This window comes from Arsenicicoccus sp. oral taxon 190 (assembly GCF_001189535.1).
In the GTDB taxonomy this organism is placed as follows: Bacteria; Actinomycetota; Actinomycetes; order Actinomycetales; family Dermatophilaceae; genus Arsenicicoccus.
In genome coordinates this window covers 786,352-840,465 of record NZ_CP012070.1, presented here as the reverse complement: position 1 = coordinate 840,465, position 54,114 = coordinate 786,352, and the positions used below count along the sequence as shown (strand labels likewise).

61 protein-coding genes and 1 pseudogene (2 of these 62 cut by a window edge) are annotated in these 54,114 nt (G+C 73.0%); 31 read left to right on the top strand and 31 right to left on the bottom strand.

The genetic code is table 11. From position 1 onward, the window contains the following. Positions 1 to 1,160 carry the 5' portion of an ATP-binding protein gene (locus ADJ73_RS04000; RefSeq protein WP_050347200.1) on the bottom strand. The gene continues 88 nt to the left of window position 1, outside the view, so 1,160 of the gene's 1,248 nt are visible here — the first part of the coding sequence; the start codon lies at positions 1,158 to 1,160; its stop codon lies beyond the left edge, outside the window. A 163-nt stretch (positions 1,161 to 1,323) separates the two neighbouring features. Between ADJ73_RS04000 and ADJ73_RS03995 the strand changes: the two genes are divergently transcribed. The 5 genes from ADJ73_RS03995 (at position 1,324) to ADJ73_RS03975 (ending at position 6,804) form a co-directional block, all read left to right on the top strand. Further along, a complete protein-coding gene (locus ADJ73_RS03995; protein ID WP_050347199.1) occupies positions 1,324 to 2,802 on the top strand; it encodes a cryptochrome/photolyase family protein in 1,479 nt (492 codons plus the stop codon). Between the two features lie 85 nt (positions 2,803 to 2,887). After that, positions 2,888 to 4,066, top strand: a complete 1,179-nt coding sequence (locus tag ADJ73_RS03990; protein WP_050347198.1) for an FAD-dependent oxidoreductase — start codon at positions 2,888 to 2,890, stop codon at positions 4,064 to 4,066. Between the two features lie 237 nt (positions 4,067 to 4,303). Next, complete coding sequence (locus tag ADJ73_RS03985) at positions 4,304 to 4,750, top strand: CoxG family protein (protein ID WP_050347197.1); 447 nt, start codon at positions 4,304 to 4,306, stop codon at positions 4,748 to 4,750. Between the two features lie 79 nt (positions 4,751 to 4,829). Further along, positions 4,830 to 6,098: a glycosyltransferase gene (locus ADJ73_RS03980; RefSeq protein ID WP_172669696.1), complete on the top strand. Its 1,269-nt coding sequence runs from the start codon at positions 4,830 to 4,832 to the stop codon at positions 6,096 to 6,098. Next, a complete protein-coding gene (locus ADJ73_RS03975; protein WP_050347195.1) occupies positions 6,091 to 6,804 on the top strand; it encodes a hypothetical protein in 714 nt (237 codons plus the stop codon). The genes ADJ73_RS03980 and ADJ73_RS03975 overlap by 8 nt, the downstream gene beginning before the upstream one ends. Positions 6,805 to 6,846: 42 nt before the next feature. On the opposite strand, the gene ADJ73_RS03970 is transcribed toward ADJ73_RS03975, so the two are convergent. Genes ADJ73_RS03970 through ADJ73_RS03945 form a run of 6 tightly spaced genes read right to left on the bottom strand, consistent with a single transcriptional unit; the run spans position 6,847 to position 12,688 of the window. Beyond that, positions 6,847 to 8,310, bottom strand: coding sequence for an ArnT family glycosyltransferase (locus ADJ73_RS03970; protein WP_050347194.1), 1,464 nt, complete (start codon positions 8,308 to 8,310; stop codon positions 6,847 to 6,849). Beyond that, positions 8,311 to 9,567 (bottom strand): NAD(P)/FAD-dependent oxidoreductase, encoded by a 1,257-nt coding sequence (locus ADJ73_RS03965; RefSeq protein ID WP_082176721.1) that lies wholly within the window; start codon positions 9,565 to 9,567, stop codon positions 8,311 to 8,313. Continuing rightward, positions 9,554 to 11,188 (bottom strand): NAD(P)/FAD-dependent oxidoreductase, encoded by a 1,635-nt coding sequence (locus ADJ73_RS03960; RefSeq protein WP_082177112.1) that lies wholly within the window; start codon positions 11,186 to 11,188, stop codon positions 9,554 to 9,556. The genes ADJ73_RS03965 and ADJ73_RS03960 overlap by 14 nt, the downstream gene beginning before the upstream one ends. Continuing rightward, positions 11,185 to 11,487, bottom strand: a complete 303-nt coding sequence (locus ADJ73_RS03955) for a lycopene cyclase domain-containing protein (protein ID WP_050347193.1) — start codon at positions 11,485 to 11,487, stop codon at positions 11,185 to 11,187. Before ADJ73_RS03955 ends, ADJ73_RS03960 begins: the two co-directional genes overlap by 4 nt. After that, entirely contained in the window at positions 11,480 to 11,848 is a 369-nt protein-coding gene (locus ADJ73_RS03950) for a lycopene cyclase domain-containing protein (protein ID WP_050347192.1), read from the bottom strand. Before ADJ73_RS03950 ends, ADJ73_RS03955 begins: the two co-directional genes overlap by 8 nt. 48 nt (positions 11,849 to 11,896) lie before the next feature. Next, complete coding sequence (locus ADJ73_RS03945; RefSeq protein ID WP_253272660.1) at positions 11,897 to 12,688, bottom strand: DUF5914 domain-containing protein; 792 nt, start codon at positions 12,686 to 12,688, stop codon at positions 11,897 to 11,899. Positions 12,689 to 13,035: 347 nt separating this feature from the next. Between ADJ73_RS03945 and ADJ73_RS03940 the strand changes: the two genes are divergently transcribed. Next, positions 13,036 to 14,097, top strand: a complete 1,062-nt coding sequence (locus ADJ73_RS03940; RefSeq protein WP_050347190.1) for an NAD(P)H-binding protein — start codon at positions 13,036 to 13,038, stop codon at positions 14,095 to 14,097. 58 nt (positions 14,098 to 14,155) lie between these two features. On the opposite strand, the gene ADJ73_RS03935 is transcribed toward ADJ73_RS03940, so the two are convergent. From ADJ73_RS03935 to ADJ73_RS03920, 5 genes are all read right to left on the bottom strand, one after another. Beyond that, a complete protein-coding gene (locus ADJ73_RS03935) occupies positions 14,156 to 14,560 on the bottom strand; it encodes an SRPBCC family protein (RefSeq protein ID WP_050347189.1) in 405 nt (134 codons plus the stop codon). Positions 14,561 to 14,747: 187 nt separating this feature from the next. Beyond that, the gene (locus ADJ73_RS03930; RefSeq protein WP_172669695.1) at positions 14,748 to 15,035 is read right to left on the bottom strand and encodes a hypothetical protein; all 288 of its coding nucleotides are present in this window, start codon (positions 15,033 to 15,035) and stop codon (positions 14,748 to 14,750) included. Between the two features lie 42 nt (positions 15,036 to 15,077). Then, positions 15,078 to 15,455, bottom strand: a complete 378-nt coding sequence (locus ADJ73_RS03925) for a hypothetical protein (protein WP_050347187.1) — start codon at positions 15,453 to 15,455, stop codon at positions 15,078 to 15,080. Positions 15,456 to 15,588: 133 nt separating this feature from the next. Beyond that, the gene (locus tag ADJ73_RS16830) at positions 15,589 to 15,762 is read right to left on the bottom strand and encodes a hypothetical protein (RefSeq protein WP_154592515.1); all 174 of its coding nucleotides are present in this window, start codon (positions 15,760 to 15,762) and stop codon (positions 15,589 to 15,591) included. 142 nt (positions 15,763 to 15,904) lie between these two features. Then, on the bottom strand, positions 15,905 to 16,312 hold the full coding sequence (locus ADJ73_RS03920) for an SRPBCC family protein (RefSeq protein WP_050347186.1): 408 nt from the start codon (positions 16,310 to 16,312) through the stop codon (positions 15,905 to 15,907). A 54-nt stretch (positions 16,313 to 16,366) separates the two neighbouring features. On the opposite strand from ADJ73_RS03920, the gene ADJ73_RS03915 reads away from it, so the two are divergent. The 7 genes and pseudogenes from ADJ73_RS03915 (at position 16,367) to ADJ73_RS17440 (ending at position 20,690) form a co-directional block, all read left to right on the top strand. Beyond that, on the top strand, positions 16,367 to 16,771 hold the full coding sequence (locus ADJ73_RS03915; RefSeq protein ID WP_050347185.1) for an SRPBCC family protein: 405 nt from the start codon (positions 16,367 to 16,369) through the stop codon (positions 16,769 to 16,771). 39 nt (positions 16,772 to 16,810) lie between these two features. Then, entirely contained in the window at positions 16,811 to 17,404 is a 594-nt protein-coding gene (locus tag ADJ73_RS03910; RefSeq protein ID WP_050349245.1) for a GNAT family N-acetyltransferase, read from the top strand. Between the two features lie 106 nt (positions 17,405 to 17,510). After that, a complete protein-coding gene (locus tag ADJ73_RS03905; protein WP_050347184.1) occupies positions 17,511 to 17,903 on the top strand; it encodes a YciI family protein in 393 nt (130 codons plus the stop codon). A 1-nt stretch (position 17,904) separates the two neighbouring features. After that, positions 17,905 to 18,291, top strand: coding sequence for a YciI family protein (locus ADJ73_RS03900; RefSeq protein WP_050347183.1), 387 nt, complete (start codon positions 17,905 to 17,907; stop codon positions 18,289 to 18,291). Continuing rightward, entirely contained in the window at positions 18,288 to 19,532 is a 1,245-nt protein-coding gene (locus ADJ73_RS03895; RefSeq protein WP_050347182.1) for an RNA polymerase sigma factor, read from the top strand. Before ADJ73_RS03900 ends, ADJ73_RS03895 begins: the two co-directional genes overlap by 4 nt. 232 nt (positions 19,533 to 19,764) lie before the next feature. Continuing rightward, positions 19,765 to 20,034, top strand: a pseudogene (locus tag ADJ73_RS17445) (alcohol dehydrogenase catalytic domain-containing protein); the annotation flags it as partial. A gap of 356 nt (positions 20,035 to 20,390) precedes the next feature. Further along, positions 20,391 to 20,690 carry a zinc-binding dehydrogenase gene (locus tag ADJ73_RS17440; RefSeq protein WP_253272659.1) on the top strand — a complete coding sequence of 100 codons (300 nt, stop codon included), beginning with the start codon at positions 20,391 to 20,393 and terminating at the stop codon, positions 20,688 to 20,690. A 63-nt stretch (positions 20,691 to 20,753) separates the two neighbouring features. Here ADJ73_RS17440 and ADJ73_RS03885 read toward each other — a convergent pair whose 3' ends face one another. The 3 genes from ADJ73_RS03885 to ADJ73_RS03875 are packed head-to-tail and all read right to left on the bottom strand — an operon-like array spanning position 20,754 to position 22,226. Next, positions 20,754 to 21,263, bottom strand: a complete 510-nt coding sequence (locus tag ADJ73_RS03885) for a putative immunity protein (RefSeq protein ID WP_050347181.1) — start codon at positions 21,261 to 21,263, stop codon at positions 20,754 to 20,756. Between the two features lie 28 nt (positions 21,264 to 21,291). Further along, positions 21,292 to 21,633 (bottom strand): DUF2200 domain-containing protein, encoded by a 342-nt coding sequence (locus ADJ73_RS03880; RefSeq protein WP_050347180.1) that lies wholly within the window; start codon positions 21,631 to 21,633, stop codon positions 21,292 to 21,294. Next, entirely contained in the window at positions 21,630 to 22,226 is a 597-nt protein-coding gene (locus ADJ73_RS03875) for a maleylpyruvate isomerase family mycothiol-dependent enzyme (RefSeq protein ID WP_050347179.1), read from the bottom strand. The genes ADJ73_RS03880 and ADJ73_RS03875 overlap by 4 nt, the downstream gene beginning before the upstream one ends. A 102-nt stretch (positions 22,227 to 22,328) precedes the next feature. On the opposite strand from ADJ73_RS03875, the gene ADJ73_RS03870 reads away from it, so the two are divergent. Together ADJ73_RS03870 and ADJ73_RS16450 are read left to right on the top strand one after the other, a co-directional pair. Continuing rightward, positions 22,329 to 23,786 (top strand): MFS transporter, encoded by a 1,458-nt coding sequence (locus tag ADJ73_RS03870; RefSeq protein ID WP_367379591.1) that lies wholly within the window; start codon positions 22,329 to 22,331, stop codon positions 23,784 to 23,786. A 40-nt stretch (positions 23,787 to 23,826) separates the two neighbouring features. Then, entirely contained in the window at positions 23,827 to 23,922 is a 96-nt protein-coding gene (locus ADJ73_RS16450; protein ID WP_253272658.1) for a GlsB/YeaQ/YmgE family stress response membrane protein, read from the top strand. Positions 23,923 to 23,942: 20 nt separating this feature from the next. Here the strand turns inward: ADJ73_RS16450 and ADJ73_RS03865 are convergent, their stop codons facing one another. Together ADJ73_RS03865 and ADJ73_RS03860 are read right to left on the bottom strand one after the other, a co-directional pair. Then, positions 23,943 to 24,353 carry a pyridoxamine 5'-phosphate oxidase family protein gene (locus tag ADJ73_RS03865; RefSeq protein WP_050347178.1) on the bottom strand — a complete coding sequence of 137 codons (411 nt, stop codon included), beginning with the start codon at positions 24,351 to 24,353 and terminating at the stop codon, positions 23,943 to 23,945. A 344-nt stretch (positions 24,354 to 24,697) separates the two neighbouring features. Beyond that, on the bottom strand, positions 24,698 to 25,111 hold the full coding sequence (locus tag ADJ73_RS03860) for a MarR family winged helix-turn-helix transcriptional regulator (RefSeq protein ID WP_216593668.1): 414 nt from the start codon (positions 25,109 to 25,111) through the stop codon (positions 24,698 to 24,700). Between the two features lie 49 nt (positions 25,112 to 25,160). Between ADJ73_RS03860 and ADJ73_RS03855 the strand changes: the two genes are divergently transcribed. From ADJ73_RS03855 to ADJ73_RS03840, 4 genes are all read left to right on the top strand, one after another. Next, a complete protein-coding gene (locus ADJ73_RS03855; protein ID WP_050349243.1) occupies positions 25,161 to 26,201 on the top strand; it encodes an ABC transporter substrate-binding protein in 1,041 nt (346 codons plus the stop codon). An 88-nt stretch (positions 26,202 to 26,289) separates the two neighbouring features. After that, complete coding sequence (locus ADJ73_RS03850) at positions 26,290 to 27,699, top strand: APC family permease (RefSeq protein ID WP_216593667.1); 1,410 nt, start codon at positions 26,290 to 26,292, stop codon at positions 27,697 to 27,699. Next, the gene (locus ADJ73_RS03845; RefSeq protein WP_050347176.1) at positions 27,699 to 28,715 is read left to right on the top strand and encodes an acetamidase/formamidase family protein; all 1,017 of its coding nucleotides are present in this window, start codon (positions 27,699 to 27,701) and stop codon (positions 28,713 to 28,715) included. The genes ADJ73_RS03850 and ADJ73_RS03845 overlap by 1 nt, the downstream gene beginning before the upstream one ends. A 65-nt stretch (positions 28,716 to 28,780) precedes the next feature. Then, positions 28,781 to 29,086 (top strand): helix-turn-helix domain-containing protein, encoded by a 306-nt coding sequence (locus ADJ73_RS03840; protein WP_050347175.1) that lies wholly within the window; start codon positions 28,781 to 28,783, stop codon positions 29,084 to 29,086. A gap of 5 nt (positions 29,087 to 29,091) precedes the next feature. Here ADJ73_RS03840 and ADJ73_RS03835 read toward each other — a convergent pair whose 3' ends face one another. The 5 genes from ADJ73_RS03835 to ADJ73_RS03815 all read right to left on the bottom strand — a co-directional run bounded on the left by ADJ73_RS03835 (position 29,092) and on the right by ADJ73_RS03815 (position 33,350). Beyond that, entirely contained in the window at positions 29,092 to 29,694 is a 603-nt protein-coding gene (locus ADJ73_RS03835) for a ClpP family protease (RefSeq protein WP_050347174.1), read from the bottom strand. After that, the gene (locus ADJ73_RS03830; protein ID WP_050347173.1) at positions 29,691 to 30,335 is read right to left on the bottom strand and encodes a ClpP family protease; all 645 of its coding nucleotides are present in this window, start codon (positions 30,333 to 30,335) and stop codon (positions 29,691 to 29,693) included. Before ADJ73_RS03830 ends, ADJ73_RS03835 begins: the two co-directional genes overlap by 4 nt. Positions 30,336 to 30,434: 99 nt before the next feature. After that, a complete protein-coding gene (locus ADJ73_RS03825) occupies positions 30,435 to 31,346 on the bottom strand; it encodes an alpha/beta hydrolase fold domain-containing protein (protein ID WP_050347172.1) in 912 nt (303 codons plus the stop codon). A gap of 130 nt (positions 31,347 to 31,476) precedes the next feature. Next, positions 31,477 to 32,136, bottom strand: coding sequence for a response regulator (locus ADJ73_RS03820; protein ID WP_050347171.1), 660 nt, complete (start codon positions 32,134 to 32,136; stop codon positions 31,477 to 31,479). Beyond that, on the bottom strand, positions 32,133 to 33,350 hold the full coding sequence (locus tag ADJ73_RS03815) for a sensor histidine kinase (protein WP_172669694.1): 1,218 nt from the start codon (positions 33,348 to 33,350) through the stop codon (positions 32,133 to 32,135). Before ADJ73_RS03815 ends, ADJ73_RS03820 begins: the two co-directional genes overlap by 4 nt. A 118-nt stretch (positions 33,351 to 33,468) precedes the next feature. Here ADJ73_RS03815 and ADJ73_RS03810 point away from each other — a divergent pair, with 118 nt between their 5' ends. Continuing rightward, positions 33,469 to 34,200 (top strand): GAP family protein, encoded by a 732-nt coding sequence (locus tag ADJ73_RS03810; protein WP_050347169.1) that lies wholly within the window; start codon positions 33,469 to 33,471, stop codon positions 34,198 to 34,200. A gap of 39 nt (positions 34,201 to 34,239) precedes the next feature. Here the strand turns inward: ADJ73_RS03810 and ADJ73_RS03805 are convergent, their stop codons facing one another. Then, the gene (locus ADJ73_RS03805; protein ID WP_050347168.1) at positions 34,240 to 35,133 is read right to left on the bottom strand and encodes a LysR family transcriptional regulator; all 894 of its coding nucleotides are present in this window, start codon (positions 35,131 to 35,133) and stop codon (positions 34,240 to 34,242) included. A gap of 82 nt (positions 35,134 to 35,215) precedes the next feature. Here ADJ73_RS03805 and ADJ73_RS03800 point away from each other — a divergent pair, with 82 nt between their 5' ends. Further along, complete coding sequence (locus tag ADJ73_RS03800) at positions 35,216 to 35,407, top strand: hypothetical protein (protein WP_156188098.1); 192 nt, start codon at positions 35,216 to 35,218, stop codon at positions 35,405 to 35,407. 25 nt (positions 35,408 to 35,432) lie between these two features. Then, positions 35,433 to 36,329: a DMT family transporter gene (locus ADJ73_RS03795; protein WP_050347166.1), complete on the top strand. Its 897-nt coding sequence runs from the start codon at positions 35,433 to 35,435 to the stop codon at positions 36,327 to 36,329. On the opposite strand, the gene ADJ73_RS03790 is transcribed toward ADJ73_RS03795, so the two are convergent. Beyond that, positions 36,307 to 36,933: an NUDIX hydrolase gene (locus ADJ73_RS03790; protein ID WP_050347165.1), complete on the bottom strand. Its 627-nt coding sequence runs from the start codon at positions 36,931 to 36,933 to the stop codon at positions 36,307 to 36,309. The genes ADJ73_RS03795 and ADJ73_RS03790 overlap by 23 nt on opposite strands. 148 nt (positions 36,934 to 37,081) lie before the next feature. Continuing rightward, positions 37,082 to 37,525, bottom strand: coding sequence for a nuclear transport factor 2 family protein (locus ADJ73_RS03785; RefSeq protein ID WP_050347164.1), 444 nt, complete (start codon positions 37,523 to 37,525; stop codon positions 37,082 to 37,084). A gap of 117 nt (positions 37,526 to 37,642) precedes the next feature. On the opposite strand from ADJ73_RS03785, the gene ADJ73_RS03780 reads away from it, so the two are divergent. Continuing rightward, a complete protein-coding gene (locus ADJ73_RS03780; RefSeq protein ID WP_050347163.1) occupies positions 37,643 to 39,127 on the top strand; it encodes a GGDEF domain-containing protein in 1,485 nt (494 codons plus the stop codon). A 73-nt stretch (positions 39,128 to 39,200) separates the two neighbouring features. Here ADJ73_RS03780 and ADJ73_RS03775 read toward each other — a convergent pair whose 3' ends face one another. Then, a complete protein-coding gene (locus ADJ73_RS03775) occupies positions 39,201 to 40,340 on the bottom strand; it encodes an ROK family transcriptional regulator (RefSeq protein WP_050347162.1) in 1,140 nt (379 codons plus the stop codon). 110 nt (positions 40,341 to 40,450) lie between these two features. On the opposite strand from ADJ73_RS03775, the gene ADJ73_RS03770 reads away from it, so the two are divergent. The 6 genes from ADJ73_RS03770 (at position 40,451) to ADJ73_RS03745 (ending at position 47,806) form a co-directional block, all read left to right on the top strand. Continuing rightward, complete coding sequence (locus ADJ73_RS03770) at positions 40,451 to 41,752, top strand: YbiU family protein (protein WP_050347161.1); 1,302 nt, start codon at positions 40,451 to 40,453, stop codon at positions 41,750 to 41,752. Between the two features lie 111 nt (positions 41,753 to 41,863). Beyond that, a complete protein-coding gene (locus tag ADJ73_RS03765) occupies positions 41,864 to 42,424 on the top strand; it encodes an NADPH-dependent FMN reductase (protein ID WP_253272657.1) in 561 nt (186 codons plus the stop codon). A 140-nt stretch (positions 42,425 to 42,564) separates the two neighbouring features. After that, complete coding sequence (locus tag ADJ73_RS03760) at positions 42,565 to 43,185, top strand: TetR family transcriptional regulator (protein ID WP_050347160.1); 621 nt, start codon at positions 42,565 to 42,567, stop codon at positions 43,183 to 43,185. A 27-nt stretch (positions 43,186 to 43,212) separates the two neighbouring features. Then, positions 43,213 to 46,611 (top strand): MMPL family transporter, encoded by a 3,399-nt coding sequence (locus tag ADJ73_RS03755; RefSeq protein WP_050347159.1) that lies wholly within the window; start codon positions 43,213 to 43,215, stop codon positions 46,609 to 46,611. Between the two features lie 104 nt (positions 46,612 to 46,715). Next, a complete protein-coding gene (locus ADJ73_RS03750; protein ID WP_050347158.1) occupies positions 46,716 to 47,357 on the top strand; it encodes a CueP family metal-binding protein in 642 nt (213 codons plus the stop codon). Between the two features lie 62 nt (positions 47,358 to 47,419). Further along, on the top strand, positions 47,420 to 47,806 hold the full coding sequence (locus ADJ73_RS03745) for a DoxX family protein (protein ID WP_050347157.1): 387 nt from the start codon (positions 47,420 to 47,422) through the stop codon (positions 47,804 to 47,806). Between the two features lie 3 nt (positions 47,807 to 47,809). Here the strand turns inward: ADJ73_RS03745 and ADJ73_RS03740 are convergent, their stop codons facing one another. From ADJ73_RS03740 to ADJ73_RS03730, 3 genes are all read right to left on the bottom strand, one after another. Continuing rightward, positions 47,810 to 48,343: a TetR/AcrR family transcriptional regulator gene (locus tag ADJ73_RS03740; protein WP_050347156.1), complete on the bottom strand. Its 534-nt coding sequence runs from the start codon at positions 48,341 to 48,343 to the stop codon at positions 47,810 to 47,812. 180 nt (positions 48,344 to 48,523) lie between these two features. Next, complete coding sequence (locus ADJ73_RS03735; RefSeq protein WP_050347155.1) at positions 48,524 to 50,137, bottom strand: ABC transporter permease; 1,614 nt, start codon at positions 50,135 to 50,137, stop codon at positions 48,524 to 48,526. Then, entirely contained in the window at positions 50,134 to 51,048 is a 915-nt protein-coding gene (locus ADJ73_RS03730) for an ABC transporter ATP-binding protein (protein ID WP_050347154.1), read from the bottom strand. Before ADJ73_RS03730 ends, ADJ73_RS03735 begins: the two co-directional genes overlap by 4 nt. Positions 51,049 to 51,175: 127 nt before the next feature. Here ADJ73_RS03730 and ADJ73_RS03725 point away from each other — a divergent pair, with 127 nt between their 5' ends. Further along, positions 51,176 to 51,709: a GbsR/MarR family transcriptional regulator gene (locus ADJ73_RS03725; protein WP_050347153.1), complete on the top strand. Its 534-nt coding sequence runs from the start codon at positions 51,176 to 51,178 to the stop codon at positions 51,707 to 51,709. On the opposite strand, the gene ADJ73_RS03720 is transcribed toward ADJ73_RS03725, so the two are convergent. Then, positions 51,685 to 53,226 (bottom strand): GGDEF domain-containing protein, encoded by a 1,542-nt coding sequence (locus tag ADJ73_RS03720; protein ID WP_156188097.1) that lies wholly within the window; start codon positions 53,224 to 53,226, stop codon positions 51,685 to 51,687. The genes ADJ73_RS03725 and ADJ73_RS03720 overlap by 25 nt on opposite strands. 133 nt (positions 53,227 to 53,359) lie before the next feature. On the opposite strand from ADJ73_RS03720, the gene ADJ73_RS03715 reads away from it, so the two are divergent. Beyond that, positions 53,360 to 53,533, top strand: coding sequence for a CsbD family protein (locus ADJ73_RS03715; protein ID WP_050347151.1), 174 nt, complete (start codon positions 53,360 to 53,362; stop codon positions 53,531 to 53,533). A 54-nt stretch (positions 53,534 to 53,587) separates the two neighbouring features. Here ADJ73_RS03715 and ADJ73_RS03710 read toward each other — a convergent pair whose 3' ends face one another. Beyond that, a protein-coding gene (locus tag ADJ73_RS03710; protein ID WP_050347150.1) for a quinone-dependent dihydroorotate dehydrogenase crosses the window boundary here: on the bottom strand, positions 53,588 to 54,114 show its 3' portion. Its footprint extends 526 nt past the window's final position; 527 of the gene's 1,053 nt are visible here — the last part of the coding sequence; its start codon lies beyond the right edge, outside the window; its stop codon occupies positions 53,588 to 53,590.

The window sequence follows — 54,114 nt, the reverse complement described above, 5'->3', positions numbered from 1 at the left end:
ACGACGCGGTCGGGGAGCTGACCCCGTAGCCAGTGCAGGTGGCGGACGTCGCTGTCGGTGATCGTGGGGGAGAGCTTGACCTCGATGCCGAGGATCGTGCCGGCGGGGCCTTCGACGATGAGGTCGATCTCGTGCTCCCCGCCGTTGGTGCGGAGGTGGTGGACCTGAGCCTCGGCGGCCTGAGCGGCGACGCGGACGTCGAGGGTGACGAGCGACTCGAAGAGGGGCCCCGCCATATGGACGCCGGTGGTGGAGGTCAGGTCGGATGCGCTCAGTCCGAGGAGGCGCGCCGCGAGGGCTGGGTCGGCGAGCTGGTGCTTCGGCGCCTGCTGCAGCCGCCGGATGGGGTTGTTGGCCGGGATCCACCCCGGGACGGGGTCGAGCAGCCAGAGGCGCGTCAGATGGTCGCGGTAGGCGATCGTGGTCGTCTTGGCGGGCTGGGAGCCATCGCCACCCGTGGTGGCGTCGAGCAGGCGCGAGTAGGCGGTGGTCGTGGACGAGGCCGCGGCATACGCCGTCAACCAGCGGCGGAGCGTCTCGGGACGGCGGACCTCGACCCCCGCGTCGGGGAGATCCCGGTCCACGATCCTTCGGAGATAAGAGTCGAGGAGAGTCCGGCGCACCCGTGGTGGGGTGCCCATGATGCCGGGCAGTCCGCTGCGGGTGATGGCGTCCGCATAGTCGGTGAGACCGAGGGTGGACGTGCCACCGATCTCGGCTTCCCCGCGCAGCAGCGCTGCGAGGAAGATGGTCGGCTGCGTCTGGGCGCGTTCGTGCAGCGTCATGGGGCGCATCCGCAGGGACACGATCCGGCCTGCGCCGCTGTGCGTCCCCGCGGCGTCCACCGGGGTCGCTGACCCGGTCAGGAGGAAGCGCCCGGGCGGGGCGCCCGCGTCGACCTGCCGTCTCACCGAGTCCCACACCTGAGGCAGCTGTTGCCACTCGTCGATCAGCAGCGTGCCTCGTGGCGCCGCGCTCATGGAGAAGTCCGCGGCCACGACCTCCCGCTGTGCAGGGTCATCGAGCAGCCAGCTGGCGTCGGCGCGGCGGAGCGCCGTGCCCGTCTTGCCGACACCCTTGGGCCCGTCCAGGGCGATGGCGGCGACCCCGGGCAGGAGCTCGTCCAGCTCTGCGTCAACGGTCCGAGAGAGGTAGGGCACGAGCGCTACGCTACCTTTTGCAGGTGCCCTAGACTACCTTTTGCAGGTCTCCCAGTCTACTTCGTGCAGGATCCGGCGCCGGATCGGCCTGTGCCCGCAGCTTGGGGGCGCTGAGCTCGGCATACCGAGCTGTTGGACGTGGCGGCGTGACAAGGTGAGCTTCATGACCGGTCCGGTGCTACGCCTCGTGCTTCCCCACCAGTTGTTCGAGACGCATCTGGATGCCCCCCGCGGGACCTCCTTCGTCCTGGTGGAGGACGATCTGTTGCTGCGGCAGTACGCCTTCCACGCTCACAAGCTCGTGCTCCACCGGGCGTCGATGGCACGCTTTGCGCGACGGCTGACGGAGCGGGGCCACACGGTGGAGATGATCGACTCCCGTGCGGAGGCGGCCACCGCTGATCGTCTGGCGGCCCTCGTGCGCCATCGGCGCCCGTCCCAGGTGCAGGTGTATGACGTGCACGACGACTGGCTCGCCCGTGGCCTGACCGACGCCCTGGCCGCGGGTGGGTACCGGCTGCAGCCGCAGGACGTGCTGGAGACGCCCGGCTTCCTGACCACCCGGCGCGAGCTCACCGACTGGTTCGCCGAGCACCCCGCGCGGATGCAGCACTTCTACACCTGGCAGCGGCGCCGCCTCGACGTCCTCGTGGACGGCAGCGCCCCGGTCGGGGGTCGTTGGTCCTTCGACACCGACAACCGCAAGAAGCTGCCCCGGGGCTACCACCCGCCGCCGGTCCGCCTGGTGACCGAGCACGCGCCGGAGGTGCGGGAAGCGATCACGTGGGTCGAGCAGGAGTTCCCGGACGCGCCGGGCGACCCCCGCACGTTCGGTTGGCCGACGTCCCACGACGAGGCCCGCCAGCACCTGCGCGACTTCGTCGTCGAGCGGCTCGACCTGTTCGGGCCCTACGAGGACGCCATCTCCAGCCGGCACGCCTTCGTGCACCACGGGTTGCTGACCCCGATGCTCAACATCGGTCTGCTCACCCCCTCCGAGGTGCTCGACACGGTGCTGGCCGCCGCGGACGACCGGGACGTGCCGCTCGCCTCGCTCGAGGGCTTCGTGCGGCAGATCATCGGGTGGCGGGAGTACATACGCGCGACGTACCACCTCTACGGTCCACGGATCCGCACCGCCAACACCCTTCGGCACACCAGGCCACTGGACGAGGGCTGGTGGACGGCACGGACGGGGCTCCTGCCGGTGGACCTGGTGGTCGCTCGGGTCCTGGACACCGGCTACGCCCACCACATCGAGCGGCTGATGGTGCTCGGCAACGCGATGTGCCTGCTGCGCACGGACCCGGCGGACGCCTACGAGTGGTTCATGCAGATGTTCGTCGACGCCTACGACTGGGTGATGGTGCCCAACGTCTATGCCATGAGCCAGTTCGCCGTCGGCGAGGCCATGACGACCAAGCCCTATGTGTCGGGCAGCAACTACCTCACGTCGATGTCGGACCTGCCGCCCGGGGACTGGCGCAAGGACTGGGACGGTCTCTACTGGGCATTCGTGCGTGATCATCGTGAGGTGTTCGAGGCCAACCATCGCTCGCGCCGCATCCCGGCCCTGTGGGACGGTTTCGACGAGGCGCGACAGTCGGCTCACCTGGAGCGCGCGGCGGCCTGGCTCGGCTGACGTCCACCACGGCGTGCGCCTCCTGACCTCGACATGCGCGGGCAACGGGCTCTAGGGTCGGTCCCGTCCCATACTCGGAGGCCACGTGAGACGCCACGACCTGGTCATCATCGGAGCCGGCAACGCCGGCATCTCGTTGGCGGCGCGTGCCTCACGCCTGGGGTGCCGCGACGTCGTGGTCATCGCCCCAGGCGAGCTGCACCGTTACCGGCCGCTCCTCAACTACGTCGCCGGGGGCCAGGCCCGGATGAGCACCCTCACCAGACCGACAGCGTCAGTGGTGCCGAGGTCCGTCACCTGGCTCCGCGGCACCGCGACCGCGATCGATCCCCACGCCAAGACGGTCACCCTCGCCTCCGGCGACCAGATCGGCTACCACGACGTCGTCGTCGCCACCGGGCTCGACCCCGACCTGCCAGCCACCGCCGGGCTCGCGGAGGCGATGGAGGCCGGTTGGTCGTCGAGCGCCCACCTGACCGATCGCGCCGAGGATGTCTGGTATGCCGTCCGCAGGCTGCGGCGGGGCCGGGTCGTCTTCTCCATCCCGCCGGAGCCCTCGCCCTGCGGCGGCACGGCCTTGAAGCCGCTCTTCCTGGCCGCCGCTCACTGGCGCAGGCAGGGCCTGCTCGGCGACATCGACCTGCATCTGGTCACGCCCTACGCGGGCGTGCTGGACATCCCCTTCGTCGAGGACACTCTGCAGGCGGAGCTCGACCGCATCGGCGTCACGGTGCATCGACGCAGCACGGTCACGTCGGTCTCGCACGACAGCTGCGCCGTGACCCTGTCGGGCGACGGTGGTGACACGACGATCCAGGACGTCGAGCACGCCTTCATCGTTCCCGCCTACCGGGCCCCCCGGTGGCTTGCTCCGCTCGCGGGCGACCACCCCGCGGGTCTGGTGGACGTGGACCCCTCGACCCTGGCCCACCGGCGCCATCCGTCGCTCTGGAGCCTGGGCGACGTCGCTGACCTTCGCACCCGACCCTCCGGAGGGGCGCTGCGCCGCCAGGTGGAGGTCCTTGCCGCCAACATCTCGCTCGCCCGCCGCCGCCGACAGCCGCGGCGCTACGACGGCTACACCGTCATCCCCATCACCACCGACAGACACAGGCTCATGCTCATCGAGTTCGACCGTCAGCTGCAGCCCCAACCCACGGTCTCGTGGACGGACCTGACGCGGCCCCGGGCCGACCTGTGGTTCTTCGACCGGTACGTCGAGCCCATCATCTACTTCCACGCCCTGCTGGACGGCAGGGTCTAGCGACCTCCTCGGCCCCACGACCCCCTGCGCGAGACGTTGAGAGGCGGCATACGGGGGTCAAATCGCCCGGATAACCCCCATCTGGCGCCTCTCGATGAGGGGTGGGGCCGTCCCCTCCGGACGCATCGCTGACCCCGGTCGGCGCCGCACCTGACATCCGTCGGCCCGGGCGCGCCCACCTGGGTCATGATGGGGGAGGCCGGGACCACGACCCGGGCCGACCACGGAGGTAGACCTGTGCACCTGCACCACGAGGCCGTCCTGGACGCCCAGCTGCCGGACGTCTGGGCCCGGGCGACGGACTGCCGTGTCGTCGCCGCATCCTTCCCGGGGGGCACCATCACCGAGGCGACGCACGAGAGCTTCACCGGTGAGGTGGCGGTCAGGGTGGGGCTGCTGACGCTGACGTTCGCGGGCGCGGGCAGGTACGAGGAGCGGGACGAGGCCGCGCACCGGGCAGTCATCTGCGCCTCCGGTCGCCAGCGCTGGGGACCGGGGCGGGCCGACATACGGATGTGTCTGCAGCTGCAGGAGGTGGCCCCCGGGACCACCCGTGCCGTGCTGGACACCGAGCTGAGCGTCAACGGCACCTCCCTCCCGCTGGCCGGGCCGCTGGGCGCGAGGATCGCAGCCCCGCTGGTGCAGTCCTTCCTGCGGCGGCTGGCCTGCGTCGAGGAGCATTAAGCGTCATCGCGGCTCGATAGGCTGCCAGCAGGGGCGCGGCACCTTTTGGTGTCCGGGGGATCGGAGAGACATGCGAGCGGTGCTGGTTGCGATCGGCAGCCACGGCGACGTCGTGCCGTTCGTGGCCCTGGCCGAGAGGCTGCTCGCCGCGGGCCACGAGGTGGTCCTCGTCACCCACCGGTCGCTGCTGCCCGCAGGGGGTCAAGGCGTCGAGCTCGTCGGCATCGACAGTGACCCGTCGACCCTGCTGGCGGGGCCGGCGGCGCGTTCCCTGCGCCGGGGCGACCTTCGTGGCCTCTACCGCGCCCGGGCCCTCTTCGCTGACTACCTCCTCTCGGCCGGGGGACCGACGGCCGACTCCCTCGACGGCGCCGACGTGGTGGTCGCCTCGACCTTCGCGATGACGGCGGTCGCGGCTGCGCGAGACCACCAGGTGCCCGTGGTCCGGGCCCACCTTTGGCCCGAGCCCAGCAGCCTCGACGGCCCGATGCCGCTGCTGCCCTACTCGTGGCTGCTGCCGGGGGCGGTGCGGCGGTCCGCCAGGTCGGTCCAGCGTCGTGGCGAGCCGCTGCTCGCGGGGTTCGAACGCCGCCGGTCTGGCAGGCGGATGCGCGTGATGCCCACCCGGTCCGAGGGATTCCTGACCACCGACCTGGGGTCCCTCTACGCATACTCCCCGGCCCTGGTCCCGGCCGAGGTGTGCGCGCCGGCGCATGGGCAGGCCGGCCCTGCGGCCAGGGCCACGGTGACGGGGTGGTGGACCCCGCGCGCCGGAGGGCTGTCGGCGCAGACCCGCCAGCTGCTCGACGACCCGGGCCCGCCGTGGTTGTTCGTGGGGTTCGGCTCTATGCCGTCGCTGCAGCCGGGCAGGCTGCTGCCCCTGGTCGAGGGGATCTGTCGGGCGCACGGTCTCAGGGCCGTGGTGCAGCTGGGCTCAACCGCGGCGGTCCCGTCCGCTCCAGCCCCGCCCGGCTCGCCGGTGCGGCTGATCGGTCCCGAGCCTCATGACGCCCTGCTGCCACGTATGGCGCTCGCCGTTCACCACGGCGGGGCAGGGACCACCGGTGCGGTCTGTCGAGCGGGCATACCGTCCGTGGTGGTCCCGCACATGGCGGACCAGTTCTACTGGGCGCACCGGCTCCACGCCCTGGGGGTCGCTCCGGTCGGCCTGCCGTCTGCGGCCCTGCGCGCGCCCGCCGTCGCCGTCCCGATGCTGTCCCGGCTCGTTGCGCGGGCGCTGAGCCCACGCACGGTCGCTCGGGCCCGCGCGTTGGGCGACCGGGTCCGCGAGGAGGACGGCGTCGGCGCGGCCGTGCGCTGGCTCGAGGACGTGGTGGGCCGTGCCTGACCCCGACCAGGACGAGGCACCGCAGGGGACGGCCAGGCTGGGAGCCTGGCTGATCGTGGTCGGCACTGCGACGTTCACCGTCGTGTGGGTGATGGGTCTGCTGACGGCGTCGCCCGCCTTCTCCTGGCACCACAGCATGATCAGCGACCTGGGGTCGCACGCCTGCGTCGTGCGCAACGGCTACCGCATGTGCTCGCAGCACGCGGCGTCGTTCAACCTTGGTCTCGTCGTCGCTGGCATCGCTGTCGCCACAGCCTCCTGGTGCGTGCGGCGCGTGTGGGGGCGCCCGTTGACCTTCGCCACCACCTCGCTGGGGGCGGGCCTGCTGCTGCTGGGACTCGTCCCCTCGGACGTCAGCCATGGGGTGCACATGGTGGGCGCGGTGCTCACGCTGCCGATGACCGCGGCAGGTGTGCTCATCTCGGCGGAGGCGGCCTCCGCCCCCCTGCCGCCCGGGGGTGTGGCGCGCCGCGCACGACGACGCCGGGTCCTGCACGTGCGGCGCAGCCTGGGCGCGGTGGCGCTGGTGGCCTGCCTGGACCACCTCCTCGGGGACTCGCGTGCCGTGATCCCCCGGGGGGTCGCCGAAGCCGTGTCAGTGGTGGCGATCGTCACCGCCCTGCTCCTCGAAGCCTGGAGGTTCCTGTCCTGGCGCCCACGCCAGGGGTGGCAGCTCCCGTGGCGGGAGCGAGCCGCCCCCGACTGACCTCGCGCAGCCGATCGTCAGCACGGGATGGGCGCCCTGGAGTCATGCCCCATGGAAGCGGAACGCCGGCCACACCCGGGCCCACCCCCCGGACGGGGAGTCGCACCGCACCAGGGGCGCGCCGGCCACACCGAACGGATCGCTCTCTCCGCGGGCCAGGGTGCCGACGTCGACGCAGCGCGCGAAAAGGTGGCGCAGCCCTGCGGAGCGCTCCCCGACGAGCAGGACCGACTCCGTCGAGGGCGGCCCCGACCCCGACAGCGCGTTGTGGCCGGAGGCGACCCGGTCGGCCGGGATGCCGCGCGTCGGCCCGTAGAACGCGACGGCCCCCGCCAGCGCATAGGAGTCCGTGACGACGGTAGCCTGGCTGCGTCCCCGGGCAGCGCTGATCTGCTGGACATACCCGTCCCAGCCGGCCTGGTCCCGCTGGACGGGGTTGACGGCGGACACCAGCCGGAAGACCGTCGACGAGGTCGGGGCGAGGGGTAGGCAGACCAGGAGGGACACGACCCCGTTGGCGCCCACCACGACCCACCGGCGACGCCACAGCGCCCAGTCCGCCTCCGCCGCAGCCCCCCACCCGATCGACAGCGCCGGCAGGAACGCCGCGACCGGGTAGTACGGCTGGGCGGGGAACAGCACCGTGAACCCCGTCACCAGCGCAGCAGCCACTGCGAGCACCGGCACGCCCAGGCCGTGGGCACCCGGTCGCCGGCATCGCTCGGACATCCTGGGCCCCCAGGACAGCCCCCGCCACAGCACGCGGACGTATGGCGGGCCGATGAAGACCAGGACCAGAGGCACGACGAACCACCGCGTGGACGCGCCGTGGCGCGCGATCAGGTCAGCCGAGACCGCGGACATCGGAAGCCCGTGCCAGAGCTGGGCCGCCACCTGCGGACCTGCCAGCACCGCGAGAGCGACCAACCCGGTCAGGGCCCCGCGGGTGCACAGCAGCCGTGGGTGCGACGCCGCGAGGGCCACGACCAGGCCTGCGACGAGGACCATGACCAGGAGCTTGTTCCAGCAGCCCAGACCGGCCACCGCCCCCGCCCATGCCAAGGCTGACGGCCTGCCCTGGATGCCTCGGAGCATCAGCAGGATGACCGCCTGCCACACCACCAGGTCGATGCTTGCGGTGAGGAAGACGTGCCCCACCAGCAGGGGGTAGACGGTGGTCGCGTGCGCCCACGCGGCGACGCGCTGCACGCGGGCGGGATGCCCGAGCAGGCGCGGACCCGCCGCGGCCAGGAGCACCCCCGCCATCGCTGCCAGGATCGCCGGCACCCGTTGGAGCCAGGCGGCCCCGCCGAGGCCGGCCAACCGTGACAGCCACACCGTCATCGGCGGCTGGTCGTCGTACCACCAGGCCCACGGGAGCATCCGGAAGTACAGCTCGTCGCCGTGGAGCCCGTAGCGTCCGGAGGTGGCCAGCAGGACGGCCCCCATGGCCAGCGCGGCCGGAGCCGCGACCCTCACGATGCCGGCGGGCGAGGGGGTGCCCACCTACAGGTCGCCGCCGAGGTGGGCGAGGACGCGGCGTGCCGTGCGCAGGCCCGAGGCCAGAGCCCCCTGGATGGACCCGGTGTCCCGGTGGTCGCCGCAGACCATCGTGACCTCGTCGACGTCGACCGGCTGACGGAGCGTGAGGGGTGGCGGCTGGACGGGCAGAGCGTCGGGCACGTCGTGACGGACCACCAGCTGCCAGGCGTCGGCGTCGCACGCGTAGATCTCGCTCAGACGGCGGCGCAGCTCCGACTCCGTGGGCACCCCCATCGCCATGACGGCCGTTGCCTGCACCAGGTGGCGACCGCGAGGGGCGTATGACGGTGCCGCGTTGCTGACCACCGCGGTGTTGACCAGCCCACCCGCGTCCCGCCGGGCGTCCAGGATGAGCATGTCGAGGTCGGTGGGCCGCGCGTCTGCGGCGAACCACCACGTCACCAGGCCCTTGGTCGCGACGCGCGGCAGGGGGGTGAGCGTCCCTACCTCCTGCGGTGACACGGCCACGACCGATCGGCGGGCGCGCAGCGTCCTGGCCTGGGTCTCGACGACGGCATGGTCGCCCTGCTTGCGGGCGCGGTTGACTCGCTCGCGGAGACTGACCCGATCCCCGAGCCGGTCCGCGAGCTGCCCTGGTAGCGCGGCCATGCCGCGCCGCGGCAGCCCGGGGGTGCCGAGCACGAAGGCCCGGATCAGCAGCTGCACGTACGTCGTCGACGACGTCCCGTCCCCCTCGAGGATGACCCCCGCCAGGAAGCGGTCCAGCACCTCGCGGCGCAGCCGCCCGGTCACCCCGGCCTGGTCCAGCGTCATCCCCCACCCGGCATCCGGTGCTGCCGCGAGTCGCTCGACCCGTCCGAGCGCCGGGATCACCCAGCGAGCCAGACCGAGCAGCTCTCCGGGGTCGAGGTAGCCGGAGGTGATCGTGTCGAGGAGACGGCCTGGGTGCCGGATCGGGTCCGCCACCAGCGAACGGCCTCGGTCGTGCATGACCCCCGCCCCCCGCCCGAAGGGCTGCAGCCCCAGCGCGTCCAGGTCCGTGTCTGCCCGGATCCGAGGGTAGGAGGGGTTGAGGACCTGGAATCCCCTGTCGCACAGGAAGCCGTCGACCTGGTCGGTCCGGATGCGACCGCCGACTCTGCCGGAGGCTTCGAGGACGAGGACGTCCAGTCCGTGCGCCTGCAGCTCCGTGGCGCAGCGCAGGCCGGCCAGCCCGGCGCCGACGACGATGACATCGGTGTCGATCTCATGGGTGGTCATGGTGACGTGCTCCTTGGGTCGGGCGGCGGCGTCGGACGGTCGAGCCGGGCAGCAGGTCGAGCCGGCCGGCCAGGCGCCGAGCGAGGTGGACGCCGGGACCCCACCGGGCCGAGGTCGGCACGCTCCAGACGTCATGCCCGGCTCGACCCCACTGCTCGAGCAGGGCATTGGCCGCCTGCACCCCGGTGGTGGCCGCACGCTCCATGAGGGCCACGGGTAGCTCGCACCGGATCCCGTCCCCGGCCAGCACGAGCTGGTCCACGGGGGTGCGCACCCCGGGGCGGTCCAGCCAGGGGTCCGTGCCGGCGAGTGGGCAGTCCTGCTGGACGAGCACCTCCTCATGAAGCACCCGCGCCTCGACCAGCTCCGGGTGCAGCCGGTGCAGCTGGGTCTGCAGGTCGGCCAGGACCTCGGCGTCCGTCACCGCGTCGGGCACGGCATACGCGTGGAGCTCGATGACACTGCCACCGGTGCGCCGGGCCCAGGCCGCGGCGCCGACTTCCAGCAGGTGCATGGCCGAGAGGTTGTCCAGGAACCCCAGAGCCGCCGTCCCCAGGAAAGCAGGCGTGTCGTCTCGGACCGGGCGGTCCAACCACAACCGCTGCACGACGAAGCGAGGGGCCATCCGACCGCGAGCGACGGCGGCGCGCCAGTCGGGGGTGCCGACCCACCCGCTCTCGTCGACGATGGCCTGCAGGGAGGGCCGGGTCACCGCGAGCACCACCCCGTCGGCGGACATGCGGCCTCCATCGCCCAGGACGACCTGTATGTCGTCGCCGGGCCCGTCACGGTCCAGCCTCAGGACGGGCGCCTCGCACCGCACCTGGACCCCCCGCTCGTGCAGCCACCGTCCCAGGGGTGCCCACAGGGTGGTGTCGAAGTCGTCCCGGGCCACGTCGAAGAGCAGCCCTTCCGCCGATCCCAGGAAGTAGGTGTGGAACATCGCCACGAGCTCGCCCCCGGAGAACTCCCTGGGGTCGGCGAAGAAGCTGCGCGCGAAGACCTCGAGGGCGAGAGCCCGCATGGGGCCGGGGAAGTGCAATGCGTCCAGGACGTCCTGCGCGCTCACGCCATCATGCTCGACGAAGGTCTTCGGGAAGTCCACGTCGAGCAGCGCGAGCGCCCGCTCCACGTCCACCCGCCGTAGGTCGGCGAGCCGGCAGGATGGGCTGAGTGCCACGAACCCCAGGGCATTCCACGGGGGACGCCGGGGGATGCGGGTGAAGGAGTCCCTGGTCCCGTCCGCATGCAGCAGCGGGTAGTCCCGGACCGGTTGGAGGATCGACAGGTCGGGGTCGATCCGGCGGAGCAGCGCGCGCAGGTTGTAGTACTGACGGAAGAAGGCGTGGAAGCCGCGGCTCATGGCGGACGAGTCGTCGTCACCGGCGACCTGGACGGGCCAGGAGGCGACGCGCCCGCCGAGCTGGCGGTCGCGCTCGAGCAGGGTGACGCGCACCCCGCGCTCTGCCAGGCAGACCGCCGCATTCAGGCCGGCGATGCCTCCGCCGACGACGACCACGTGCGGATCAGCGGGAGCCTGTCGGGCTCGTCCCGCGTCCGGTGCCACCGCGGGGATGCGGACCGCGCGACGGTCCCTTCCCGGCCTCTCGGCCCCGCTCACGTCCGCCCCGATCGCACCCACAGGAGGATGGCCAAGGTCACCATCGAGAATCCGAACAGGTAGTCCTCCACCGGAATGTCCCACGGAAACCTCACTCCCAGGTGTTGCTGCGGGTCGTACATCACGATCGGTGCGCTCAGCTTGGTGAGCCACCCGTCGACCAGGGCCTGAAAAAACGCCACGATCGCCATCGCGCACCAGTACTGCTTCGTCCGGAACACGCCCGTGCGGAGCACCTGGCACTCGAGGAGGACGACCAGGATCACGGAGAGGACGGCCAGCGCGGTGTACTCAGGCACGGGATCGCTCCTGCCCCTGCTCGGTCGCGCCACGGCCGAGGCGCAGGACCGTGCCGACGGCCTCGTACGTCAGCAGCCCGCACACCGGGATCACCACGAAGAACACCAGCTCCTCGATGGGCATCCCGAGCGGCAGGTGAACCCCGGTGGTGTAGCGCGCCGAGTAGGACCAGTGGTCCCGCCAGATCCCGAGCACGTCCCAGGCCGAGAAGATCGCCACCACAGGGACCAGAGCGACCAGCAGACGCCGTGGCCGCTGGTACACCCTGGCCCGTAGCACCAGCTCCAGCGGCAGGGTGATGAGCAGGCATCCCCCCATGAGAGCGAGGTACTGCCAGTGGTCCCAGGAGTCAGGCCACATGGGTGCCTCCGGCGCAAGGCCGTGCCGGCCCGGGACGTCTTGACCGGCTCACGTTGCCACCCGCCCGGTTCGCACGAGGAACCGGCGCTCGGCATACGCCAGATCGTCATCCCAGAGGCGCGCCTGCGTGCGTTGCACCAACGGCCGAAGCACCGGAGACAGCCGCTGCGCGGCGGTGAAGCCGGGACGGGGCGAGGAGGCGATCGTGGCCTCCGTCATGACGGTGAGGGGAAGACCGTTGGCGTCGTGGCCGACCGGGGTCGCGTGGGTCTCCACCACGCTGCCCTCGCCCTCGCCGTCGGTGATCGTCATGACGACGGTGCGCGAGTCCGGGCAGGTGAACTCGGCCCGCACGGGGACCCCCCAGGTGCGGCTCAGCCGGAAGGTGACGTCGGTGACCAGGCAGTGGTCGGTCGACGCGTCCTCGTCGACCGTGAGGTGACTGAAGGCGTAGGGGTGGAACCAGGCGCCGTGCCACGGGTCCAGGCGGTTGGCGATGATGTCCTGCGCCTCGCACCGGGCCAGGCGCACATGGACGGCGTCGAAGGACGCGCTTGCCGGTGGCCGGGGGGCTGTGCGAGGGGCTGAGCTCGGCTCCTCGCCCGAGGTCGGCACCTGCACCCACAGCAGGACGCCGTCATCATGCGCCGGTAGGGGTGCCCAGGTGCCGGGCCACTCGGAGGGCAGCCGCAGGCCGTGCCACCGGCACACGACGTCGGTGCCGTCGGTGTCGCAGCCCTCGAGACGGGCACCCATGTGCGGGCAGGCGCCGGGACCTGCGAGCACCGACCCGTCGTGGGCGCGCCAGAGCGCGACCTCGCGGTTGCCGACGCGACGCACGAGGGAGCGCCCGGCCCGAAGGTCTCGGGATGCACCCAGGACGTACCACCCTCCCGCGTCCTCCGATCGCGCCGCCGCAAGGGCTCGCTCGATGCGGGGCAGCGACGCCTCCCGCCAGGTGGACCTGACGGCGTCGGGTGATGGTTGCGGGATGCGTCGGACTGGGATGTGCCGGGAAGCGGCAGTGGGCATCAAGCGCGTTTGCCTTCCAATGGGCTGGCCAAGCAGCAGCTGCTGCAGCGGAGGTCGGGTCCTGGTGGGGGTCACGCGAGCCTGCCTGTCTCCAAGACGGCAGGGTGGGCGGGTAGCGTCTTGGCCATAGTAGTTCCATCGTCGAAGGAGTTCTGATGAGGGTGCTGGTTACCGGTGCTACCGGATATGTGGGGGGCAGGCTGGTGCCGCGTCTGCTGGATGCCGGCCACGAGGTGAGAACTACGACGAGCAACCTGGCCAAGCCGTCTCCGTGGTGGGCCGATCGGGTCGAGACCGTCGTCATGGACATCACCGACGAGGGCCAGGTCGACAGCGCGGTCGATGGTGTCGACGCCGTCTACTACCTGGTCCACGGGATGGGAGGGGGTGGGGACTTCGCAGAGAAGGACCGGCACGCCGCGCACAACGTCGCCCGGGCGGTGCAGTCTCACAGCGTCAGCCGAGTCGTCTACCTGTCCGGCATCCTGCCTCCCGTGCAGGTCGGGCAGCTGAGTGAGCACCTCGAGTCGCGGCACGAGGTGGAGCAGATCCTTGGCTCCACCCCCGCCACGACCGTCACGTTGCGGGCGGCCGTGGTGATGGGCAGTGGATCCACGTCCTTCGAGATCATCCGACAGGTCAGTGAGCGGCTGCCGATCCACACCGTCCCGTCGTGGATGAACTCGGAGGTCCAGCCCATCGCGGTGGTCGACGCCGTCGAAGCCCTCGTGGGCGCCCTGACCGTGCAGACCTGCACCCGCAGCTATGACATCGGTGGCCCGGACAGGATGTACTACGCGGAGCTGCTCGACCGGTATGCCGGCGTCGCGGGCTTGACGCGTCCACAGGTGCCGGTGCCTCTGGTCCCTGCGGACCTGGTGGGCCTCCTGGTCGGCGCCTTGACCGACGTGCCCACCCCGACCGTGCAGGCCTTGGTGGAGAGCTTGCACCACGACATGGTGTGCCGCGAGGAGGACTTCCGGCGCGACCTCCTCCCCACCGGGTATCACCTGGTCGGGGTGGATGAGGCCATCCGTCGATCGCTGGCCGACCCCCGCACGCACGTCCAGCATGACCCGTCCTCCGCTGACCCCATGGGCCCTATGCCGGACGACCCGTCCTGGGCCGCCGGTGGTGAGGACCAACCACTTCTCGGCAGAGCGCTGGACGCGGTCTACGACGCTCTCGGGCGGGACCCGTCCGCCTGGCGGTGGTGAGCCAGGCGGGTGTGTGCCGGGGCCAGAACATCGTTGCGCTTGCAGCAGAACTCCCTGGTCAGACGGCCTTCTGGATGGTCTGGGAGAGCCCGTCGACCGCCTTCTGCAGCTCTTGCTCGATGGAGTCGGACTGCCTGTCGGTCCAGATGCGCACCGTCAGGGTCGAGGCGTTGGCGTCGTCCTCGTCCACGTCCAGCTCGCCGTGGTAGTTGTTGGGGCCCTCGGAGCCCCTCTCCACGGTCATGCCATCCGAGCCCACGCGGAACCACGCCGTGCCCTGGACGTCCTTCTCCCCCTCCTCGGCGGTCTCGACGTGGGCCGTGGTGCGGATCGTGTCGCCGTCCAGCTTCTCCACGGACGTGATCTGGGGGAAGTGCTCCGGCAGCTTCTCGACGTCCTTCACGTAGTCGAAGACGTCTTGAGCGGGGCGAGGGATCTGGACCCTGCGCTCGTACTGCGACATGACATGCACTCCTAGAAGTCGGAGGCCGGTCAGTACCTGCCCCTCGGCCCCGAGTCGGCAGGGCCCTTCGGCCCCGTCAGCGCCGCGCCGGCGCCTGCGTCTCATCCTTGCCGCCCTGGCCAGGGACCGCCACCCCAGCTATCACATCCCGCTTCTGCGCCGCGCCGTCCTGGACCACCTCGTCGCATCAACGGATGTGGTTGGCCACGTCGGCACCGCCAGACCGCTGGGGTCTCCCCCACGGCGTGAGACCGCGCGGTTTGACGACCGAGAGCCACACCATGAGCACGAAGCTCGCCAAGTTTGCGCCACTCAAGGCGAAGAGAGCGACCGCGTGGGCCGCGCCCTGCCCTGTCTCGAGGAGGGCGATGGTGTCCTCGACCCAGAAGCCCACACCGAACGTCGAGCCAGTGATGACCAGGATCGTCAGGGCAAACTTGTTCAGCACCCACAGTTTGATCAGGGGATCGTGCAACTTTGGGGCATCGGCCCGCGGCGCTGCACCCGTGCGGGCTCGTCAGCTGTAGAGCGGCCGGTCCTCGTCCAGGGGGTCCTCGGTCGCCTGGACGTCGGGGTCATGGGTGGCGGGCGACCAGGACGGGTCGCCGTGGAGGACCTGGCCCTCGTCGGTCACGACCGTGAGTCGGTCTCCGTTGCGGAGGTTCTCGGCCATGCTCTCGACCACCGGGCGTGGCTGCTCGATGCCCAGCGACTGCAGACGCTCGGCGAGCAGGTCCGCCACGTCGCCCTCGCGGCCGCCGCGGCCCGACAGCTCGACCAGCGCGGCGACCAGGTGCCGCACGCGCGACTCGTCCAGCTCGGCCAGCAGCGGCGTGCTCAGCGTCAGCACTGCGCCGCGGCCCTCGTGCTCGTGTCCGGTCTCGATCGTGGGCATGCGAACTCCGTCCGGTGCGTGGTGGTCGATGGCCCGTCAGGGAGTCATCTGCAGCCCACTCTACGCACTATTTCGACAGTGGAAAGACGTGCCAGCGCCTTGACCGGGGCCGGCGGAGCGCGAGCCCGCGAGGCTAGTCCTCCTTGGCCGCGTCGGTCAGCTCGCGCATGCGCTCCTCGGCAGCGTTGCCCTGCGGGCCCTCCTGCTCCTGCCCCTGCTCCTGCTCTTGGTTCTCACGGTTGACGTCGGACCGCTCGTTGCTGTCGCGGTCGAGGCCGGTGTGACCCTCGTCGGACTGTGCCGTCACGTCATACGTCCTTTCCTCGGGCGAGGCGCGCCCGGCGCGAGGGCCTGCGCGCCCACCGGGGGTGGGTGGTGCGTCACTGTAACCACGTCGACCCGCGCCGTGCAGGGCCGGCGAGCGGCTGAGCCGAAGTCGGGGGCACCGGTCAGGGCGTGACCAGACGCTGCAGCGCTCGCGCCGCGATCGGCAGGTATGCCGCCACGACGAGCCCGGGCCCCTCCACGCTCAGCCCGGTCGAGGTGCCGCCGTCGCGCGCGCCGGTCACGGTGTGCTCGAGATGTAGCCGGACCGGGCCCGTGCGCACCGTCCACGACCACGAGCGGGCGGCCTCGTCGACCTCGGCGACGACGAACCGAGCTCGCACCACGTGCAGCGCAGTGACCGTCCCGGTCGTGCCCGCCCTGATGACGGGCGTCGAGGCCTGCACCCCCGTGAGGTGGGGCGCCCACTGCGTCCACCGCGTCGGCGTGGAATACCTCTCCCACACCACCTCCGGCGCCGCGGCCCCGGTGGCACGGCAGGACCGCCGTGTGGCCCAGATCGTTGCCGCCATACGCATCCAGCCTCTCGAGGGGTGGCCGCTGCTGCCCGAGGGTACCTTCACGCCATGACCACCTATGAGTCGACGACGACCATCGATGTCCCCGCTGCCGAGCTGTTCGCCTACCTGTCCGATGTGGACAACCTGCCCACCTACTTCCCCCGCGTGACCTCCGCCAAGCGCACCGAGGGCGACAAGGTCACCGTCACGGCCCGCATCGAGCACGACGGCGAGCAGCGTGACGTCGAGGGCGAGGCGTGGATCAAGGTCGAGCAGGCCGACAAGACCCTCACGTGGGGCTCGCAGGGCCCCAACAACTACACCGGCCAGGTCGATCTCGACCCCATCGACGACAGCTCGTGCTCCGCCACGGTCCGTATCAGCACCGACCGCCAGGGCGACCGCATCCAGGACGGCGTCGACGAGGCGGTGGCCGGGATCAAGGAGGCCGCCGAGAAGGCGCACGCCTGATCGGTCGCCGTGACCGTGGTGAGCGCGACGACGACAGCCATGAGCATCACGACGGCGCCCGCCAACGAGGTGCCCTGCTCGGCCCTCGACGCGATCTTCGGCACGCGTGGCGGCGCGGCCGAGTGCCGTTGCCAGCGCTACCGGCTCGCGCGCGGCGAGGCCTTCGGCAACACGCCGGTCGAGGTCCGCGCGGAGCGGTTGCGGGAGCAGGCGGCGTGCGGCGACGCCGACTCCCCCCGCACCAGCGGCCTGGTCGCGCACCTCGACGGCGAGCCGGCCGGGTGGTGCGCGGTGGCCCCGCGCTCGGCATACGAAGGTCTGGTCCGCAACGCCAACCAGACCGCCTGGCGCGGTCGCCACGAGGACCGGCTGGACCCGGACGTGTGGGCGATCACCTGCCTGCTCACCCGCCCGGGCATGCGAGGTCAGGGGGTGGCGCGGGCGCTCGCGGCCGCCGCCGTCCCGCACGCCCGCGCGTGCGGGGCAAGACGGCTCGAGGCCTACCCCATCACGGTGCCGGACGCGACGTGGGGCGAGGAGCACCCGGGGCCGCTGGCGGTCTACCTGGACGCCGGGTTCGAGGTGGTCCACCGCCCCTCGAAGCGTCGCGCCATGGTGGCGATCGAGCTGTGAGCGCGGGCGACGCGGACGGACCGGGCGGGGGTGTCGTATCCGGCGTCCCGCGTTCGTGGTCATGATGAGCCCCCGACGGGGGAGTCGACCGACGGAAGGAGTCGATGTGACCCAGTACCTGATCGCGTTCAACGACGAGTGGGTGTCCCCCCACACGCCCGAGCAGCTGCAGCAGAAGTCCGCCGCCGCGATGACGGTGATCCGGGAGATGGAGGAGGCGGGCGTCTTCGTCTTCGGAGACGGCGGCCTGGACGCCTCGACCGTGGTGTGCCACGTCGAGGCCCGCGACGGCGCCCCCGTCTTCGCCGACGGGCCGTATGCCGAGTCCAAGGAGCACCTCGGCGGATTCACCGTCATCCAGGCGGCTGACGACGAGGCCGCGCGGCACTGGGCCGGACGGCTCGCGGTGGCGCTCGACTGGCCCCAGGAGGTGCACCGCTTCCCACCCCCGATCGGCGCGGCCGCGGACCGCGCAGCCCCCACCAGCACGGAGGAATGACATGCCGAAGTACCTGTTGTCCGTCTTCGGGCCCGCCGAGCGCGGGACGTACGGGAGCTACGCGTCCAAGGAGGCCATGCTCGAGGCGTTCGCCGACACGGGAGCGTTCAACGAGATGCTCCAGCGGGAGGGCCATCTCCTGCATGCCGACGGCCTCGAGCCCGTCGCCACCGCCACCACCGTGGACGGCCAGGGCGACCGGCCGATCGTCACCGACGGGCCCTACCTCGAGGCCAAGGAGCACCTCGGCGGCTTCTGGGTCATCGAGGCGCGCGACCTCGACCAGGCCATCGAGCTGGCTGCCGCGGGCTCCAAGGCCTGCCGCGGCACGGTCGAGGTCCGCCCCTTCCAGACCGCCGAGTCCGTCCAGGAGATGCTCGACGCGTGACCGGGTCGGGCGTCCAGGAGGCGATCGCCCGCACCCACCGCGAGGAGTGGGCGCGGGTGGTCGCCTCTCTGGCGCGCCGGTTCGGTGACCTCGACCTCGCCGAGGAGGCCGCCGCCGACGCCTGGGTCGCCGCGGTCGAACGCTGGCCCCGGGACGGCATACCGCCCAACCCCGGCGGCTGGCTCACCACCACGGCCACGCGCCGGGCCATCGATCGGCTGCGGCGCGAGTCCCGGCGCGACGAGAAGCACGAGGCGGGCCACCTGCTGGTCGACGACACCCCGCCCGCCCCCACCGGCCCGGTGCAGGACGACCGGCTCCGGCTCGTCTTCACCTGCTGCCACCCCGCGCTCGCCATGGAGTCCCGAGTCGCCTTGACGCTGAGGCTGATCGGTGGCCTCACGGTCGCCGAGATCGCCCGCGCCTTCCTGGTCCAGGAGACGACGATGGCGCGACGGATCACGCGCGCCAAGGCCAAGATCAAGGCCGCGCACATCCCCTACCGCGTCCCGTCGGACGGCGACGTCCGCGAGCGGCTGGCGGGGGTTCTGGCGGTGGTCTTCCTGATCTTCAACGAGGGCTACCTCGCGACGTATGGCGACCAGCCCCTCCGCGCCGACCTCACCGACGAGGCGATCCGGCTCGGGCGGCTGCTGCACGCGCTGCTCCCGGACGAGGGGGAGGTCAGCGGGCTGCTCGCCCTGATGCTGCTGACCGACGCTCGCCGGGCCGCTCGGGTGGACGAGGCCGGGGAGCTGGTGACGCTGGGGGAGCAGGACCGCGGTCGGTGGGACCGCGCGCTGGTCCGCGAAGGTCACGTGCTCGTCCGCGAGTGCGTCGACGCGGTCGCGGCGGGAGGTGGGCCGCCGGGTCGCTACCAGCTGCTCGCGGCGATCAATGCCGTCCACACGCATGCCCGTTCGGCGCAGGAGACCGACTGGGGGCAGGTGGTGACGCTCTACGACCGGTTGCTGGTCGTGGACCCGTCGCCGATCGTCCGGCTCAACCGTGGGGTCGCCGTCGCCGAGCTGTATGGCGCAGCCCGCGGCCTCGCCGAGGTCGACGAGGTGGCCGCAGCCCTCGACGGCTACCACGCGCTGCACGCCACCCGCGCCGACCTGCTGCGGCGGCTCGGACGCGACTGGGAGGCGCGGGCGGCATACGACCGGGCGCTCGCGCTCACGGACAACCCGGCCGAGCAGGCCTACCTCGCCCGCCGCCGCGACGACCTCCGCGGGTGAGGGAGCGGGGCTGCCCGACGCCCTCGCGGGCGACATCGGTGCGCCCCACCTGCTCGACGTGGAGGTGATGTCCGTGCTCCGGGGGCTGACGTTGTCGAACAAGCTCGATGCGCTGAGGGCGGCGCGCGCCCGCGCCTGCCGTGACGTCGAGGACCGACCGGTGGCTGCGGTGGCTGGCCGCGCCGGCCAGGAGGACACTGCTGGAGCCTGCTGACGAGGTGGAGGAGAGCTGATGCGCATCTACGGTTTCACGGAGTATGGCGGGCCCGAGGTCGAGCGCTTCCTCGACGTGCCGGACCCGGTGGCCGGGCCGGGGACCGTGCTCGTCCGGCTGCGCGCCGCCGGGTTGAATCCCGCCGACCTCAAGGTCCGCAGCGGGCAGCGCCAGGGCAAGGTCGAGGTGCGCTTCCCGATGGCGATGGGGCGCGAGGCCGCGGGCGATGTCGTGGCGGACCCGTCGGGGACGTTCGGGGCAGGTGAGCTCGTGTTCGGTTCGTGCGCCTCGGGATCTGGGGCGTTGGGCGAACTGGTCCTGCTCGATGTCGGGCAGACGGCCCGCGTGCCCCGCGGCGTCCAGGCCGAGCAGGCCGCGTGCCTCCCCGTCGCCATCGGGACCGCCTGGGACGCCCTCGGCGAGCTGGCGGTCGGGCCCGGCCACACCGTCCTGGTCCTTGGCGCCGGGGGCGGCGTGGGCGTGCACGCGGTGCAGCTCGCCCGGCACCTGGGCGCCCGCGTCGTCGGGGTGGCCGGCGCACCGATGGCGGACCTGGTCACGAGCGCGGGCGCCGAGCACGTGGCGTCGGGGGACGGCTGGACCGAGGCCGTCGCGGCTCTCGCGCCGGCGGCGTCGACGCCGTCGTGGACGCTGTCGGCGGGGACGCGCTGCGGGGTGCCGCGGCCCTGGTCCGCCGTCCCAGGCAGATCCGCAGCTCGGCCGCACCGGCGCTCGCGACCGAGCTGGGCGGCTCAGGTATCACGCGTCGCCGGGACGCAGCCGTGTATGCCGAGCTCGCCGACCTGGTGGCCCGCGGCGGCATACGGCCCGTCATCCACGCGACCTTCCCGTTCGAGGAGGCGGCTGCCGCGGTCGCCCAGGTCGCCACCGGCCACGCGACGGGCAAGACGGTGGTCACGGCCGAGGGCGGGGTCGGCGCGTGATCGGGGAACCGTGATGGCCCCAGGTGCATGTGGCGTTCCCCGATCAGCGCCCCGCCGGCCAGCTCAGTCCGAGAACACCGACCAGCAGATGTCGTCGCGGCGGGCCTGGTCGTCGAGGACGAGCGCGCGGATCGGCGGCGGGAGCTGGGAGCGCTGCCAGTCCCGCTCGGCCCGGCCCGCGCCCGGGTCGTCGGGCGCTGTGGCGCGAACTGCCTTGATGGCGTAGGCCGCAGCCCCGAGATCGTGCTCCGCGACGTGTCCGACGCAGGCGGCCTGGCCGGCGGCATACGCGGCGAATCGGGCGGACCCGGCGAGCGGGCGGGCGGCCCCCATGGCGTGGCCTCCGAGCGCACGCGCCTGCATCATGGCCAGCTCGCCGCGCGCCCAGGCACGTGCCGCCTCGATCGCGTCCCGCGGCCGCGGGTCGTGCGGCTGCTCGACCTCGAAGAGCTCCAGGACGTGCTCGGCGCAGGTCGCGGCCCACAACGCCAGGAGCTGGTGGTCCTCGTCGGTGAGCGTGCCGCCGCGGCGGGTCGTCACCATCCGCCGGTCCCGGACGGCGGGCAGGATCATCGCGTCCCCTCGCGGTGGTGGCCACCCGTCATGAGCGCAGGACCTTGTCCATCGCCCTGCCCCGGGCCAGCTCGTCGACCAGCTTGTCCAGGTAGCGGATCCGCTGCATCAGCGGGTCCTCGACGTCCTCCACGCGGACCCCGCAGACCACGCCGGTGATCAGGGACGCGCGCGGGTTGAGGTGGGCCCCGGCGAAGAAGTCCTCGAAGGTGGTGCCCGCCTCGAGGTGGCGGCCCAGGGCAGCCTCGTCGTAGCCGGTCAACCACTCGATCACCTGGTTGAGCTCGGCCGTGGTGCGGCCCTTCTTCTCGACCTTGGTGACGTAGTGCGGGTAGACCGACGCGACGCTGGTGGTGAAGATGCGGCTCATGGGGTGGGACGGTAGTCGGCCCGGGACGGGCGGCCAGTCGTGAGCATCAGCAGCTCGAGCGCGGGCGCGCGGACCTCGGGCCCGGATCCGACCGCCAGGTCGGCGTCGTCGGCCACGAGCCGCACGCGGCCGGCGAGCTTCTTGGCGCCGCCGAGAGCCTCGGGCGTCCGGACCTGGTGCTCGACCGCGGCGCACACCGCCTCGGCGGGGTAGGCGCGGACGATGCCGAGCGGCCGACGGATGTCCTCACCGTGCGCGATCTCCTCGACCAGTCGGCTGGCCAGCGCGACGGGCGGCCCGCTCGTGCGGTCGGCGACCTGCCGCAGCCGAGCCAGGGTCTGCGCCGGTGTGGCCCCCTTGTGCGCGGCCACGCCGTTGGCGTTCTGCCGGTCGAAGTCGAAGCGCGCCCGTGCCATGGCCACCACGAGCCCCAGGGGGGTGGCCATGGCGTTGTCCACGAGGTGGGCGGCGACGTCGTGGACGGTCCACCCCGCGGCCAGCGAATCCGACTCCCACTGCTCGTCGTCCAGCGTGGCGAGGTCGTCGATGAGGGCGTGGCGCTCGGCGTGGACGAGGGTCCAGGTGTCGGTCATGCCTTCTACCCTGGCGGGACCGGGAGCTCCGGACAAGGGGACCGTCGAGCCCGTATGCCGACGCACCCGACGCCGGACCACCGCGCGACGTAGGTTGGGCGTGTGGAGGACACCCCGCCCGCGCCTGATCCGCAGGACCCATCGGACAGGCAGGCCCCGCCGGACTCGAAGGACCTGCTCGATCGCGGCACGGCGCGCGGCCGAGCGGCGCTGGCCGGTCTGACCCTGGGCAGCGGCGTCGCGATCCTCGACGGCAGCGTGGTCAACGTGGCGCTGCGCAGCATCGGAGCCGACCTCGACGCGTCCCTCGCCCAGCTGCAGTGGGTCGTCAACGGCTACCTGCTGGCGCTGGCGTCGCTGGTCCTGGTGGGCGGCGCGCTCGGGGATCGGCTCGGGCGGCGGCGCGTCTACCTGGCCGGGGTGGTGTGGTTCGGCGTGGCCTCGGCGCTGTGCGCCCTCGCCCAGGACCCTTGGCAGCTCGTCGCGCTCCGGGTGGTCCAGGGCGTCGGGGCGGCCCTGCTGACGCCGGGGGCGCTGGCCATCATCCAGTCGTCCTTCCGGCCGCAGGACCGGGCGCCGGCGATCGGGACCTGGGCGGGGTACTCGGGCATCGCGGCCGCCCTGGGGCCGCTCGTCGGCGGCTGGTTGGTCGAGCACGCGACCTGGCGCTGGGTCTTCGCCATCAACATCCCCCTGTGCCTGGCGGTGGTGCTGCTCACGGCCCGCACCATCCCCGAGACCCGCGACCCGCAGGCCCGAGGCCGCCGGTTCGACGTCGTGGGGGCGGTGCTCGGGGCGGCCGCCCTCGGTGTGCTGACCCTCGTCCTGACGGTGGCCGGGTCGGCCGGCGCCATACGGCTGGTCGTGGGGGTGCTCGGAGCCGTAATGCTGGGAGCCGCCTTCCTCGTGGTCGAGCGGCACAGCCGCCACCCGTTGGTGCCGCTGACGCTCTTCGCCTCCCGCGTGTTCACCGCGGCCAACGCCATGACGCTGCTGGTCTACGGCGCGCTGGGCGCCGTCACCCTCTTCGTCGTGCTGCAGCTGCAGGCCGGGGGGTGGGGCGCCCTGCAGGCGGGCCTGTCCGGGCTGCCGCTGACCATCGCGCTGATGCTGCTGTCCTCCCGAGCCGCAGCCCTGGCCCAGCGCATCGGCCCCCGCCTGCCCATGACGGTCGGGCCAATCGTCTGCGCCGTCGGCGCCGTGCTGCTGCTGCGCGTCGGGGCGCGGGCGACGTGGTTCGACGTCCTGCCGGGGATGGTCGTCTTCAGCCTCGGTCTCGTCACCCTCGTGTCCCCCCTCACGGCGGCGGTGCTCGCCGCGGCGCCCGATCGTCACGCCGGCGTGGCCAGCGGCATCAACAACGCTGTCGCGCGGGCAGGCTCGCTGCTCGCCGTCGCCGCCCTCCCCGCCGTGGTCGGGCTGTCGGGCGACGACTACCTGCAGCCTGCGACGATGACGGCCGGGTACCAGGCGGCCATGTGGTGGTGCGCCGGGCTGCTGGCAGCCGGGGGCGTGGTCAGCTGGGTCGGTCTACCGTCGTCACCACGACGGTCCGGATGAGGGGCGCGGCGGGCTGCTGCTGGGGCTGCTCGGCTTCGACGTGGCGGGAGGCGGGTTGATCCGCAGCCTCTTCACCGCGGTGCTGGGAGCCGTGATCCTGCTCTGGCTCCTGGGACGCGTCACCCGACGGCGGTGACGCGGTAAGGGGACGGCTGCTCAGCGCTCGCCGAGGGTGCCGAGCAGCCGGTCCACGTCGACCACCACGATCACGCGCTCGGGGTTGACGCGCGGCTGGCGGAACCGCTCCGCGTAGCGACGCTCCGCATCAGCGACCACGGCCGGGTCCCGCACCACGTGTGCCCGGCCCTCGACGGTCACCCAGTGGCGACCGTCGATCTCGCACACCGTGACTCGCGCCTCGCCGCCGGCGGCCTCGACGTTGCGCACCTTCTGCGAGGAGCCGGCGGCAAGGATGAGCACCCTCCGGCCGGTGCGGTCGACGACGGGGGCGACGGGGACAGTGTGGGGGCGCCCGTCGCGACGCAGCGTGGTCACCGTGGCGTACCGCCGCTGCGACCAGAACCCGTCGAGCCGCGGGTCGTCCCAGTCCAGCCCGTGCCTGCTCACCGGGAGCCCTCGCGCCCGTGCCCGGGTCGCACCTCGTGCGCCTGCGAAAAGCCTTGGGTGTCGGGCATGCTGCCTCCTGCTCGCCTGGGTCTGCCCCACAACGTACCCGCGGCGGGCGACCGGTCGACGCCACAGCACCCGCAGCCGCCGCCGGCCGGCGCCGCCCCCGCCGCCGGCCGGCGCCGCACCCGCCGCACCGACAGAGCGGTCGCAGATCCGACGTCGGCGGCGCCCAGACGTCGGATCTGCGACCAGTCTGGCCCCGACCGGGTGGACATCGGAGCGAGCGGCACCCAGGATCAGGGCCCGGAGCGTCAGCACGCCAGAGCGTGCGGACCCAAGCGTCAGGACCCCCGGAGCATCTCCGCGGGAAGGGCGATGTCCTCGCGAGGACGGCCCACCTCGACCATCAGGGTTGCCGACCGCTCCGCCACGACATCATCCGCCCGTCGTGCCAGGTCGGTCCCCTCGTCGGTCTGCAGGACCAGGACGCGCCGCCGGTCGCCGTCCGTCGCTCGGCGGTGAGCCAGACCTCGGTCCACGAGCGAGTCGACCAGGCGCGTGGTGGTGGCCGGTGGCGCCCCCAGGGAGTCGCCCAGCTCGGTCATCGTGACGCCGGAGAGCGGGTCGAGGCGGCGGAGCGTGCGCCACTGGTCGACGGTCAGGCCCAGGTCGGGCTCGAGGATGCTGGACAGCTCCCTGGTCAGCGACCTGGCGGCCGTCAGCAGGTCGTCCACGGGGCACGGCCGGTCAGGCATCACCATGGGGTCCTTTCTGACGTCCGGTCCTCCGACGATACTGGACCCGATGCCTGACTCCGCCCTGATCGTCGACTACCTCGACTCGCTCGTCCTCGGGCCGTCGGAGGAGTTCCGCGTGGCACTGGCGCTGCCTCGGTCCGGTGCGCTGGGGCTTGCTCGGCCGGCGGCGCTGGCGGCCTCCCTCATGGCGGCGGAGGAGATCAACGGCGCGGGCGGGGTCCGGGGCCGACGGCTGACGGTCACTCTCGTGGACGCTGGTCAGTCGCCGGCCAGCAGCGCGCGCGAGCTGGGCCGGCTGGTCGACGCGGGCGCTGTCGACGCCGTGGTCGGCTTCCACACGAGCGACGTGCACCGCGCTCTCGAGCCGGTCGCGTCCGGCCGTGTCCCCTACGTCTTCGCCGCCCCCCACGAGGGCGGGGCGAGGCTGCCGGGGGTGGGGCTGATCGGCCCCGACCCGCGCCGCCAGCTGGCCGCCCCGGTCCGGTCCCTCGTGGGCGCGGGGCTCCGCCGCTGGGCGTTGGTGGGCAACGACTACATCTGGCCGCAGGCGGTGCACCGGGTGGCGACCCGGCTCGTGCAGGACGCGGGCGGGGTGGTGCGCGGCTCGATGCTGGCGCCGCTCGGGAGGGTCGACGGTGAGCGTCTCGTCGGCTGGTTGAGCGACACCCGGGCGAATGTCGTGCTGCTCTCGCTGGTGGGGCGCGATCTCGCGCACTTCAACCGGGCGTTCGCGGGGTCGAGGTTGCTGGGCAGGGTCGTGCGGGTGTCGGGCTCGCTCGACGAGGTGGGTCTGCTCGAGGTGGGAGGCGACTGCAGCGGGGAGCTGTACGCCGCGATGGACTGGTACGTGGGCGACACGGCTGACGGCTTCGCGGCGCGCTATGCGGCTCGGTGGGGGGCCGCGGCGCCGCAGCTGGGTGTCTACGCGCGCGGGTGCTACGACGCGCTCCGGGCCGTGTCGTCGGCAGCGCAGGCGGGGCGGCTGTCCGCCATACGGCCCGGTGCCGGGCTGCCGCACTCGCCCGCCCGCCCTTCGAGGCTGGCGTGCGCGGACGGGCTGGACCTCGTCCCTGTCGCCTCCGTCTGACCGAGATCTGAGAAGGCTTTTGCGCTTTGGGGACCCGGCCGGATGATCCTTCCATCTGGAATCGTTCCATCTGACACTAGGAGTGGCCGTGAGCACCTCATCCACGCCCTCGCACGACCACCACGGCCAGCACACGCTGGAGGAGTTCGGCTACAAGCAGGAGCTGCACCGGTCCCTGACCTTCACCGACCTGCTCGTCTACGGCCTCATCTTCATGGTGCCGATCGCGCCGTTCGGCATCTTCGGCAGCGTCTACCAGTCCTCGGGCGGGATGGTCGCGCTGACCTATGCCATCGGCATGCTCGCCATGATGTTCACCGCGAACTCCTACGCCCAGATGGTGCAGGCCTTCCCGATGGCCGGCTCGGTCTACACGTATGCCGGACGCGGGTTCCGTCCGTGGGTGGGCTTCCTCACCGGGTGGGTCATCCTGCTGGACTACGTGCTGATCCCCGCCCTGCTCTATCTCGTGGCGAGCGTCGCCATGAGCTCGATCGTGCCGGGCATCCCCGTGCCCGTGTGGCTCGTGGCCTTCATCGTGCTCAACACGATCGTGAACTACATGGGCATCGAGATGACCGCCAAGGTCAACAAGGTCATGCTGCTCGCCGAGCTCGTGGTGCTGGGGATCTTCCTGGTCATCGGTCTCGTGGCGGTGGCCCAGGGCAAGGGCAACGGGTTCAGCCTGGACGCGTTCTTCAACCCCGGCACCTTCACCTGGCCCCTCGTCCTGGGAGCCGTCTCGGTGGCCGTCCTGTCCTTCCTCGGGTTCGACGGCATCTCGATGCTCGCCGAGGAGAACCGCGAGGGCACCAGGACCATCGGGCGAGCCATGGTCGCCGCGTTGCTGCTCGCGGGCACGCTCTTCATCGTCCAGACCTGGGTCGCCAGCATGCTGGTACCGGACGCTCCGGCCCTGCTGGCCAACGGTGATCCGGACGGCACCGCGTTCTACGACGCGGCCCGGGTCGGTGGTGGCGCCTGGCTGGCCACCCTCACCGCGATCGCCACAGCGATCGCCTGGGGTTTCGCCAACTCCCTGGTCGCGCAGGCGGCCACGTCCAGGCTGCTCTACGCGATGGCGCGCGACCGCCAGCTGCCGTCCTTCCTCGCCGTGGTGAGCAAGCGGCACGGGGTCCCGGTCAACGCCACCTTCGTCACGGCTGCCGTGTCCCTGGTCGTCGGGCTGTACATGGCCGCGCGGGACGACGGGATCACTCTCCTCAGCACCCTGGTCAACTTCGGCGCCCTGTCGGCCTTCCTCGTGCTGCACCTGGCCGTGATCAACCACTTCGTCCGTCGCCAGGGCAGCCGCGACTGGCTGCGGCACCTGGTCTACCCGCTGATCGGATTCGGGATCCTGCTCTTCGTCGTGATCAATGCGAAGGTGGCCGCGCAGGTCCTGGCGTTCGTGTGGCTGGCGATCGGCGTCGTCATCCTGCTCGTCTTCAAGTTCCGCAACCGAGAGCCGCAGCTGGCTGGCATGGAGGATTCGTGATGACCGAGGTGTTCTCGCTCGAGCCCACCGCAGACAACGTCGCCTACACCTTCGGGGGCAACGCCCCGCGGTTGCGGGTCCCCGCCGGGTCGATCGTCCAGCTCGACACCGAGGACTGCTTCGGCGGACGTATCCGCACCACGGAGGACCTGCCCGCGCAGGTGTGCGACCTCGCCCACCTCAACCCGGTGACCGGGCCGATCCACGTCGAGGGCGCCGAGCCCGGCGACACGCTGGCCGTGCACTTCGCGGAGATCCGGCCCCGTCGCGACTGGGCCGTCTCGTCGACCTTCCCGCACTTCGGTGCGCTGACCTCGACCGGCACCACGGCGATGCTGCACGAGGCCCTGGAGGAGCGGGTCTGGATCTACGACGTGGACACCGCCCGAGGCGTATGCCGCTACCAGGCCCGGCGCAGCGACTTCAGCGTCGAGCTGCCCCTGGACCCGTTCCACGGGACGGTGGGCGTGGCGCCGGCGGCCGGCGAACGCACGATGTCCATCACGCCCGCCGCGCACGGCGGCAACATGGACACCCCCGAGCTGCGGTCCGGCACGACGGTCTATCTCCCTGTCAACGAACCAGGCGCGCTGCTCGCCATCGGCGACGGGCACTGCCGACAGGGCGAGGGCGAGGTGTGCGGGACGGCCGTCGAGGCGGCCATGTCCACGACGATCGTGGTCGACGTCATCAAGGGGAGCCCGCTGTCGTGGCCGCGCCTGCAGGACGACACCTTCATCATGTCCACGGGCTCCACGAAGCCCTTGGAGGACGCCTTCCGCGTGAGCCAGCGCGACATGGTGCTGTGGGTCTGCGAGCTCACCGGCCTGGACCTGCTCGACGCCCTGCAGCTGGTCAGCCAGGTCGGCCTGGCCCCGGCGGGCAACGTCGTGGACACCAACTACACGATGGTGGCCAAGATGCCGACCCGGCTGCTCGGCGGAGGCAGCCAGGTCTTCGACGGCGTGCACGAGCGACTGGCGGCCGCCGGGCGGGACCACCTCGCCCACCGTTGATCGAGGGCGCACTTTGGCCCCGATCGAGGGTCGTCCCCCGCCCGGCACGCACGTATCGTTCCCCCATGAGCACCGTCATCCGCTTCCCCCGCCGGCGCCCCGCCGTCGAGCCGCTGTGGCGCGAGGCCGTGGGCGGCGTCATACGGCAGGAGCGCCAGGACCAGGGGCAGCGCATCACCGACCTGGCCGAGCGCGCGGGGATCGCGCCGCAGTACCTCTCGGAGATCGAGCGCGGTCGCAAGGACCCCTCCTCGGAGGTGCTGGGTGCGGTCGCCGGCGCGCTCGACCTGACCGTCGCGGAGGTCGCGTCCCGCGCATCGAGCACGCTGAGCCGGGCCACCTCCACCGGCCCCGTCTGCCTCGCCGCCTGAGCCGCTCAGCCCTGGTCGTCGGCGCGCGCCGCGACGATCGTGTCGACCACGCCGTAGTCCAGCGCACCCTGCGCGGTCAGGATCAGGTCCCGCTCGGTGTCCTCCCGGATCTGCTCGCGCGACCGGCCGGTGTGCCGCGCCAAGATGTCCTCGAGCAGCGTTCGCACGCGGGCGATCTCGTCAGCCTCGAGGATCAGGTCCGGCACGGCTCCCCGCCCCTCCCCGGCCGGCGCGTGGATGACGACCCGGCCGTGGGGCAGCATCGAGCGGTGCCCCGCCGCCCCACCCGCGAGCAGGACCGCCGCGGTCGAGGCGGCCTGCCCGACGCAGGTGGTGTGCACGGCGCAGCGGACGTACTGCATCGCGTCGTAGATCGCCAGCATCGCCGGGATCGAGCCGCCGGGTGAGTTGAGGTAGAGCTCGACGGGACGGTCCGGGCTGTCCGACTCCAGGTGGATGAGCTGGGCGATGACCGCGTTGGCGACCCCGTCGTCGATCTCGGTGCCGAGGTAGATGATCCGGTCGCCCAGCAGCCGCGAGTAGATGTCGACGGTGCGCTCGCCCTGGTTGGTCCGGGTCGTGACGTAGGGGATGGTGTAGCTGCTCATCGGGACGCCCCTGCCGTGGTGGGGAAGGGTCCGGCCAGGCCGACGGGGCGCCGCGCGACGGGCAGTACCTCGTCGATCGAGGTGACGACGTGGTCCACGAAGCCGTAGTCCAGGGCGGCCTGTGCGTCGAACCAGCGGTCGCGCCGCGAGTCCCGCTCGACGGTCGCGACGTCCTGCCCGGTGTCCTCGGCGACGAGCGCGATCACGGTGTCCCGCGTGTGCCGCAGGTCGTCGGCCTGGATGGCGATGTCCATGGCCGTCCCCCCGATCCCCGCCGACCCCTGGTGCAGCAGGACCTTGGAGTGCGGCAACGCGTAGCGCCGCCCGCGCGTGCCGGAGCTCAGCAGGAACTGCCCTGCGCTGTAAGCCATCCCGACGTTGACGGTCACCACGTTGCAGGGGATGGCGCGCATGCAGTCGCGGATGGCCAGCATCCCCGGCACCGACCCGCCGGGCGAGTTGACGAGCAGCCGTATGTCGGCGGCCGGGTCCTCGGCGGCGAGCAGCACGAGGCCGCTGCACAGGCGGTTCGTGTTCCAGTCCTCGAGCGGCTCGCCGAGGAGCAGGGTGCGGCGGTCGAAGAGGCGGCGGTAGAGGTCTTCGTCGAGGGTGCGCCCGGCGGGCGGGGATTCGGTGGTCATGGTCCCACCGTGCGCCCGGTCGGGGCGGCCGCGGGCTCGATGCTGCCGAGGGCAGCGCTGCCCTGAGCAGCGCGGGAGACGGCGCCCGGCCGGTTACGGCTAGGCGCCGGTCGCGACCGCCTGAGCCAGGGTGGACACGATCGAGTCGCGCGCTGTGTGCCCCTCGGGGGTCGGCGTGAGGGGGTAGACGTGCACCAGCCCCGCCTGCTCGTGGTAGTCCACCTCGACGCCGGCCGCCCGGGCCCGGGCCACGAGCACCCGGGCGTCGGGCCACAGGATGTCGTGGGTGCCGGCATACAGGCTGATGGGGCCGATGCCGGTCAGGTCCGCCGCGAGCGGGCTGACCAGCGGGTCGTCCAGCGGCAGCCCCGCGCGCCACAGGTCGATGAAGACCCGCGTGCCCTCGCGACCCAGCCACGGGTCGTGGGGCTGGACCTTGTCGATCTCGGGGTTGCTCAGCGACAGGTCGAGCGCCGGGGCGATGAGCAGGGTGCGGGGGAGGGTGCGAGCGTCCCTGTCCCGCAGCAGGATCGCCGTCGACAGCGCGATCTGGCCGCCGGCCGAGTCACCGGCGAGGACCGTTGTGCCCCAGCGCTGCTCGCTGCGCAGCACCAGGTCGGCGAAAGCCGGCACCACCTGCGCCGCGGTCCCGTAGGGCACCAGCGGGTAGATCGGCACGGTCACCGCCACCCCAGCCTGCGCGGCGATCTGGGCGGTGAGCTCCCAGTGCTGGCGGGCGATCTCGGCATACCACCCGCCCCCGTGGGCGTAGACGACGCCGCCGCGCGGCTCGCCCGACCGGGGCCGGACCGTGTAGACCGGCCAGCCGCCGACGCGCTCGACGTCGATGCGGACGTCCTTGCGCAGCAACCGGGGTGGGCCGTAGGCCCGCGGCCGGGTGGTCCGCTCGGCCAGCTGCTGGCGGGCGCCACGCTCGGTGAGGAAGGGCCGGTTGGCGCGGGTCGCCCGCAGGAGCAGCGGCAGGACGGCGCGAGACATCAACGAGGACACGGATTCACCGTATGCCGAGGCGGCTCAGGGGGCGAGGCGTTCGACGCCGTCCAGCAGCGACGACGCCACCTGCTGCTGTGGCAGGCCGCTGACGCCGCGGGCGGCTCGGCAGCGCGGCGTCAGGACGACGTCACGACAACCCGGCCTCGTGCGCGATGAGCGCCGCCTGCACCCGGGAGGTGCAGCCCAGCTTGCCCAGCACCCGCGACACGTGCGTCTTGGCGGTGAGCTCCGAGATGCCCAGTGACGCAGCGATGTCCGCGTTGGACAGGCCCCGGCCGAGGGTGACCAGCACGTCGCGCTCGCGCGCCGTGAGCGCGCCGATGGCGGCGACCCGCCCGGCCGCGGGCGAGGTCTCGGGCGTCGCAGGGGTCGCCGAGGCGTACCCCGCGATCACCTGCCGCGTCACCTCCGGCGCCAGCACCGCCTCGCCTCCCGCGACGCGCCGGATCGCGTCGGCCAGCGGGCCCGCGTCGATCGTCTTGAGCAGGTAGCCGTCCGCCCCGGCCCGCAGCGCCCCCGCGACGTACTCGTCCACCTCGAAGCTCGTCAGCACCAGAACCCTCGACCAGCCGCCCTCGACGATCTCCCGGGTCGCGGCGATCCCGTCGAGGCCCGGCATCCGCACGTCCATGAGGGTGACGTCCGGCCGCAGCGCCCGCGCCTGCCGCACCCCGACGGCGCCGTCGCCGGCCTCGCCGACCACCTCGAGGTCCGGGTGCGCGGACAGCAGCAGCCGCAGCCCGGACCGGACGGTCGCGTGGTCGTCGACGAGCAGGACGGTGATCATCGGTCGCTTCTCCCGGTCGGCTCAGCGGTCGGCTCAGCGGTCGGCTCAGCCGCCTCCGGCTCCAGCGGTATGACGGCCCGCACGCTCCACCCGTCACCGTCCGGCCCGGCGTCGAACCGGCCACCGAGGGCGGTCACCCGCTCCTGCATGGTGCCCAGGCCGAGGCCCGTCGAGCCGGCGCCGCCGGGTGGCCGTGCGGCCTCGCCATCCGACCTGACCTGCAGGTCCACCCGGTCCGTGACGTGCAGGCGCAGGTCGGCGCTGCGCGAGGGCGAGTGGCGGCCGACGTTGTGCAGCGCCTCCTGGAGCACCCGGTGCAGCCCCTGGCTCACCGCCGACGGCAGGCGAGGCACGGGGTCGGGGGAGACGTCGGCGTGCACCGTGACGCCGCGGGCGCGGGCCTGCTCGATGACCGTGGTGAGGTCGCCGAGGCCGGGGGAGACGGTCGGGTGCACGTCGGGCCGCAGCAGCCCGAGCATGGTCTGCAGCTCGCCCATGGCCTCCCGCGAGGTGGCGCGGACCACCTGGAGCGCCTCCCGCTGGGCGGACTCGTGCTGCAGCCCCGCCTCGGCGTGGATCGCGATGGCCGACAGGCTCCCCGAGAGCGCGTCGTGCAGGTCCCGGGCCATCTGCTCCCGCTCGGAGCGCCGCGCCTCCGCCTCCCGCAGCTCGGCCAGGTGCGCCAGGTCCAGCGCCCGCTGACGCTCGGCCTCGGTGAGCTCGACCTGCCGCCGCGTCGACGACCCCCACCAGTAGGAGGTGCCGAAGACGCCGAACGCCGTCAGCGCCGCCAGCACCCCGGCGCGCAGGTCCGCGGTGCTCCACCACACCCCGAGGCCCGCCAGCACCACCGCCGCGGCCACCACCGCGTCGAGCCGGTCGGCGAGCCGCCCGCGACCGTGCAGCCCTGCGGCATAGACGATCTCGATGACGACCAGCAGCGACCCCACGCTGCCGCCCAGGGCGCTCTCCGCCAGGAAGACCAGCATCCCGAGCGCCAGGCAGGTGAGCGGCCGGCGTCGGCGCCAGGCCATCAGCAGGCACAGGAGGAGCAGCGGCGCCGCGTGCCACCACCGGTTGCCGGGGCCGCGCCAGGCGTTGCTCCAGATGTCGACGAGGTCGATCTGGATGAGCACCGCCCCCACGGCGGCCATCAGCAGCGGACCGCGGACGTCGAGGTCGCGGTGCCGGCGCTCGGCGGGGGCGTGGCTCACCTCGCCATTGGAGCACGCGAGGCGGGCGTCGACATACACCCTTGGAGGTATGCCGAGCCGGTGAGGATGCACCGTGCGGAGGACGCGGCGGGGCCGCCTCCCGGGCGAGGGTCGAGGCATGACACTCGCACTCCTGGGGACGCTGACCGTGCTGGCGCTGGTGGACGCCACGAGCTTCGGCACCCTGCTGATCCCCCTGTGGTTCCTGCTCACGCCCGGACGGATCCGGCCCTCGCGGGTGCTGATCTTCCTCGCGACCATCGCGGTCTTCTACTGGGTCCTCGGGATGCTGCTCAGCGCCGGGGTGGTCACCGTGCTGGACGACGTGGCTCGGTGGCTGGACACGACGACCGGGCGTCGCGTCCAGATCGCCTGCGGGGTGGCGCTCTTCGTCGTGGGGTGCGTGATGCCCACCCGCCGCGGCAAGGACACCGATGGTGCCCCGGCACGGGTGACCCGGTGGCGGGCGCGCGCCATGGGGGTCGACGAGTCCGCCCGCGGCGTCGGCGCGCTCGTCGGTCTGGCGGTGGCCGCCGGCACCATCGAGGCGGCGTCGATGCTGCCCTACCTCGCCGCGATCGGGATGCTCACGACCACGCCGCTGGACGGCGTCGGACGGGCCGGGGTGCTGCTCGGCTACTGCCTGGTGATGGTCGCCCCGGCGCTGGGGCTGCTCCTGCTGCGTCTCGGTCTGGGGACGCGGGTCCACGGGCTGCTGCAGCGGCTCGCGGGGTGGATGGAGCGGCAGAGCGGGGAGACGGTGGCGTGGGTCCTGGCCATCCTCGGGGTGGTGGTGGTGCGCGACGCCTTCGGCGGCATGCCCGCGCCGGGCTGGGTCCCGTGGGCCTGAGGGTGGCGCCCCGTCGACGCCGGGCCGCGGCGCCCGATCTCAGCGCGGCGCGCTGTGGGCGACGAGGAGGTCGACCACGCGGCGGGCGACCGGCTGGAGCAGCGCCGGCTCGTGCACGAACGCCACGATCCGGCGCTCCGGCGAGGGGTCCGCGAGCGGCCGCGCCACCGCCCCCTCCGGCAGCCGCGCGGCGGCCAGCTGCGACATGACGGCCACCCCGATCCCGGCGGCGGCGAAGGCGATGGCGCCGTGGTGGTCTCCGGCATACGCCACGTAACGGGGGCGGATGCCGGACGAGCTGGCCGCCATCCGGACGGTCCGGCCGCAGGCCGTGTCGCCGGGGTCGTTGTCGATCCACGGGACGTCGCCCAGCTCGCTGAACCGGACCTGGTCCTGCCGGGCCAGGGCGTGGTCGCGCGGCAGCACCACGACGTAGGGCTCGGTCGCCAGGACGTGGCGCTCGTAGCCGGCGAGCCGCGTCGGGGGCTCGTGCACGACCTCGCTGCGGATGTCGATGTCCGCCGAGACGACCTCCGCGGCATCGACCTCGTTGAGCCGGAAGGTGAACTGCACGTGGGGGAACTCGCGCAGCACCTCCGCCGCGACGCCCGGCAGCCACTCCTCGGCGGCCGAGGCGAAGGAGGAGACGGTGAGGGAGTCGGTGCGGCCCTGCCGCAGGTCGTCGATGACCCCGTCGAGGCGGGTCAGGCTGCCGATGAGATCGTCGCTGCGCGAGGCGAGCTCGAGGCCGGCTGGGGTCGGGGCGATGCCGCGGCCGCTGCGCTCGACCAGGGTCAGCCGGGTCTCGCGCTGCAGCGCCGCCAGGTGCTGGCTGACCGCCGACGGCGTGTAGCCGAGGTGCTGCGCCGCGGCGTTGACCGAACCGCTCGCGACGACGGCGCGGAAGACCCGGAGGCGGTTGACGTCGACCATGGCCAGATCATACAGCGATGCTGCACGGTCGTGAAGGAACATTCGCTTGTGCTAATGCTTGGGTGGGGTGACCGTGGAGGACATGAACACCTTCACCAACCGCTACCCCGACGACCGGGACCGCGCCCGCGTCCAGCAGGAGCTCGACGTCCTGCGTGCCTCGACGGCCCCTCCACGCGACGACCACCCCCTCGACAGCACCGCCGCGGCGCGGCCACGGTGCGGCGGTCAGCGAACCGTCGACGGTCCACCGTTGACTGCGTGCCGGCCGTGACCGATCCGAGGGAGATGATCTGACCGTGACCACACAGACCACCCGGGCCACGCCCGACCAGGCCAACGAGCCGCGGGTCCTGCTCGCCGCGGCGGCGACCGTCGTCCTGTGGGCGTCGTCGTTCATCGTGATCCGGTATGCCGGACCGCACTACGACGCCGGGTCGATGGCCTTGCTGCGCATGCTCGTCGGCGCCGTCGTGCTGGGTCTCATCGCCGCTCGTTCCGGGATCCGGTGGCCACCGAGGCGATCCGTGCCGCTGCTGGTCGGGTGGGGCGTCGGGTGGTTCTGCCTCTACCTGCTCGCGCTCAACGTGGCGGAGCAGACCGTGGACGCCGGGACCGCCGCGATGGTCGTCAACCTCGCGCCGCTGATGGTGGTGGTCTTCGGGGGCCTGTTCCTCGGCGAGGGGTTTCCGCGAGGGCTCGTGATCGGCGCGCCGGTGTCCTTCCTCGGCGTCGTGCTGATCGGCATGCAGTCCTCGCACGGGCAGCTCGCGATCGCGGGGCTGCTGCTGGCGCTCGCGGCCGCGGTGCTCTACGCCGGCGCCACGCTGCTGCAGAAGCACCTGCTCCGCACCGTCGACTCCGCCACCCTGACCTGGCTCGGCGCGACCGCCGGCGCCGTGGCGCTGCTGCCCTGGTCGGGGCGGCTGGTGCACGACCTCGCCACGGCACCGCTCGGCGCGACGCTGGCCATCGTCTACATGGGCGTGCTGCCGACGGCGTTCGCGTTCACGACCTGGGCCTACGTGCTGATGCGCACGTCCGCCGGGCGCACCTCGGCGACCACGTATGTCGTCCCCGCGATCGCCATCGTGCTGTCCTGGCTGCTGCTGGGGGAGGCGCCGACGCCCGTGATGCTGCTGGGTGGCGCGCTGTGCCTGCTCGGCGTGGCGATCACGCGGATGGTGCGGCGCTGACGGCGGCGGCCTCGCGCCATACGTCCGCGAGGGCGAGGGCCCCGAGGCTGATGCCGTCCCGCAGCCGGCCCGTGGCAATCAGCTCGCGGACCTGGGCCCGCGTGAACCACCGCGTCGCCTCGACCTCGGGCTCCGCGTCGTCCGAGCCGCCCCCCTCGCGCACGAACCCCGCCAGGACCACGGCCACCGACCCCGCGAACACCCCTGTGTCCGGGTAGATCTCGCCCAGCTCCGCCTCGAGCTCGGCGACCAGGCCCGTCTCCTCGCCCAGCTCGCGCAGCGCCGCCTGCGCGGGGGTGGCGTCGTCCGGGTCGACCATGCCGCGCGGGATCTCCCACAGCCGCACCCCCGGCGCGGGCCGCTGCTGGTCGACGAGCAGGACGCGCGGCGCGTCACCGTCGCGGCGGACGCACACGCAGGCCGCGCCCGTGAGGCGACGGTCCTCGTCGCCGAGCTGCAGGCGCAGGTTGGTGCGCGTCCAGCCGTCGGTCTCGCGCGTGGCGGCCTCGACCTGCCAGCCCCCGTGGCGCTCGTCCGCCCACAGGGTGTCCCAGCCGAGCTGCTCGCTGGGCGGGGACGTGCGCTGCCAGTCGTCGCGGGTCACGGTGCCTCCTCGGGGGTCGCGGGTGGGCAGCGTCTCACCCGGCCGGACCCGCGCGGGGGGTTGCGGCCCGGGCGCCGGGTGGCGGTCGGCCCCATCGGGGAGCGCAGAGTGCTATGCCGCCACCGTGGTTCCCCGATCCCGGCGCGGCTCACCAGGTGGGGAGGTCGCCCTCGCCCGGCGTCACATGCCGGTCGCTCTCGTCGATGCGGGTGTCGTTGATCGACGCCTCGCGCCGCCGCATGTAGCCCAGCTCGTCGAACTCCCACAGCTCGTTGCCGTAGGAGCGCCACCACTGCCCGTCGGCGTCGTGCCACTCGTACTGGAAGCGCACCGCGATCCGGTCGTCACCGAACGCCCAGAGGTTCTTGCGCAGCCGGTAGTCCTGCTCGCGCTCCCACTTGCGTGTCAGGAAGGCGATGACCTCGTCGCGGCCGAGCAGGTGCTCGTCGCGGTTGCGCCATACGGTGTCGAGGGTGTAGGCGCCGGCCACCCGCTCGGGGTCGCGGGTGTTCCAGGCGTCCTCGGCGGCCTGCACCTTGGCCAGGGCGGTCTCGCGGGTGAAGGGCGGTACGGGCTGACGGGGCGCGGTCATGTCCTCAGCCTGTCACGGGACGCCGCGGCGGGCTACGGCCGGAGGGGCGCTGATCACCGGTCGGAACAGATCACAGAAAGTAACATCAGCGTCGAAATTGTTACGTAGAGTGGTGGCGTGCCGTCCGGCCAGCTGACCTCCGGAGCCGTGCGTGCCGATCGGGCGCGCCCGGCCTCGACGTGGACCCCGCGGTGGATGCCCGCCGTCTTCGTGGCATTCGTGCTGGCCACGGCCGCGGCGCAGGGCCTCTTCTGGATCCACCAGGACGGGGCGCGCAGCGCCTGCTTCGTGGCCAGCCGGGTCCTGTCGGTCCTCGCCTTCGCCGTGGGGGCGCTGACGTCGCGCCGCGGCTTCCGCTCCGACTGGCTGACGATGTTCGCGGCGATCGCCCTCTGGGCGGTGGCCGACGTCTCCGTGGCGGTGCGCACCACCGGCGACCAGGTCGTCAGGGACTGGCTCGGCAGCGGTGTCATGTCGATGGGCGCGTTCGTCCTCATGGGGATCGGCGCGGTCCGGCTCGCGCGGCGCGACGGCTTCGCCCTTGGCGCCTCGGTGGCGCTGGACTCGGTGATCATCAGCCTCAGCGTGGCCATGATGTGGTGGATCGTCGTCGGCCAGGAGATGGCGGTGGCCCCGGGCGCCGTCCGGGTCGGGCTGCTCCTGGCCAGCGTCTCCCCGGCCGGGGACGCCCTGCTCCTCGTGGCGGCCTCGGCGCTCATGAGCTCACGAGCCTCGCACGCCCTGTCCTCGCGGGCGCTCGTCGCGATGAGCGTCGCCGCGCTGGCCGGCGACCTCGGGTTCGGGCTCTACATCAGCGGCCAGGCGGAGTCGCTGCCGCCGTGGGTCCCGGCGCTGTGGATGCTGCAGTTCGCCTTCGCCGCCATGGCGGCGATGCTCTCCGGCCGGACGGTCCGGGAGACCAGCTCGCGCACCTCCTCGGTCAGCATCGTGCTGGTGCTGCTCGCGCTGGTCGCGCCGCCCCTCGTGCTCGCCCTGCCCTGGCCCGCGCGCGCCACGGCGCTGCACCCGGCGACCTTCCCGGCGCTCGTCGCGGTGACCGGGACGTCCGTGGTGCTCGCCTCCTGGCGGGTGCTGATGCTGCTGCGTCGCATCGAGCGGCAGGCCGAGCAGCTCGCGGCCACCGCCCGCACCGACGAGCTCACCCAGCTGCCCAACCGTCGTGCGGGCGACCGGATCCTCGAGGCCGCGATCACCAGCGCCCGACGCTCCGCCGAGCCCCTCAGCCTGGCCCTGCTCGACCTGGACCACTTCAAGAGGTACAACGACACCTACGGGCACCAGCAGGGTGACCGGCTGCTGCGGGCCGCCGCCCTGGCCTGGTCGACGGAGCTCGAGGGTGCCGGTGAGATCTACCGCTTCGGCGGCGAGGAGTTCGTGGTCGTGCTCCCCGCGCTGGCCGGCGAGCAGGCCGAGGAGCTGATGGGGCGTCTGCACGAGGTCACGCCGCGCGAGCAGACCTTCTCCGCCGGCCTCGCGACCCTGCGCCCGGACGACGACGCGGTGGCGCTGGTCGGCCGCGCGGACGCCAGCCTCTACGCCGCCAAGGCGGCAGGGCGCGCCCGCACCATGATCACCGCCTGACAGCCCGTATGCCGCCCCCTCGCCGGCGTCGTGCGGCCCGGGTAGGGCTGGCCGACGAAGCGGTTCCCTGGGGTCAGGGCGTCTCGGGCAGCGGGCCGGCCAGCGTCCGGTGCAGCGCTGCCCGCAGCTGGCGGGCCGCCTCCACCTGGGCGCCCCGCAGCGGGGCGTCGGCCTGGTGGGCCGCGGGCCGCAGGGTGACGGGTGCGGGCGCGTGCCGCCCCGCCACCGCCGCCAGGCGGTCGGCGAGCCCGGGGGCCTGCGCCCAGGGGCCCCCGACCAGGAACGTCGTCGTCCCGAGCAGGGCCGCCACCCCGCCCAGGGCCGCGCCGATCGCCGTCACCAGCGGAGCCGGCGGCAGCTGCGTCGCGAAGTAGCGACGGACCGCCTCGCCGTCGATCACCGTGGTGCCCTCCAGCACCAGCCCCAGCGACACGAAGACGTCAAGCAGCCGCATCGCCCGGCCCTCCGGGCCCACCGTCGGCAGGAAGGCCAGCTCCCCGGCCAGGCCGTTGGCCCCGACCCGCACCTGGCCGTCCTCCACCACGGCCGCGCCCAGCCCCGCCCCGAGGTAGCAGTAGACGAAGGTGGACAGGTCGGTCGCCGCCCCGTCGTGCCGCTCCGCCAGGGCGGCCCAGTTGACGTCGTTGCCGACGACGACGCGCTCGGCGGCGCCGGTCAGCGCCTCCCGCAGGTCGGCGCTCCCGCGCACGAACGGCGTGCCCGCGAGGTCCACCGTGCGCCCGGTCGCGTCGACCGGGTCGGCCACGGAGGCGACCACCACCGAGGGCGCCTCCGGGCGGCGCCGACGGGCGAGCCGGCCCAGCAGCCGCACGCCCCGCTCCAGCTCGGCCGGCGTGACGGTCATGGGCAGCGGCTGCCGGGCCGACCACAGCACCGACCCCGCGGGGTCGACCTCGGCCACGGCCGCCTCGCCGGGGGCGACGTGCAGCGCGATGCCCCACCCGGTCCGCGCCGCCAGCCGGTAGACGGCTCCCGCCCGGCCCGGGCTGCCCGTCGCCTTGCCGGCCTCCTCCACCAGACCCGCCCGCGCCAGCCGGCGGACGCTCTCGGAGATCGTGGGCTTGGAGACGCCGGTCAGCTGGGACAGCTGGGGGCGGGTCAGCGACTCCGCCTCCAGCAGGGCATCGACCACCAGCTGGTCGGTGGCTCCCCGGACGAGGTCCAGCGACGGGGGAGTCGGGCGGTGCGGCATACGGCCTCCACGGGTTTGTTAGGAGCCCTTGCAAACTAGCACGACGCATGTCACGCTGGAGGTAGTTAAGGCTCCTTCCAAACTCCTCCGACCCCCTCGAGGTGATGACGATGACCACGACGGCGACCCCCGCCGCGGCCGACCAGCTGCCGGACCTGCCCCACTGGGAGACCCTGCCCGACGACCACGTCGCCGCCACCCGCGAGGTCAAGGCGGCCATCAAGGCCCGGCTCGCCGCGGCCGGCACCAGCGCCCAGGAGGTCTTCGAGACCCTGGAGCGCGAGATCGCCCGGGAGGTCGAGGAGGTCGTCGCCGAGCTGGCACGGGGCGAGAACCCTTGGCCCGTGGTCGACTTCGCCGACATCGAGGCAGGCACCGTCTCCCCGGAGCTGCGCGCCAGGATCGCCCGGCGGGGGTGCGCGGTGGTCCGCGGCACCTTCCCCCGCGCCCAGGCGGAGCAGTGGGACCGCGACATCGTCGACTACACGACCCGCAACGCCTTCTTCGAGAGCTACCGCGGGCCCGGCGACGACTTCTTCGGCTCCGTCGGCTCCAAGCCCGAGATCTACCCGATCTACTGGTCCTCGGCCCAGATGGAGGCGCGCCAGAGCCCGCGCATGGCCGCGGTGCAGGCCTTCCTCAACTCCTTCTGGACCAGCGAGACCGACGGGCACCGGTGGTTCGACCCCGACCGGGACACGCTCTACCCCGACCGCATCCGGCGACGCCCCCCGGGCGCCAGCTCCCGCGGTCTCGGCACGCACCTCGACCCCGGCACCCTCGACCTGTGGATGACGCAGGGCTACCAGCGCCACTTCCGGCACCTGTGGGACGGGGACGTGCTGGCCTACGACCCGTGGGACGCGTCCTACCGCACCGAGGCGGCGCAGTACGCCGGGTCCACGATGTGCTCGGTCTTCCGCACCTTCCAGGGCTGGACCGCGCTGTCGCAGATGCAGCACGACCAGGGGGTGCTGCACGTCGTGCCGATCCCGCGGGCCATGGGCTACCTGATGCTGCGGCCGCTGCTCGAGGACATCGCCGCCGACGACCTTTGCGGGGTGCGCCCCAACAGCGTCTTCCCGGCCACCGAGCAGCACCACAAGCTGCTGCTGCAGGCCACCGCCTCGATCCCGGACGTCGAGCCCGGCGACACCGTGTGGTGGCACTGCGACATGATCCACGGCGTCGCCCCCGTCGAGGACCAGCAGGGCTGGGGCAACGTGATGTACATCCCCGCCGCGCCCTGGTGCGCCAAGAACGAGGCCTTCGCGGCGCGCGCCTACGCCGCCTTCGAGTCCGGCCGCAGCGCACCGGACTTCCCCGAGGAGGACTACGAGGCCGCCTGGCCGGACCGCTACCGCCCCGAGCAGCTCACCGAGATCGGGCGCCGCGGCTTCGGGCTGGAGTGACGGCCGCCCAGGCGCCGCGCGGGCTGTGCTGGTGAGCGCCCGGACGGGTGGTCGGCCGTCGGCGACTAGCATGTTGACCGTTCAACCGATGACCTGGCTCAGGACGCACACATGGAGGCACGCGTGAAGATCGGCATCATCATCGGCTCGGTCCGGGAGGGTCGCAAGGGCTCGCAGGTCGCGCAGTGGGTGCTCGAGGGAGCCCGCGAGCACGGCGGCGCCGACGTCGACCTCGTCGACCTGCGGGAGTTCGACCTGCTCGTGCTCACCTCCGCGACCGTCCCCGGCGCCGCCAACCGGGAGTACGACGACGAGCGCGTCACCCGGTGGAGCGCGGCGATCGACGGCTACGACGGGTTCATCTTCGTGACCCCGGAGTACAACCACTCCGTCCCCGGCGCCTTCAAGAACGCCTTCGACAGCATCGGCCCCGAGTGGATCGGCAAGACCGTCGGTTTCGTGTCCTACGGCGCCGACGGCGGGGTGCGCGCGGTCGAGCACTGGCGCACGATCGTCGCCAACTTCCAGATGGTCGACGTGCGCGGGCAGGTCGCGCTGGGGCTCTTCACCGACTTCGGCGACGAGGGCTTCACGCCGCTGGACCGCCGCCCCGGCGAGCTCCGCACCCTGCTCGACCAGCTGGTGCGCCTGACCTCCGCCCTGCGCGGCTGAGTCGGACGAGTCGCCCGGCCCGTATGCCGTCACCCCGCGAGCCGGGGGAACGGCATACGGGCCGGCTGCGGCTCGACCTGGGACGATCCTTGCACCCTGTGCATTTGCTGCACTGGGTGCAAGGAGTCTAGTCTCGAGGGGTGCAGACCCGACGAGACCTCGCCAAGGCCGAGACCCGCGCCGCGCTGGCGGACGCCGCGATCGAGATCGCCCGGGTCGACGGGGTGGACTCGCTCACCGCGGACGCGATCGCGCAGCGGGCCGGCGTCTCGCGCCGCACGTTCTTCAACTACTTCCCCACCACCGACGCGGTGCTGGCGGTCCCGTCCGGCGACTTCATGTGCGTCGCGCTCGAGGAGTTCGAGCGGCGCCCCGCGGGGGAGCCGCTGACCGACTCCATCATCGCTGCGCTCACCGCGGCCGACCCGGGCACGCTGGCAAGGTTCGCGAGCGTGGTGATGCTGTGCGAGGGCCAGATCTCGGCCGAGCGGGTCGAGCGCGCCGCCTGGGACGAGGCCGAGGGCGACATCGCCCGCGCCCTCGCCGCCCGGCTCCCCGAGGGCACCCCCGCCCTCCACCTCGCGGTGCTGTCGTCGTGCGTCGTCGCGGCCGGCCGCTCCGCCGTCCTCGCCTGGGTCGCCGGGTCATCCGACCTGGCCGGCCCGGACGCCGCCCGCAGCCTGCGGGGCTATCTCATCGACGCCTTCGGCTACCTGACCGAGAGCTTCGCCGGCGCCACCGTGCGCCCCCACGACCGCTGACCCTCCCACGCGCTGGAGCTCACACCCATGGCAACCCTGCTCTATCGACTCGGTCACTTCTCGGCCCGCCGGCCATGGGCCGTCGTCATCATCTGGCTGCTGCTGCTCGGCGGCGTCTCCGGCGCGGCCGGGCTCCTGAGCAAGCCGCTGTCGAGCCAGATGACCATCAAGGGCGCGCCCTTCCAGCGCACCCTGGAGAAGCTCAAGCACGACCTGCCGGCCGCCGCCGGGGGCACGGGCACGGTCGTGTTCACGACCGATTCGGGTCGGTTCACGCCCGCGCAGGAGGCGGCGGTCGCGCAGGCCGTCACCACCTGGAAGGCCATGCCCGCGGTTCGGACGGCGCTCGACCCCTTCGCCACGCAGCGGCAGCTCGACGACGGCCGCCGCAAGCTCGCGGACGGCGAGAAGCAGATCGCCGACAACGCCGCCAAGATCGACTCGGGCCAGGCCCAGATCGACGACGGCAAGCGCAAGATCGCGGCCAACACGGCCAAGCTCGAGGACGGTCGGTCCGAGCTCACGCAGGCCCTCAAGCAGCTCGCCGACGGCGAGGCCAAGCTCGAGGCCGGCAAGCGTCGCGTCGCCGAGGGCCAGGGTGAGCTCGCCTCCGGTCGCCGCCGGCTCGCGTCCGGCAAGGCCGACCTGGCCGCCGGCAAGCGGCAGGTCGCGCAGGGACGCGCCAAGCTCGAGGCGGGCAAGCGCCAGATCGCGGCCGCGCAGGCGAAGATCGACGACGGCAAGGCGAAGCTCGACGCCGGGCAGGCCAAGATCGACGGCGGCAACGCGCAGCTGGACGCGGCGCGTCAGAAGGTCAAGGCAGGGGAGGCCCAGCTCGCCGACGCCAAGAAGAAGCTCGCCGCCGGTGAGACGGCCCTGGCCGCAGCCGAGCAGCAGGTCGCCGCCGCGGAGCAGCAGCGCTCGCAGCTGCAGCAGGCCCTGAACGACCCCACCCTCCCGGCCGACCGCCGCACCCAGCTCGAGGCCCAGATCGCCCAGCTCACCGCGGCCATCGACGGGGGCAAGGCGAGGATCGCCGAGCAGAAGCCCCAGCTCGAGGAGGCTCGCAAGGCCATCGCGGCCCAGGAGCCGCAGGTGAAGGCCGGCCGCCAGCAGGTCGACGACAAGACCGCCGCGCTGGCCCAGGCCCAGCGCACCCTCGACGCCAAGCGCGCCGAGCTGGCCCAGGGTCAGCGCACCCTCGACGCCAAGGCCGAGACCATCCAGGGCTCGGAGGCCCAGCTGTCCGCCGCCCAGCGGAAGGTCAACGGTGGGCAGCGCCAGATCGACGCCGCGGAGGCCAAGCTCGCCCGGGGCGAGCGCGCCATGGCCGCTGCCGAGGAGCAGATCCGCGTCAACGAGGCCAAGCTCGCCGACGGGCGCCGTCAGGCCGAGGCCGGCAAGATCCGCATCAGCGACGGCGAGCAGCAGCTCATCGCAGCCCGTGACCGCATCAAGACCAGCGAGCAGCAGCTCGTCGACGGCCGCGCCAAGCTCGCCCAGGCCCGCAAGGACCTGGCGCTCGGCAAGCGGGAGACGGCGCTCGCCGAGGGGCTGCGCTTCGTCAGCACCGACGGGACCGCCGCCCTGTCGCAGGTGTCCTTCAAGGACGAGATGCAGTCGGTGCCGCCGGCCACCCGCCAGCAGGTGCTGACGGTCAAGGACCAGCTCGCGCAGGCCGGGGTGCAGGTCGCCTTCGGCAAGGAGCTCACCGACGACGTGTCCAGCATCATGGGCCCCGGCGAGATCATCGGCCTCGCCGTCGCCGCCGTCGTCCTGCTCGTCACGCTCGGCACCCTCGTGGCAGCCGGCCTGCCGCTGCTGATGGCCCTCGGCGGGGTCGGGCTCGGCATCGGGGTCACCATGGCGGTCACCCACTTCGTGACGCTCAACTCCGTGACGCCCGCGCTGGGCCTGATGATCGGCATCGCGGTCGGCATCGACTACGCGCTCTTCATCGTCAACCGGCACCGGGAGCAGCTCAAGACCGGCATGAGCAAGGTCGAGTCGATCGCGCTCGCGACCGGCACCGCCGGCAACGCCGTCACCTTCGCCGGCATGACCGTCTTCATCGCGCTGGCGGCGCTCGCCGTCACCCGCATGGACTTCCTCGCCGCCATGGGCTTCACCGCCGCCGGCACCGTCCTCGCCGCCGTACTCATCAACCTGAGCCTGCTGCCGGCCGTGCTGTCCCTGGTGGGGCACCGCATCCTGCCCCGCCGGGCGTGGCTGGCCCACGGCTTCGACGCCCGTGGCCGCTCCGTCCAGGAGGAGCACCCGCACGACCCCGAGCGCGGCGACCGCGGCTGGGGCGCCATGGCCACCCGCCACCCCTGGGTCGCCCTGGCCGCCGGCCTGGTGGCGATCGGCATACTGGCGGTCCCCGCAGCCGGGCTGCGTCTCGGGCTGCCCGACGGTGGCTCGGAGCCGCCCGGGTCGAGCGCCAACCGCGCCTACACCACGATCGCCGACAAGTTCGGCCCCGGCGCCAACGGCCCGATCATCGCGGTCGCGTCGCTGCCCGAGGGGCTGGACGCCGCGCAGGCCAAGGACCGTCAGCTCGCGGTCGCGGAGGAGCTGGCCACCGTGCCCGGGCTGGTGCGCGTCATGCCCATCGGGCTGAGCCAGGACCGGCGCACCGCCGCCTACCAGGCCGTGCCCGACAACGGCCCCGCCGACGAGGGCACCGTCCGGACCGTGGAGCAGATCCGCGACCAAGCCCCCGCCATCGCCGCCAAGACCGGCGCGGACGTGCAGATCACCGGGCAGACCGTCGCCAACATCGACATCTCCGACCAGCTGGCCAAGGCGCTGCCGCTCTACCTGCTCATCGTGGTCGGGCTCTCGTTGGTGCTGCTGCTGATGGTCTTCCGCTCGGTGGTCGTCCCGCTCATCGCCACCGGAGGCTTCCTGCTGTCGCTGGCGGCGGCCTTCGGCGGGGTCGTGGCCGTCTACCAGCACGGGACGCTCGGGGCGCTCTTCGGGGTCCACCACCCCTCACCGGTGCTGAGCTTCCTGCCGATCCTGCTGATCGGGGTGCTCTTCGGGCTGGCGATGGACTACCAGATGTTCATCGTGTCGGGCATGCGCGAGGCCCACGTCCACGGCCAGGACGCCCGCCTGGCGGTGCGCACCGGCTTCAGCCACGCGGCCCGGGTGGTGACGGCCGCCGCGATCATCATGATCTCGGTCTTCGCCGGCTTCATCCACGCCGAGCTGACCATGATCCGGCCGATCGGTTTCGGGCTCGCGCTCGGGGTGCTGATCGACGCCTTCCTGATCCGTATGACGCTCACCCCCGCCGTCATGCACCTGCTCGGCGAGAAGGCCTGGTGGATGCCGCGCTGGCTCGACAAGATCGTGCCGGACGTCGACGTGGAGGGTGTCAAGCTGGTCGACCGGGTCCACGGCCACCCGCACGCGTGACGCGGGCGCTCCTCTGACCGGGGGGTGGCTGCGGGGCGCCTGACCCCGGGTGAGATCCTCGACGGGTCAAGCACCCTCGATCCGCGCCCCGCCAGGAGCCCCCCATGAAGCGCCGCACGTCGTCCCTCGTCCTCGCCGGTCTGCTCGCCGTCGGCGCCTGCAGCGGAGGCAGCGGCGGCAGCGGGGACAGTGCCGGCGGGGCGGGTCCCTCCAGCGCCGGTGCGACCGCGTCTGTGGCGCCCACCGATGCCCAAGCGAGCGGGTCCGCGACCGCGGACTTCCTGCAGCGCAACGGCCTCGCCGGCAAGGACGTCAAGACCGTCGTCAGCGAGCTGGACCGCACCCAGGACGACAAGGCCCGGGGCCTGCAGGGCTCGGTGCGCCAGGGCGAGCTGCAGCTCACGGACTCCAGCGGCGCCAAGGCGACCCTGCCCATCCCCGCCGACTCGTTCTACCTGTCGATGGCGCCCTACGTCTCCAGGACGCACAGCTGCTTCTACCACCACCTGACCGGCTGCCAGGGAGAGCTGGCGGACGCGCCGATGGCGGTCACGATCACCGACTCGTCCGGTCGCCGGCTCGTCGACCAGCAGGTGCGGACCTACGACAACGGTTTCGTGGGTTTCTGGCTGCCGCGGGGCGTCAGCGGGACCATCCACGTCACGTATGCCGACAAGGCGGTCACCGCCCCCTTCACCACCGGCCCTCAGGCGCCGACCTGCGTGGCGACGCTGCAGCTCACCTGACGTCGACCGGGCGTCTGCGCAGTAGCGTGGTGGCAGCGCTTCCCACGACCAGGAGGATCCCGATGTTCCACCCCCTCAAGGCTGTCGGCCGGCTGCTGCTCGGTTCCCTCTTCGTCGGAGGGGGGCTCAACCAGCTCACCGGCGACCCGACCCACCTGGTCGGGCTCGTCGACGAGGCCACGCAGCGCTACGGCCTCGAGGGGCTCCCGCAGTCCGCCGACCTGGTCCGGCTCAACGGCGTGCTGATGGTCGCCGGTGGAGCCGCCCTCGGCCTGGGCATCGCGCCCCGCCGCACCGCCCTGATGCTCGCCGCCCTGCTGCAACCGACCAACGTCGTGGGGCACGCCTTCTGGGCGATCGACGACCCGCGGCGCGCCTTCGTCGAGCGCAACCACTTCATGTCCAACGTCGCGATCACCGGTGGGCTGCTGCTGGCCGCGTCCGACTAGCCGCTACGCGTCGATCATCCGGGAGAGGGTGCGGGTGATCTCGTCCTCGTCGAGGGGGACGCCGAGGGTCAGGTGGTGCAGCGCCAGCCCGTCGAGGTAGGCGGACACGGCCCGTGCCACCTCGACCGGTTCAGCCACTCCCATCCGGCGCAGCAGGGTCACCAACCCGGGGAAGAGGCTCGCGTGGCGTGCCCGGGTGTCCACCCCGCCCACCCCGAGCGCGAGGCGTGCTCGGGTGGGCACGGCGAGCGGCTCCTCCACGACCATCCGGATGAACTTCGCCATACGGCGGGCGGCCGCTCCCCGCTCGGTGGTCACCGCCCCGCCGTCGATCCGGGCGTAGGCGACGGCGTCCCGACGCTCCAGCTCCTCCAGGATGGCCTCCTCCAGGGCGCGCCGGGTCGGGTAGTAGTTGGCGGTGCTGCCCAACGGGATTCGCAGCTCGCGGTCGATGGCCCGATGGGTCAGCGCCTTGGTCCCACCCCCGGCGAGCAGCTGCAGGGCCGCCTCGAGGACCTCGTGACGGCGGTCGGACATGGCTCGATTATGGCCACAACAGGTGTTGTATCGTGGGCGTTGGACGGACTTCCGTCCGGACAGGCCGGTCGGGCGGCAGAGGGGGAGCCGCCCGACCGGCCTCGTGCGTCCCGGCCCCACGGGCAAGTCTCCACGGACGCGGTCCCACGGACCCGATTCCACGGACCCGGACGCCGCGGCTCAGCCCGGCGTGATGTCGCGCCGCCGGTAGCCGACGAGGCCCAGCGCCAGCAGCGCCACCGTGACCGCCAGCGTCACCAGGATCGGGCCCCAGGTCAGCGGCTCGGCCGGCAGCCGGGGGAGCCGGGCGAAGGGCGTCATACGGACCAACGACTCGGGCAGGCCCATCACCTCGCCGAGCCAGGACATGGCGAGCGACCAGCCGACGACGACCCAGGCCAGCACCCCCAGGCGCGGCGCCCAGCCGTGGATCGCCGTCGCGAGGGCGATGACCAGCAGGATCCCCGGCAGCTGCGCGGCGGTGCCGCCCACCAGCGATCCCACGAGCCCGGCCCCGGAGCCGGCGAGGACCTGCGGCAGCGCCATGGCGACCCCGACGCCGAGCATCACCACCGTGACCACCGTGCCAGCGATCACGACGTGGCTCGCCAGCAGGCGGGTGCGAGAGGTCGCGGTCGCGAGCAGCTGCTCCGCGTGGCCGCGCTCCTCCTCCCGCCGCAGCACCCCCACCAGCTGCAGCCCCAGCAGCGCCACGATCGGCACCAGGATCCCGGTCATCGCGACGTAGAACGCGTCCTGCAGGTCCTGTGCCCCCGCGCCCATCCGCCGGAACCGCTCGGCGACCTCCGGGTTGTCGCGCAGCAGGTCGCCGAGCCCGCCCGCGAGCGTGCCCATGCCGTAGGCGAAGAGCAGCAGGCCGAGGCACCACGTCACGACGGAGGTGCGGTCCAGCCGCCACGCGAGGCTCCCCGCGCCGCGCAGCCGCGGCGAGGCGTCGGCCGGTCCCAGCCGGGCCGCGCGCAGCCCCGCACCGTGGTCCCGTCGCGCCTCCAGCGCGAACGCCGCAACCAGCAGCACCACGGTGACGGCGAGCGGCAGCAGGTGGACGGGCCAGCGCTCCCCGGCATACGGCCGCGCCAGGGCCGGCCAGTCCAGCGGCGAGAGCCACTGCAGGGCCGGCACCGCCGGCTCGGAGCCGTCTCCCAGCGCCCGCAGGCCGTATGCCGCGCCCACCGCCCCCAGCGCGAGGGCCCGGGCGCCGCGCGCCGACTCGACCACCTGCGCGGCCACCGCCGCGACGCCCACCCAGACGGCCGCCCCGAGGGCGATGCCGAGGCCGAGCGCCACCGAGCCGCGGGCGTCCCCGCTCGGTCCGGCCATGGATGCCCCGGCCACCAGCCCGAGCAGCGCGCAGGCCCCCAGGCCGACGACGACGGCGGCCGCGAGCGGGGCGTGCCGGCCCACGGCCCCCGAGCGGATCAGCTCCAGCCTGCCGTCCTCCTCCTCGGCGCGCGTGGCCCGGATGGTCCCGAGGACCGCCATGATCGCGGCCAGCGTGACCATGAAGGTCCCGACCCGCCACATCACGAAGGGCCCGACGTGGAGCAGGTCGAAGGGCGGACCGAGGATCGCGCGCATGGTGGGGTTGCCGCTGAGGGTGCGGGCCATCTCCTCCCCGGCCGGGCCGGTCGGGACGGTGGTGCGGTAGGCCGCGGCGGTGGCGGGGAAGACCGAGACCAGCGCGAGGATCCAGATCGTCCAGAAGACCCGGGTGCGGCGCAGCAGCGCCCGCGCCAGCAGGCCGGTGCCGGTGAGGGCGCCGTCGCGCGTCATCGCTGCTCCCCCTCGTAGTGACGCAGGAAGAGCTCCTCCAGCGTGGGCGGCGTGCTGGTCAGGGCGCGCACCCCGTGGCGGCTGAGCTCGGTGAGCAGCGGCGCCAGGGCGTGGTCGTCGACCTGGCAGGTGACGCGCTCGCCGGTGACCGCGAGGTCGTGGACCCCGGGCAGGGCCGACAGGTCGAGCGCCCCCGGGTGCTCCAGCACGGCGGTGACCTGGGTCCGGGTCAGGTGGCGCAGGTCGGCCAGGGTGCCGGACTCGACGATGCTGCCGGCCTTGATGATGCTGACGTGGTCGCACAGCGCCTCGACCTCGGACAGGATGTGGCTCGACAGCAGGACCGTCCGGCCACGCTGTCGCTCGTCGCGGATCTCGTCGGTGAAGACGCGCTCCATGAGCGGGTCCAGCCCGCTGGTGGGTTCGTCGAGCAGCAGCAGCTCGACGTCGGAGGCAAGCGCGGCGACGAGGGCGACCTTCTGCCGGTTGCCCTTGGAGTAGGTGCGGCAGCGCTTGCGCGGGTCCAGCTCGAAGCGCTCCAGCAGCTCCGCCCTGCGCCGCGGGTCCAGGCCGCCGCGGGCCCGGCCCAGCAGGTCGATCGCCTCCCCTCCGGACAGCCCGGGCCACAGGCTGACGTCGCCGGGGACGTAGGCGAGCCGTCGGTGGAGCCGTGGCGCGTCGGCCCACGGGTCGAGGTCGAGCACCCGGGCGGTCCCGGCGTCCGGGCGCAGCAGGCCGAGCAGCACCCGAATCGTGGTGGACTTCCCGGCGCCGTTGGGTCCGAGGAATCCATGCACCTCCCCGCGCCGGACCGTCATGGTGAGGCGGTCCAGCGCGGTCGTCGCGCCGAACCTCTTGGTCAGGTCGCGGATCTCGATGGCGGCCTCGGGCGCGCCGTGGTCGATCGGCATGGCAGCTCTCCGTGCGTCGGGGGGTCGGCGTGGTCGGCCGGCCGTGCAGCGACTCTATCCAAAATTCACAAAATTGTGAAGGTTCTGGTTCTGCTGAGGATCGTGAACGAACCATTACGATCTGGTCATGAGCTCCGAGGACGCCGACCGCCACGCCTTCGTCGACCGCATGGGCGACCTGGGCGCCGCGAGCGGCATGCCTCGTATGGCGTCCCGCCTGCTGGCCCACCTCTTCACCGTCGACGAGGCGCGCGCCACGGCGGCCGAGCTGGGTGAGGCGCTCGAGGCCAGCCCCGCCGCGATCTCGGGGGCGGTGCGCTACCTGGAGTCGCTGGAGCTCGTGCGCCGGACCCGGGAGCGGGGCAGCCGCCGCGACGTCTTCGTGCTGGAGCAGCACGTGTGGTCGGAGTTCATGCTGCGCAGCCTGGACGTCGTGCGGGTGTGGGGCACGGTCTTCGGGCAGGGGGCGGGGGCCGTCCCGGGCGGGCCGGCGCGCGACCGGCTGGCCGAGAACGCCGCCTTCTTCGACTTCCTGGGCGACGAGCTGGACGCGTCCCTGCACCGGTGGCGCCAGCAGGGGAGCGACCGGGACGCGGAGCGTCGCGACCGGGACGACCAGCGCGGCGACCAGGACGGTCAGCGCGGGTCGGCCTCGATCTGAGCGCCGCCGCTGCGCTTGGCGAGGTACATCAGCCGGTCGGCGCGGTCCAGCGCGTCCTGGAAGCCCTCGTCGGTGATCCGGGTGACGCCGATGCTGGCGTGCACCTCGTGGCCGTCCCGTCCGGCAGCCAGGCGGGTCAGCCCCCGCAGGTCGGTGGCCAGGTCGGAGGGGTCGTCGGGCCCGCGCAGGACCACGAACTCGTCGCCGCCGTACCGCGCGCACAGGTCGGTCGGGGAGCAGGCGGCGCGCAGCGCGGCGGCGAGCCGTCGCAGCACCGCGTCCCCGGCCGCGTGCCCCTGGCTGTCGTTGACGCCCTTGAAGCCGTCGACGTCGATCACGGCCAGCTGGCTGCCGGGGCCGGCCAGACGCTCGACGCTGTCCCACAGGTGGGCGCGGTTGGACAGCCCGGTCAGGGCGTCCCGCGTGGTGAGCTCGCGCAGCCGGGCCTGGTGGCGGCGCAGCTCGTCCATGGCGTCGCGCAGCGACGCGGCCTGCGCGGCGGCCTCCTGCGCCTGGCGCTCGGCGCTGCGGGTCCGGTGCCAGACCTCCAGGGCCCGCACCGCGGCCCGGGCCTCCCCGGCGTGGCAGCGCATGATCACCTCGGCGCGGTGCCGGGCCACGTCGAGAGCCTCCTGCAGGTGGCCCGCGTCCGCGAGCAGCCGGTCCAGGTCGCCGAGCAGCTCGATCTGGTAGCCGTCGGGCAGTCGCTCGATGAAGGCGGTCAGCATCGCGCGGCCCTGCTCGTGCCGGCCGTGCAGCGCCCCGAGCCGCGCCTGGGCCCGGACGACGCGCGCGGCGATGGTGACGTCCCGCATCGAGGCGGCGTCGGGCAGCGCGGCGGCGAGCTCCGTCGCCCCGCGCACGTCCCCGACGTCGAGCCGCTCGAGGACCCGCACGGCCCGGATCATGCAGGCCAGCTCGGGCCAGCCCCGCAGCGCCAACGACTCGGCCGCAGCCAGCCCGGGCACGTCCGGGGCCAGGGGCAGGCCCTGCCCCACCTGCAGGTCGTGCAGGTTGAGGATCGCGACGGCCTCGATCGCGCACGACTCGCGGGTGTCCTCCGGCGACGCGCCGGTGCGGAAGTCCCGGGCCAGGGCGATGGCCTCGAGGTACTGCTGGGCCGCGCGCTCGGGGTCGGCATACTGATAGACCCCGCCCATGTCGTGGGTGGCGGCGGCCAGCGCCACGGCGTCGTCGGCCTCCTTGGCCAGCTCCAGCTCGTCCAGGTGCGCCGTCGCGGCCTGCTCCACCAGCCCCAGGTCCAGCAGCGCGGCCGCCTGGACGTTGCGGGCACGGGAGGCCCAGCGCGGCCCGAGCAACCCCGCCCCGAGCAGCGGCTCGGTGATGCCCAGCACCTCGTCGAGCTGCTGCTCGCGCCACGCGATGAAGGCCTCGAAGACCATGCGCTCGGGGCAGTCCCCCACCAGGGGGAGGCCGGACTCCAGCGCCTCGGGCCGGGCGTAGCGCTGCGACCACAGCCGCTCCAGCAGAGCCGGCGGGGGCTCGTCGGACGTCATCGGCACAGGATAGGGGCGCCGATCGGGCCGCGCTTCTCGAGCTCCCCGAGAGGACTAGCCGTCGATCACGGTGGGTAGGGGAGAGGAACCGCACGGGTGCCCGGGCGGTGAGCCGAACCGAAAGGAGCCCGACATGGGACTCGACGACAAGCTCGACAACAACGCGCAGAACGCCTCCGGCAAGATCAAGGAGGCCGCCGGCAAGGCGACCGGCGACGAGGAGATGCAGGCCGAGGGCAAGGGCGACCAGATGGGCGCCAACCTCAAGCAGGCCGGCGAGAAGGTCAAGGACGCCTTCAAGAACTGAGCGTCTCCCGGTCAGCCGACTGGACACCACCTCAGGGGTAGCACCGCCACGGTGCTACCCCTGAGCCGTCCGCAGCGAGCGCGCGATCGCCGGCACCACGCCCGGGCCGTGCAGCGCGAATGCCGAGTAGACCTGCACCAAGGACGCCCCGGCGGCCAGCATGGCGCGGGCGTCGTCGGGGGTGCGTATGCCGCCGACGCCCATCACCGGCAGCGCGCCCCCCGTCTCGCGATGCACCAGGGCGACCACCTCCAGCGCCCGGCGTCGCAGCGGCGCCCCCGACAGTCCCCCCGCCTCCGACGCCCGGCCGAGGTCGGCCTGTGCGAGCCCAGACCGCCCTACGGTGGTGTTGGTCGCGATGATCCCCGCCACCCCCTCCTCGAGGCAGACGGCGAGGAGCTGCGCGAGCGCATGGTCCGTCAGGTCCGGAGCCACCTTGACCCAGATCGGCACCTGCCGGGTCATGGCGGCGCTGTCCGCGACGAGCGCCGACAGGATCTCCCGCAGCGCGCCCTCGTCCTGCAGCGCCCGCAGCCCCGGCGTGTTGGGCGAGGAGACGTTGAGGGCGACGTAGTCGGCGT

Coding starts and splice junctions, on each gene's coding strand:
- ADJ73_RS03995 (WP_050347199.1), top strand. CDS start 1,324: ATGACCGGTCCGGTGCTACGCCTCGTGCTTCCCCACCAGTTGTTCGAG.
- ADJ73_RS03965 (WP_082176721.1), bottom strand. CDS start 9,567: ATGACCACCCATGAGATCGACACCGATGTCATCGTCGTCGGCGCCGGG.
- ADJ73_RS03950 (WP_050347192.1), bottom strand. CDS start 11,848: ATGTGGCCTGACTCCTGGGACCACTGGCAGTACCTCGCTCTCATGGGG.
- ADJ73_RS03940 (WP_050347190.1), top strand. CDS start 13,036: ATGAGGGTGCTGGTTACCGGTGCTACCGGATATGTGGGGGGCAGGCTG.
- ADJ73_RS03935 (WP_050347189.1), bottom strand. CDS start 14,560: ATGTCGCAGTACGAGCGCAGGGTCCAGATCCCTCGCCCCGCTCAAGAC.
- ADJ73_RS03925 (WP_050347187.1), bottom strand. CDS start 15,455: ATGCCCACGATCGAGACCGGACACGAGCACGAGGGCCGCGGCGCAGTG.
- ADJ73_RS03920 (WP_050347186.1), bottom strand. CDS start 16,312: ATGGCGGCAACGATCTGGGCCACACGGCGGTCCTGCCGTGCCACCGGG.
- ADJ73_RS03915 (WP_050347185.1), top strand. CDS start 16,367: ATGACCACCTATGAGTCGACGACGACCATCGATGTCCCCGCTGCCGAG.
- ADJ73_RS03910 (WP_050349245.1), top strand. CDS start 16,811: ATGAGCATCACGACGGCGCCCGCCAACGAGGTGCCCTGCTCGGCCCTC.
- ADJ73_RS03900 (WP_050347183.1), top strand. CDS start 17,905: ATGCCGAAGTACCTGTTGTCCGTCTTCGGGCCCGCCGAGCGCGGGACG.
- ADJ73_RS03885 (WP_050347181.1), bottom strand. CDS start 21,263: ATGATCCTGCCCGCCGTCCGGGACCGGCGGATGGTGACGACCCGCCGC.
- ADJ73_RS03880 (WP_050347180.1), bottom strand. CDS start 21,633: ATGAGCCGCATCTTCACCACCAGCGTCGCGTCGGTCTACCCGCACTAC.
- ADJ73_RS03875 (WP_050347179.1), bottom strand. CDS start 22,226: ATGACCGACACCTGGACCCTCGTCCACGCCGAGCGCCACGCCCTCATC.
- ADJ73_RS03860 (WP_216593668.1), bottom strand. CDS start 25,111: ATGCCTGACCGGCCGTGCCCCGTGGACGACCTGCTGACGGCCGCCAGG.
- ADJ73_RS03855 (WP_050349243.1), top strand. CDS start 25,161: ATGCCTGACTCCGCCCTGATCGTCGACTACCTCGACTCGCTCGTCCTC.
- ADJ73_RS03845 (WP_050347176.1), top strand. CDS start 27,699: ATGACCGAGGTGTTCTCGCTCGAGCCCACCGCAGACAACGTCGCCTAC.
- ADJ73_RS03840 (WP_050347175.1), top strand. CDS start 28,781: ATGAGCACCGTCATCCGCTTCCCCCGCCGGCGCCCCGCCGTCGAGCCG.
- ADJ73_RS03835 (WP_050347174.1), bottom strand. CDS start 29,694: ATGAGCAGCTACACCATCCCCTACGTCACGACCCGGACCAACCAGGGC.
- ADJ73_RS03830 (WP_050347173.1), bottom strand. CDS start 30,335: ATGACCACCGAATCCCCGCCCGCCGGGCGCACCCTCGACGAAGACCTC.
- ADJ73_RS03820 (WP_050347171.1), bottom strand. CDS start 32,136: ATGATCACCGTCCTGCTCGTCGACGACCACGCGACCGTCCGGTCCGGG.
- ADJ73_RS03810 (WP_050347169.1), top strand. CDS start 33,469: ATGACACTCGCACTCCTGGGGACGCTGACCGTGCTGGCGCTGGTGGAC.
- ADJ73_RS03805 (WP_050347168.1), bottom strand. CDS start 35,133: ATGGTCGACGTCAACCGCCTCCGGGTCTTCCGCGCCGTCGTCGCGAGC.
- ADJ73_RS03800 (WP_156188098.1), top strand. CDS start 35,216: ATGAACACCTTCACCAACCGCTACCCCGACGACCGGGACCGCGCCCGC.
- ADJ73_RS03785 (WP_050347164.1), bottom strand. CDS start 37,525: ATGACCGCGCCCCGTCAGCCCGTACCGCCCTTCACCCGCGAGACCGCC.
- ADJ73_RS03775 (WP_050347162.1), bottom strand. CDS start 40,340: ATGCCGCACCGCCCGACTCCCCCGTCGCTGGACCTCGTCCGGGGAGCC.
- ADJ73_RS03770 (WP_050347161.1), top strand. CDS start 40,451: ATGACCACGACGGCGACCCCCGCCGCGGCCGACCAGCTGCCGGACCTG.
- ADJ73_RS03765 (WP_253272657.1), top strand. CDS start 41,864: ATGGAGGCACGCGTGAAGATCGGCATCATCATCGGCTCGGTCCGGGAG.
- ADJ73_RS03755 (WP_050347159.1), top strand. CDS start 43,213: ATGGCAACCCTGCTCTATCGACTCGGTCACTTCTCGGCCCGCCGGCCA.
- ADJ73_RS03750 (WP_050347158.1), top strand. CDS start 46,716: ATGAAGCGCCGCACGTCGTCCCTCGTCCTCGCCGGTCTGCTCGCCGTC.
- ADJ73_RS03745 (WP_050347157.1), top strand. CDS start 47,420: ATGTTCCACCCCCTCAAGGCTGTCGGCCGGCTGCTGCTCGGTTCCCTC.
- ADJ73_RS03740 (WP_050347156.1), bottom strand. CDS start 48,343: ATGTCCGACCGCCGTCACGAGGTCCTCGAGGCGGCCCTGCAGCTGCTC.
- ADJ73_RS03735 (WP_050347155.1), bottom strand. CDS start 50,137: ATGACGCGCGACGGCGCCCTCACCGGCACCGGCCTGCTGGCGCGGGCG.
- ADJ73_RS03730 (WP_050347154.1), bottom strand. CDS start 51,048: ATGCCGATCGACCACGGCGCGCCCGAGGCCGCCATCGAGATCCGCGAC.
- ADJ73_RS03725 (WP_050347153.1), top strand. CDS start 51,176: ATGAGCTCCGAGGACGCCGACCGCCACGCCTTCGTCGACCGCATGGGC.
- ADJ73_RS03720 (WP_156188097.1), bottom strand. CDS start 53,226: ATGACGTCCGACGAGCCCCCGCCGGCTCTGCTGGAGCGGCTGTGGTCG.
- ADJ73_RS03715 (WP_050347151.1), top strand. CDS start 53,360: ATGGGACTCGACGACAAGCTCGACAACAACGCGCAGAACGCCTCCGGC.